The organism is Paenibacillus sp. J22P90, from assembly GCF_059692195.1.
This window is the reverse complement of the sequence record NZ_JCAUAY010000003.1, coordinates 461,372-519,042: the sequence shown is the minus strand read 5'-3', so window position 1 is coordinate 519,042 and position 57,671 is coordinate 461,372. Positions and strand designations below refer to the sequence as shown.

Here is a 57,671-nt window from a genome sequence, read left to right as displayed (position 1 = left end):
ATATCGGTGTCATCGAGATCGAAATGGACATTGAAAAAGCCATAAGGCACAGTGCCCTTATTCTCCGAGCGGTGCCGAATGCCTGACTTGATCAGCAGCCAGTCGCCTGCCTGCATCATAATCGCGTCGCGATGTATCTCTTGCAGCACTTCACCCTCGGAGCAATAGAGCAGCTCGAACAGATGATGATGATGCCGAGGGAAGTCCCAGCCGGGCGCCTCCAAGCCAAAATGGCAGCCGGTCACCTGCAAGGTATGAATGAAGTTAGGGAAACGAAACACGTCGACCATGTGGAGGATCACGCTCCTTTTTTATATAATAGCACATTTGGTATAGAATATGCCCCATTTGGAGATTGAGCTCGGACGCCGAAATCAGCGATGATGGAGGAAGATCAGGAAACGTATTCACATCCGATGGAGGGATATTTGTGGCTATTTTAACAGCTGAACATAAGCAATTTCGATTAGACGGCGAGCCAATTCAATTGTTGTCGGGGGCGATTCATTATTTCCGTGTGGTGCCTGCGTATTGGGAGGATCGGTTGCTGAAGCTGAAAGCGTGCGGCTTTAACACCGTGGAGACGTATGTGCCTTGGAATTTGCACGAGCCGAAGGAAAACGAGTTTAATTTCGACGGCCTTGCCGATATCGAGTCGTTCGTTCAACTGGCAGGCGGTCTGGGGCTGCATGTCATCGTGCGTCCAAGTCCCTACATTTGCGCAGAGTGGGAATTTGGCGGGCTGCCAGCATGGCTGCTGCAGTATCCTTCCATGAAATTACGCTGCATGGACGAGCTTTATCTGCAAAAAGTAGACCGCTACTACGATGAGCTGATCCCTCGGTTAACGCCGCTGCTCAGCACGAATGGCGGGCCAATTCTGGCCATGCAAATCGAGAACGAGTACGGCAGCTACGGGAACGATAAAGCCTATCTCACTTATTTGCGAGACGGCTTGATCAAGCGCGGTGTGGATGTGCTGCTATTTACGTCCGATGGCCCTGAGGATGGCATGCTGCAAGGCGGCACGCTCCGAGGGACGCTGGCTACTGTCAATTTCGGCTCTCAGCCGGAAACGGCTTTCGATAAATTCCGGGAATATTACGGGGAAGAGCCCCTCTTTTGCATGGAGTACTGGAACGGTTGGTTCGACCATTGGTTGAAGCCGCACCATACGCGTGAAGCTGGCGATGCAGCGGATGTTTTCGATCGGATGCTGCGCCAAGGTGCATCGGTGAACTTCTATATGTTCCACGGCGGAACGAACTTCGGATTCTTTAATGGGGCTAACTATCAAGAGAAGTATGAAGCGACGATCACCAGCTATGACTATGACTCACCTTTATCCGAGTGCGGAGATGTGACGGAGAAGTACCGTGCGGTCAGAAGTGTTGTGGCGAACTATTTAGGCAAAACGGAAGATGAGCTTCCTGCACTGCCTGAGCCCATTGCGAAGAAAGCTTACGGACCGATCAAGCTGACGCAAAAAGCAGATCTGTTGAACAACCTGTCTCACCTCGCTGAGCCCGTTCAGCGCACATTCCCTGTACCTATGGAACAACTGGGGCAAAATTATGGCTACATCGTCTACTCAACAACGATTTCCGGACCGCGTACCGGTGAACGCCTGCACATTCAAGAAGTGCACGATCGTGCGCAGGTTTTCTTGGACGGCGTGTATCAAGGTGTCGTAGAGCGCTGGGATGCGCGTCCACTCCAGCTGGACATACCGGCTGGCGGTGCGAAGCTCGATATCGTGGTAGAGAACATGGGCCGCGTGAATTACGGGCCTAAGCTTCGTGATCACAAAGGCATCACCGAGGGTGTGCGGATGAATAATCAGTTCCTTTTCGATTGGACGATTCATCCACTCCCATTAGATAATCTGGCGGCAGTCCCTTTTGAGCATATCGAGGAAGTTAATGACGTTAAGAACCGTCCGGCCTTCTATCGAGGGGAATTCACGGTTGATGGGGCAGCCGATACATTTGTGAAGCTGGCGGGTTGGACGAAGGGTGTTGTCTGGATCAATGGCTTCAACCTAGGACGATACTGGGAGCAAGGGCCGCAGGTTACGCTATATGTGCCAGGTCCGCTGCTGCGTGAAGGGCGTAATGAGATTGTTATTCTGGAGCTACATCAGGCGGAGAAGCTTGTAGTGGAGCTGGTGGATACGCCAGATTTGGGATAGATGGTTGGCAGAGGACGGTTTGGGGAGACCTGGGCTGTCCATTTTTTATTATTTAAGGCTCAGTGAGTGTCCTCATGGCAAAAATGCAAAAGAGCATCCTTTACAGGAGAATTTACTTTAACGATTATTAATAAATGCAAAAAGGCATCTTTTTGGGGCGAAAAGGTCTAAAAAGAGATGAAAACACAAAAATGCTTGCCTTTTCGCAACAATTTTAGCTGAAATCGTATATTTGATGAGGAAAAGTTGCCTTTGTGCATTTCTCAACAGATGGAGACTAGGTCTACTCTTCCCTAGCCCCCTATGCACCTATTTTTCCAATGGTTAATTGTTGCTTGTCAGGGCGCATCGTGCGAGAATAGGTGTTGGCATAATTACACTTATTTACGTACAAGGGAGTCTAGCATCGTGATACATATTAGTTGGGAAATGATGATGTTCGTAATCATCGGCGGTTTTTTGGCTGCATTTGTTGATTCTGTTGTCGGCGGCGGCGGGTTGATTTCTGTTCCAGTTCTGTTGGCAACGGGCATGCCTCCAGCGGTAGCGCTGGGGACGAATAAGCTGGCGAGCTCTATGGGATCGCTGACGAGTACGATTTCTTTTATGCGATCAGGGAATATCGATCTGAAGGCTGTGCGCGGTTTATTCCTTTTATCCTTGTTTGGCGCGGTATGCGGCACATTGGTGTTGAGGCAGATTCCATCGGACTTTTTACGTCCGCTTGTCGTAGTGATGCTCATTCTGATCACGATCTACACCATTTTTCGTAAAAATTGGGGCTCCAGCAATACCTTCACGCAATTCACGCCGAAGACGGCTGCGATCATGGGATTGGTGGCATTCGTTTTAGGATTTTATGACGGATTTTTCGGTCCGGGGACCGGTTCGTTCTTGATTTTCGCCTTTTTGATGGTTGGATTTGATTTCGTCAAAGCAGCCGGCAATGCCAAAATGCTGAATTTTGGTAGTAATATCGCTAGCTTAGCTACCTTCATCACAGTCGGTTCTGTGCATTACAAAGTCGGGATTCCGATGGGACTCGCCATGGCTTGCGGATCCTTCTTCGGATCACGGATGGCCATTCGCAAGGGCTCAACGTATGTGCGGCCACTTTTTATCACAGTGTGTGTGCTGCTGGTCGGTAAGCAGATTTGGGGATTAATCTAGGCGCCGGTGTCCATTGCGAATTGACCGACGGTTATGGTACTATTTTAGCAGAGTGTAATTTGAAGGAGGTGAAGGTAGGATGAATCGAGAGTTCGTAAACAACCGTGTGAGCCAGTTACCCATCGCGATGGCTGGCATTGTTCATGCAAAAGTCAAAGACGCGAGAGGTCTGTCCACTTATGCGCATACGGTTTACCAACTCACGAAAAGACGCCTACCTTAACCCTCTACGGAAAATATCCGAAAAGGTCGTGGGAATTTTTTCCTGCGGCCTTTTTGTGTTAGCTGCGTTCAGGTCAGGGTCGTCTTCACAACCAAGGAGGATCCTTCATTATGTTAATTGTTAACGGTCAAAATATAAAAAAATACCACGGTGCCCAGCTGGTGCTCGAGGATGTTACGTTTGAAATTCATCAAGGGGAACGTGTCGGACTTGTCGGTCGCAATGGAAGCGGGAAATCCACGCTGCTGCGCCTGATTGCTAAGATGGAGAAGCCCGATGAAGGGCAATTGACGGTGCGCAAGGATACCGGAATCGGTTACTTAGCCCAAATCCCAAGCGCTTGGGAAAGCTTCACGGTGTATGATGTGCTGGCTGCGAGCTTTGGGGAGCTGCTTGCTTGTCGTGCAACGATGCGCGAGCTCGAAGCGCAAATGTCGAGTCCAGCGGTGATGAATGACGAGAAGCAGCTCGATCAGTTGTTGAAACGGTACGCGCAGCTGCAAGAACGCTTCGAGCGCGAAGGCGGCTATGAGTTGGATGCGCGCATCGATCAGGTAGCGAATGGGCTTCGGATCGCGAAGGGATTTTATGAGCGAAGTTTTGCCTCTTTGTCTGGGGGAGAAAAGACGAAGATTACGTTAGCTTCGCAGTTAATCGGCAAGCCAGACTTGCTGCTGCTGGATGAGCCGACAAATCATCTGGATTTGTCCGGCGTGGAGTGGCTGGAGGAGTACCTCAAGCATTATGACGGCGCTTGTATTATCGTCTCCCATGATCGTTATTTCCTCGATCTGGTCGTCACCAAAATCGTGGAGCTGGAAGACGGAGAGTCCACGACCTATCACGCCACTTATTCGGGCTATGTGAAGGAGAAGGAAGTGCGTCTGCTTCAGCAGTTTGCGGAGTACCAAGAGCAGCAGAAGGTGATCCGGAAGATGAAAGAGACGATCAAGCAGCTGATCGAGTGGGGGCGTATTGGCGGGAATGAGAAGTTTTTCCGCCGGGCGTTCTCCATGCAGAAGGCGCTGGATCGGATGGAAAAGCTTAAGCGTCCCGTGCTGGATCCGAAGGCGGCTGATTTTGATTTGAAGCCGGAGGATCGATCCGGACGGAGGGTACTGCGCTTCGAGAATGTCACGAAGCGTTACGGTGAGAAGACGCTGCTGGGGCAGGCGAGGGGCTCGCTCGAATACGGCGAGAAGGTCATGCTCGTCGGGCATAACGGCTCGGGCAAAACCACCCTGCTGAAGCTGTTGCTCGGTGAAGTGCAGCCTGATGGCGGCGAACTCGAGCTGGGGGCTCGCGTCGACATCGGCTATTTGGCCCAGCAAGCGTATCCTGCGGATAATAAGCAATCTGTGCTCGCTTATTTCTGCGAGGAAGCGAAGCTGGAAGAAGGGGAGGCGCGAGGTCGGCTCGCGGCCTACTTATTTTACGGTGCGGACGTGTTCAAGTCCGTAAGTTCTTTGTCCGGCGGCGAGTGGACGCGGTTGCGGTTAGCGCTGCTTGTGCTGCGCAAGCCGAACCTGCTCATCCTGGATGAGCCGACGAATCACATGGACATCGCTTCGCGCGAAGCGCTGGAGGATGCGCTCGAGGAATTCCCCGGCACGGTGCTTGCGGTGACGCATGATCGGTATTTTATGAACCGGCTCGCGCGTAAAATATGGGAGTTGGACAAAGGGAAGATCACCGTGTTTTTAGGTGATTTTGATGCTTATAAAGAAAAAAGCGGTGAGATTCGTGCGCGGGAGGAATTGTTGGTTGAGGAGCGGCGAGGTGCTGACAAAGCGAAAGTGAAAGTGATCGTGAAGCAGCAGCCCGAGGCTTCCGGGGCTATGCGAGGGAAGGCGGCGGCGTCTGGGAAAGCAGCTTTGGAGAAAGGCATCGCGAGCGCAGAAGCGGAGTTGGCGGTTTTGGATCTTCAGTTACAGCAGGAAGGCGAGACGATGTCGGCTGCGGCACTTGCCGAGCTTTGGCAGAAGCGGGAAGTCGTGCAGGGGCAGCTGGATGCGCTGTATGAGCAGTGGATGGGGCTGGAGGAGTAGATGTGGTGGGGGCTCGCGCGGTGTCGGTTAACTCGCCATCGTTCTGCCACCGTTCCGCCATCGTTTCGGCATGGAGTCCGTACGCCCAGTATGATAAGCTAGAGGTACTTATAGAAGGAGGCGATTGCTGTGATACAAGTTTTCCCGGCCCACACGCGTAATTCAACCGATTTGGGGTGGCTCAAGAGCCACAAAAGCTTCTCATTCGGCGATTATTTTGATGAAGATAATGTTAGCTTCGGTGTTATGCGTGTCTGTAATGACGATGATATCGCAGCAGGACGGGGCTTTGGCCCGCATCCCCATAGCGATATGGAGATTGTCAGTATCGTGCTCAGCGGAGCGATTAAGCATGAAGACAGCCTGGGCCATGTAGCCATCACGGCATCCAATGGTGTACAGCGGATGTCCGCAGGGAGCGGCGTCATTCATGCCGAGTACAATGCATCGGAAACGGAGCCGATGAGTCTTTTTCAACTATGGTTTATGCCAGCGAAACGAGGAATGGAGCCCTCTTTTGAAAATGTGACGTATGAGCCGGAAAAGATGGTGAACCACCTCTTGCCAGTCGTAACACCCGAGGGCGGTCCTCACATCGCCAAAATTTATCAAGACATGAGCATTTACCTGAGCAAGCTGGATGCGGGTAAGGAACTGCAGTTCGAGCAAGGCGAGAATCGCCGTATTTTTCTCATGCTGGTGAGCGGGAAATGCTCGGCGAATGATGCAATCCTCGAAGCGAAGGATAGTGCGCGTATGCAAGGGGAGCGGGCGTTGACGATCCGTGCGTTAGAAGATACACATTTTATGCTAATTGATCTGCCTTAGGAAAATAACGGAGACATAGAGGAGGTTGCAGCGATGAAGGAAACTTTTCTAGTGAAGCATGCGGTAGGCGGACGTGCATTTATTGATACGGGTAAGCACCCCGTGCCTTATACATGGGAGCAGCAAGGCGAACAGTGGTTGTTTCGTGTGCAGATCGATCAGCCTGAGCGAATTGCGGAGCTTTTGAAATGGAAAAATGAGTTGAACGTATTTGTTTTCCAAGAGTTTGAGAATGAGCCTACACGGAAATTATGGTTCTATGTCGGTGATGATGCCGTTCAATTTGCCGAAGATAAGGGCGAGTTAACGATTGTCGCAACCTCCCACATCAGTTATATTCCCGACCAGTTTAGTGTGAAATGATTGGAGCTGCACCGATGAAAGTTCAGGATCAGCAACTAGAGAAAGCCATACCTTTTATACAAGAATGCTACACCGAGCTAGGTAAAAGTCAGGCTCAAATCGATAAGCGAATCGCAGAGATCACTCAGTCCATTCAGCATTCAGGTGCGTACGAGCACACGATTGAAGAGCTGACCCATGGTGCTAAAATGGCTTGGCGCAACAGCAACCGCTGCATCGGCCGCTTGTTCTGGGAGTCGCTTCGTATACACGATGCTCGTCATGTCGAGACCGAAGAAGCGGCGGCTGGGGCGCTGTTCGAGCATATCGAGGTCGCGACGAATGGCGGTAAAATCCGCCCCGTCATCACGGTTTTCCCAGCTTCGCGAGAAGGGAAACCTGTCGTGCAGATCCTAAACGAGCAGCTCATCCGCTACGCGGGCTATGAGACTGAACAGGGCATCGTGGGCGATCCTGTTTCACTAGCCTTCACGAAAGAGTGCCAGGCACTTGGCTGGCAGGGGGCAGGCACACATTTTGATGTGCTGCCGCTCATGCTCCAAGTGGGGGAACGAGCGCCGCGGCTGTTCGACATTCCGAAGGCGTTGATTCTGGAGGTTGCCATCAAGCATCCGGAGCTGCCAACCTTCGAAGAGCTGAATCTGCAATGGTATGCGGTGCCGATGGTGTCGAACATGTACCTCGAAATTGGCGGCTTGACGTATCCTGCGGCGCCTTTTAACGGGTGGTACATGGGAACGGAAATCGGCGCACGGAACTTTGCCGATGAGGCCCGGTACAACATGCTGCCGCGGGTAGCATCGATCATGGGGCTCGATACGCAGCGCGAGTCATCCTTATGGAGGGACAAAGCGCTGGTGGAGCTGAATGTTGCTGTTTTGCATTCGTTTCAACAGCAGGGTGTCACGATTGTTGATCACCACACGGCAGCGAAGCAGTTCAAGCGCTTCGAGGACAAAGAAAAGAAGAGCGGACGCGACGTCACCGGCGATTGGACGTGGCTGATACCGCCGCTGTCTCCGGCGACGACGCATATTTTTCACCAGCATTACACGAATGAAGTGAAGCTGCCTAATTTCTTTTACCGCATTAAAAAGCGTTAATTTCTGTTAGCTGTAGCCACTAGGCAAGTTATAAAAGTCTATTCAAGTCCCCATACTTTGTGTGAGGGCGAGGGTGGGCTTTTTTTGTTGTTTGGGATAAAAATCTTCGATAGTTTAATAGCCAAACTAACTCGTATGTAGTATGATTTGGCATGATAATGCACTTGAACTTTAATCACTTGTATCACGCACTATATACGAAAAGGGGAATTCCGCGTGTGGCAGAAGGTAGCTAATTGGAATACATTGCGCAATCAGATGCTAGCGGGATTCATTGCGGTGATGATCATCGTTCTGGTCTGCGCAGGCGCGATTACGTTCAACTCGGTGTCGACCCTTTTGAATACGAAGGCGGAGACGCAAATGAAGCAAATCGCCAGTCAAGCCAACGGCAGGCTGGAGGCGCTCATTACACAAATCGATACGCTGACGCTGCAGGCTGTAAATGATGTGTCACTGCAGCAATTATTTTTATCAGCTGTACAGGGTAAAACGGTAAGCTTCAGTGAACGGCAGTCGCTTCTGAAAATCGCTAATCACATTCAAGCCTACAGCGGCGTGAGCAATGTTGAGCTGTATACGACGGACTTTGCGCGCATGTTTCCGCTGGATGAGCAGAAACTAACGGATCGCGTTGATCCGAATTGGATCGAACAAGCGGATCGAGAGAAGGGCAGACTAGTGTGGATTGGGAACGACCCGAAGAATCCAGAGTCGGTTCTAGCCATTCGTAGGATCAATTTAGTGGATCGCTGGTTTTCGAATGGCGGTTATTTAATGGTGCGAATCAATCGCAGCTATTTCGATTTCCAAAGCCAGCTGCCGAATACAGGGCACCGCGAGTTGATGCTGCTAGCCGATAGCTCGGCTAGGCCTATTGTGACAGAAGACGAGGCGCTTTCGAGCATTAGCAAACTCTTACACACCGACGCACAGCAGGTCACGCTGGAGCAGAAGCGTTATATTCTGGTGAAGCAGCTATCGGACCAGACGGGCTGGACGTTGATGATTTTATATCCGGTGAGTGATATCACCGATGGGATTTCCGTACTGCGCTGGGCGATTATTGTGTCTGGGGCGATCGGATTGGTTTTGTTTATTATTCTTTCATTCCTGCTTTCCTCCATGATTACGAGGCCGATTCTCAGGCTGATGCGAGCTATGAGAAATACAAGGCAAGGGGTGCTGACGCCGAATCTGACGCAGTCGTACACCACCGAGTTGAATGATTTGAACATGACCTACAATCAAATGGTTGATAATATGAATCGGCTCATTAAATTGGTGTACGAAAAAGAAATGATCCAAAGCCGAACTGAGCTGCAGGCGCTGCAGGCACAGATCGATCCCCATTTTTTATATAACACATTGGAAGCCTTGTACTGGTCCCTGCAGGAGAAAGATGAAGAAGAACTCGCTGATCTCGTTGTAGCCATGTCTGAATTGTTCCGCTATGTGATCGGTAATCCGAACAAGGATGTGTGGGTTGCGCTATCGGACGAATTAGAGCACATTAAGCGATATTTAAGCATCATGAGTGTGAGATTCGGTTCACGTCTCGTTTGGGAAATTGACAGTGAAGAAGACTACAATCACGTGCATATCCCCAAGCTGCTAATTCAGCCGTTGGTAGAGAATGCGATTTTGCATGGATTGGAGGGTAAAATTGGCGTTGGGCTAATCACGATTCGCGTGGAGCCTTCGCCTTTAGAAACGACGGAGCTGCGCATTACGGTAAGCGATGACGGTCCGGGAATGAATGAACAGACACTTCAAGCTGTGCAGGAGTCGATGGAACGCGGCAGCGCAGCAACGAGATCAGACGCATCTTCAGGTGCCGGTCCTAACCCTGGCGCGAGCTCTGTTCCAGACACGCATGCCCCATCCCCAAAAGGAAAAGGCATGGCCATCTCCAATGTACAGCGGCGACTCCAGCTCTACTACCCGTCACTGCCGGATAAGTATCGTGGTCTCACGATTACTAGCAGCCCTGGGCAAGGGACAAGCGTGAGCTTCGACATTCCGATTTATAAGGAGGAAGAACACGATGATACAATCGGGGAAAACGATCCTCATCGTCGATGATGAGCCATTAACAAGAGAAGGCATACGCAAAACATTAGAAGCCTGGTCGATCGGGCGTTATTCCATACTTAGCTGCAGCAATGGGACGGAGGCACTCGAACTGCTCAACACACGTCCCGTTCATCTGCTGATTACAGACATCCGTATGCCCGAAATCAACGGTCTGCAAGTCGTGGAAGGTTCCCGAGGGTTCGTCCACAAGCCAGTAGCCATCATTATCTCAGGACATCCTGATTTTCAATACGCCCAAACAGCCATTGAGTTAGGTGTCGTGAACTATTTGCTCAAGCCGATTCAGAAGAGCAAGCTGATCGATGCCGTTGAGCAGGCGCTGCGCATTGAGGAAGAACGCGGTCGCGTGGAGACGATGGAGAAAATGGTGGACACGCGCCTGATGCAGGCGAAGACCGTCGACAAAAATTATAGTGCCCCCGTGCAGCAGGCTGTCCAACATGTCAAAGAGCATCTACAAGAGCCTCTCGGTATGAGTGAGGTGGCGAGTCAGATTCATCTGAATCCGAGCTATTTTAGTGCGCTTTTTAAAGAGCAGACGGGAATCACCTTCAGTGAATATGTCACAAGAAGCCGAATCCAGAAGGCGAAGGAATTGCTGCTGCAAACGAGGCTGACGATCGCTGATATTTCGGAGCAGGTTGGCTACCAGACGTCGAAATATTTTATCAAGCTGTTCAAAGAGTACGAAGGGACAAGTCCAAATCAGTATCGGAAACAGATTATGGATGCCGATGATCGGATAGATACCTCGAAATAGTGGAATATTACCCGATAGCTGTTACTCCCTGCGGCCGCTATGAAAGCGCTACAATAAAACACGTAGCACACACAAATGATTTGAGGGGGAAACAAAAATGGTAAGAAAAACGCTTACATGGTCACTCACAACGATGCTTGGTTTATCCATGGTACTGACGGGCTGCGGTAGCTCCACAGATAATGCAAGTCAAACGACAGCACCGAAAGAATCAGCGAAAGCAACAGAAGCAGCAAGTGCTCAACCGGCTAAAAAAGTGACGATTAAAATGATGCACCTCTGGCCGACTGGAAACTCGGCAACTCAAAATAAAATTGTAAACGATATCATCAAAGAGTACCAAGCGGCGAATCCGAATGTCACGATTGAACAAGAAGTGCTCGAGAATGAACAATATAAGAATAAAATGAAAGTACTTTCTACTTCCAACGCGCTTCCAGACGTAGGCTTTACATGGGCAGCAGGTTATATGGATCCTTATGTAAAAGGCGACATGTTTGCTCCGCTGGATGACTTGCTGCAAGGCGATTTGAAAGACAAGTTCGTTAAGGGCACCACAGATGCTTACGCATTCGGCGGCAAAACGTACGGACTTCCAGTTGAATTGAACATCGTACCGGTGTACTACAATAAAGCTATTTTCGCTAAGCATAACCTAACACCGCCTAAGACGTATGATGAGTTCAAAAACATCGTCAAAACACTTAGCTCAAACGGTGTAGCTCCGATCGCACTTGGTAACAAAGACCGTTGGACGGGTTCCCTCTGGTACATGTACCTAGCTGACCGTATCGGCGGACCAGAAACATTGAAAAAAGCGATTGACCGCTCAGGCTCCTTCAACGATCCTGGCTTGGTTCGCGCAGCTTCAGAAATTTCCCAGCTTGTGGACATGAACGCGTTCAACAAAGGCTTTAACGGACTTGGCAACGACGAAGGTAAAGCAGAGTTCATGAACAGCAAAGCAGCGATGTACATGATGGGAACATGGGAATTACCGAACTACACAACGAACAAAGATGTTCCACAAGCGTTCAAAGATCAAATCGGCTTCTTTAAATTCCCAACCGTTGATGGCGGGAAAGGCAACATGGACAGCTGGGTTGGCGGACCAGGCGTAGGCTTGTTCGTAGCTAACAACTCTAAAGTAAAAGAAGAGTCCAAGAAATTCGTTAGCTTCTTCGTATCCAAGTGGGGCGAGCACGCGATTTCTGAAGCAGGCGTAATTCCAGCTACGAAAGTAGACACATCCAAAGTGAAGCTGCCGCAAATGTACATCGACCTATTGAATGAACTGAATAAAGCGAGCAACATTACACTGTTCGCAGATGTTCAAATGAAGCCTGCATCCGCAGAAGTTCACTTGAATATGATTCAAGCTTTGTTTGGTAAGGCTGTGACACCGGAAGCTTTTGCGAAAAATCATGAGGATGCTTTGGCGAAGGAAGCCAAGTAACCTAACGAATACGAACGATACGGGAAAGGACATATCCCTGCAAAGCGGTATGTCCTTTGCTTTACCGGTTTCAGAAAGGGAGTGCCTACTTATGGATAAAGTCATGTCTAACAAAACCATGATTGCAATCTACGTGATTCCCTCGTTATTTCTGCTGTTAGCACTGATCTACATGCCAATCGTGATGACAGGCTATTACGGATTAATGAAATGGGATGGCGTAGGCAAAATGAGTTTCATCGGTTTGCATAATTACGCAGAACTGCTTAAGGATAAATTATTCTGGGGAAGCGCGAAGCACTCGTTTTTGCTGGCGATCTTCTCGACGATTTCCCTGCTCGGTTACTTACTAGTCGCATTAGTGCTATCCGCAAACATCCGCGGTGCTAATTTTTTTCGCAAAATCTACTTAATTCCTATGCTGCTTTCTTCTGTCGCTATTGCGCAACTATGGTTGAAAATATTCCACCCAACGAACGGGGTATTGAATTCTATCCTAACGTCGCTGGGGGTCACGCATACACCGGAATGGCTGTCCAATCCATCCATTGTTTTATACGCGATTTTTATGCCGATCTTATGGCAGTACGCCGGATTTTATATTTTAATTTATTATGCCGCTTTGAAAAATGTCCCGTCCTCACTCATTGAAGCTGCGCGTATCGATGGTGCAAGCCCATGGCGCATTGCCCTATCCATTCGCGTACCGTTAATTGCCGAAGTGATGAAGGTAACGGTCGTACTCGCAGTAGTAGGATCTCTGAAATATTTTGACCTCATCTATGTCATGACAGGCGGCGGACCTAACGGATCCAGTGAGGTTATGGCTTCCTACATGTACCGCAAAGCGTTCAAAGGCTACGATTTCGGCTATGCCAGCGCTATTGGCTTCTTCCTGCTCTTGATATGCCTCGTTGTTACGTGGTTAATCCGTAAAGCGACGGCTGCTAAAGATGATATCCAATACTCGTAATATTCGTTATGAAAGGAGACTCCAATTCTGATGCAAATAGAAACCACCCGTGGTCAGACACAAGGGCTAACACCGCGCAGCAAGCTGCTTGGACAAGTCGGATATGGCGTATTGTATGTCGTGTTATCGATAGTCGCTGTGATTCAGATTTTCCCTCTTTTGTGGCTGATGCTATTTTCTTTGAAAAATAATGAAGAGATTTTCAATCTTGCTCCAATGGCATTTCCCGAACGACTGCGTTGGGAGAATTACGAGAAAGTTTGGACGCAAGGCCATATTAACAGCTACTTTTTTAACAGCGTCTGGATGACGTTAGTGTCGGTTGGGGTGACAGTGCTGCTAGCTAGCTTGGTGACGTTTGCATTGACACGGATGAGATGGAAGCTGCAATCGTTCGTGCTGGGATTGTTTATGGTTGGGCTGATGATTCCTGTCCACTCCACGCTCATCCCGTTGTTTAGTCTCTTTACGAAAATGGAGCTAACGAACCATCCGCTGTCGATCATTTTGTCTTACATTGCGTTTAATCTCCCGATTACGATCATGATTATGCTCGGCTTCTATTACACGCTGCCGCGTGAAGTAGAGGAAGCAGCGGTGATGGACGGCTGCTCAGTGAACCGCATCTTCTTCAGCATCACGCTGCCGATGACGGCATCTGTGTTGTCTACTGCGGTTATCATCAACATGATTTATAACTGGAATGAGTTTATTTTCGTGAATACGTTCATCTCGTCTGAAAAGTATAAGACTTTGACCGTTGGCGTACAGAATTTCGTTGGCCAATACACAACCGACTGGGGAGCGATTGGTGCGACCCTGATGATTAGTATTTTGCCTATTATGATCGCGTTCATCTTGCTGAGCAACCGTATCGTAGAAGGCATTGCGGCAGGTTCTGTAAAAGGATAAGCTTTGTTCGAGTTCGAAAGGTCCCCTTTATAGGGGATTTTTTGCGTTCAGTGAGGTAAGACTGTAGGATAAACATTTTACAACTCTATGATAACTTTCTACAACAGAATTGCTATCATGGTACCGAGGTGTATGCTTATGGCGAAAATACTGATTGTAGATGATGAGAAGGCAATTAACGATTTGATTGCAGTAAATTTAAAAATGGTCGGGCATACGTATGTCCAATTGTATAGTGGGGATCAAGTTCTAAAAACATTAAATGAGACGCCAATCGATTTAGTCATCCTGGACGTGATGCTGCCTGGCAGAGACGGTTTTGAAATCGTACAGGATATAGTGAAACGCAACGTACCGGTTATCTTTTTAACGGCAAGAAATGCGGTTTCTGATAAAGTGTATGGCTTGGAGATCGGAGCGGAAGATTATATCGTCAAGCCTTTTGAAGCAGTGGAACTCATCGCTCGTATCCATGTCATTTTAAGAAGAAACCAAAAGACCTCAAACGAATTTAGGTTGGATGACACGATCGTAGATTTGGAAAAGCATATGGTGACTGTTCATGGACAAGAAGTCGAAATAACCAATAAAGAATATCAATTATTAGATCTTCTCGTCCAAAATAAAAATATCGCGCTATCCCGTGAGAAAATTATTGAGCAAACATGGGGTTTTGACTTTTATGGAGATACAAGAACCGTTGACGTGCATATTCAGAAGCTGAGAAAGAAACTAAATTGGGAGACCCGGATCAAAACGGTTTATAAATATGGTTACAGGCTAGAGGTGTAGAGGTGAAGTTCTGGCAGAAAACGTATCTGTGTGTGTTGATTGTATTTCTGATTGCCTTCGACCTTGGAGCGTATGGACTTTTGAAAAAGAGTTATCAATTAAACGAACAGGTGGATATCTCAAGAGGTGTGAGCGTATACGGGAGCATCGAAAAATCCTTAAGCTATATCCTCCGCGTATATACGGAACGTACTGGCAACACCAACTTTCAAACGGTCATTGCTAGTTTTGCAGCCAATTATTATAAAGAGGATATCCTGCTAGAGGTGTACCAAGCAGATCAATTGATCTTTTCCAATGCCTATCAGTTTATAGGAGATCGGCCAGAACTGCATGAGGATCCATACAAAACCGTATATAGGCAGATGAATGGTGAGTTATGGTTGTTTATCGGCGGAAAAATGGAATTCCAGGATTTAAGACTCGTTATCTCAAGAAATTCTGATTATTTACAGGAATATTATGCTACCTTGCGGCAGTATTTCGTTACATTGAGTGTCGTGATTTCTTTGATTTTATCGGCAGCGCTTATTTTTCTATTATTTCAATTAACGGCACCTATTCGCAGGTTAAACAAGGGTGTAAGGGCAATTGCTGCAGGAGCGTATGATCGAAGAGTGAAAGTAAGTGGGAACGACGAGTTTGGGGAATTAGCACAAGATTTTAACAAGATGGCTGATGCGGTTTCCAATCATATTAAAACGATCAAAAAGGCGAGTGAAGACAAAGAAGTATTCATCAATAACCTCACGCATGAACTTAAAACACCTATTACGGCTATTAAGGGATATAGCGAGTTTTTAAATCATGCCAATTATAATGAGGATGAAAAGAAAATGGCGGTCCGATACATTCAAGAGCATATTACGCGGCTGAACGTCCTCTCAGAAAAAATGATGCAATTATTATATTTAAAGAGTGAAGAGGTTGCCTTTGAGCCTGTTCATATTGAGAATCTGTTTTCATATGTGGTAAATATGGAGCGGCATCATCTTGAGGCGAAGCAAATGACGATAAGAATGGATTGCTCGGCCGACGAAGTTTATGGAGATCAAGAGCTATTACAATCCATGTTCATTAATCTAGTAGAAAACAGTATAAAAGCTTCCTCGTTCGGTGGAGAGATCCAATTGAGAAGCTACCATTCTGACGAAGGTGTTGTACTTGAAGTGTTGGATTATGGAAGAGGCATACCTGAGAAGGATATTGCGAAAATTACAGAAGCGTTTTATGTAGTGGACCGATCCCGTTCAAAAGAATTGGGTGGGATTGGGCTTGGCTTGTCCATCTGCAATCAGATTGCCCAGCTCCATCATGCAACCGTACAAATTGATTCAAAAGAAGATGAATATACAAGGGTCTCTGTTTATTTTACAACTCCATTACAACTTGAAAATTAGTTCATAACGCGCCCCCAGTATACTTGGTTTGTAGTTACGAAACATCAAAAATATTGGAGGTAATGAAAGATGAGAAGAAAGATTACTACAGCAGTAATGACTTTAGGAGTAGCAACCGCTTTGATTGCAGGAAACGGTGCTATGTCGGCTTATGCTTCTTCCACTACGGATGCTCAAAGTGTGAAGGTCATCGGCAAATATCAGCAACCCGCAATTGCGCAACTCGAAAATGCTACGGTGAGCTTAAAGGAAGCGGTTGTGACTGCGGAGAAGGCGATTCAAGAGAAATTTCAGGTGCCATTAAACGGATTTAAAATTTCCTATGATTTGGGTACTAGAGTAGATATGGAAGGCACGTTCTATTTTGTAACCTACTCAAATTCAGAAATGGATAACCTCTCCGACGAAGAAATCATCGAAGCGAAGCGGAAAGTAAAGGCAGGTCAAGATCACGGTTATAAGAGCGAAATTTACATCGCATTTATAAATGCCAACACCGGGGAAGTCGTTTCGGTTGAGAAAAATCCAACGGCACCAAAAGGAGCTAACTAAAAATATGGAACCTCGGGTCGTATACGTATACGACTCGAGGTTTTTTTATTTATAGACAGCAAAGATTGTCTGTCATAATTTAGAAGAAGAATGAACATAACTAAAGAATACTTTGGAGGTAGCGCTCGTTATGAAATATGCGATTTATATTATTGAAGATGATGTATCCATCAGTCGTCTGCTTAAAGAACATATTGAAAAATATGGACTTACAGCCACAGTTTCAGAAAATTTTGAAAGCATATTGGAAGAGTTTCATATTCTCAAACCTCATCTTGTGTTGCTTGATGTGAATTTACCTAGGTTTGACGGGTTTTATTGGTGTAGGAAGATAAGAGAAACGTCTAAGGTTCCTATCCTATTTATTTCTGCAAGAGAGAGCGGGATCGATCAAGTGAGGGCTCTTGAGAACGGGGCAGATGATTATATTACAAAACCATTTTCCTATGAGGTCGTGATGGCTAAAATTAATAGTCATATCAGACGGGTATTCGGGGATTATGCCAATGCGATAGGCGAACGGGTGGTCGAATTAGATGGCTTAAAATTATACCCGGAACGATTAGATTTGGAGTTTCAGAGTAAGACGGCTATTTTGACTAAAAAAGAAGCCATTTTGCTCGAAAGTCTGATCCAGACTTATCCTAAGGTGGTTAACCGCAACTATCTCCTGGAACAAATGTGGGATCACTCTGATTTTGTTGAAGAAAACACGCTCAACGTAAATGTCACCAGGTTAAGAAAGAAGCTGCGAGACCTTGCTATCGAGGATGGCATCGAAACGATTAGAGGCATGGGCTACAAATTAAACAAGAGCTGGTAGGCGGTGATAGCAGATGAGTTTATTTTTAAAGGAACACAAGAGTTACATCGTTCTTTATTATTTTTCTGTGCTTTTAACGACTTTTTACTGTGTCCTTGCGAGTGATTTTCTATATTCAGATGTGTTATATGCGCTCTTATTCAATTCTTTTATTTTGCTAGTTTTTTTAGGATGGAAATACGTGAAGGCGAAGGATATCTATGTATTACTGAAAGGAAGCTTCAATGCCATCGAGGCAACCTCCTTGGATCAAGGCGATTCCTTCTGGGGTCGCCATATCTCTGCTCTATTAAAGCAGCAATACCGATTATACGAAAGAAACATGCAGCAAATTAACAACCGCCATCAAGAGCATTTAACCTTTATTAATCAATGGGTGCATCAAATGAAAACGCCGCTTTCGGTCATCCGGCTACAGCTTGAAGCCCACGCAGGCGAACCGTATGCACACGGTATGGGCGAAGAGGTTTTTAAAATGGAGAAAGGCTTGAATATGGCCTTGTATTATGCGCGGATTGATGCTTTTGAAAGAGACTTTGTGATTGAAAGGACACACTTAAAGCCGTTAATTTTGGACAGCATCAGCCAAGAGAAAAAATTGTTTATTAAAAATAAGATGCTGCCTAAAGCAGACGTGGACGACTCGATTGAGGTTTACACTGATGTAAAATGGCTTAAATTTGTCATCGAGCAATTGATCACAAACGGGATCAAATATTCCAAAGGAAAAGGCAAATATGTAACGATCTCCGCCTATAGAACAGAAGAGCATGCAGTGCTAGAAGTCGTTGATGAGGGCATTGGCATTCATCCTAAAGATATTAGAAGAGTCTTTCAACCTTTCTTTACGGGTGAAAACGGAAGGATTTTAGGAGAATCTACGGGGATGGGTCTGTATCTCGCGAAAAAGATATGCGACAACTTGCATCATCAGATTGATATTCAATCGGAAGTGAACCGGGGTACAACAGTCCGCATTCTGTTTGACCTTACATCAATGTAAGATTCGAGTAAGAAAGATGAATCGCTCAAAGGGAGGTGAGCAAGTAATATGATTGATGTAAACCAAACAAAAAGGAGTCGTTGAATAGCCATGTTAACGATCAATCATATGAGTAAAACCTATGGTAAAGAAGTGATGTATCATGCTTTAAAGCAAATAAGCTTTTCTGTTGAACCCGGCGAATTTGTTGGCGTAATGGGACCCTCGGGCAGCGGCAAGACAACGTTGTTAAATATGATCTCAACAGTCGATCAACCTACAACAGGTGATATTCTGATTAATGGGCTCAACCCGTTACAGTTGGCGGGAGATCAACTAGCCCTCTTTAGACGAAGGGAGCTTGGTTTTGTCTTTCAAGACTTTAATTTGCTCGATACGTTAACGATTAGCGAAAATGTCGTGCTGCCCCTTACTTTGGATGGGGTCTCGGTGACAGAGCAGGACCGAAGACTACACAGTATCGCTACAACGTTGCGCATAGAGCATCTGCTGGACAAAAGAACTTACGAAATTTCTGGTGGCGAAGCTCAAAGAACCGCTATTGCCAGAGCTATCATTCATAATCCCTTACTGCTTTTGGCAGATGAACCAACCGGAAATTTGGACTCCAAAGCTGCAAGAACCGTCATGGAACTATTTGACAAGATCAATAAAGAGCATAAGCTGACCACTATGATGGTGACACATGATCCTGTGGCAGCCAGTTACTGCAACCGCATCTTATTTATTAAAGACGGAGCCATCTATAATGAAATCCATAACGGGGGCAGCAGGCAGCAATTCTATCAACAAATCGTCGATGTACTTTCGCTTTTAGGAGGTGCGGATTATGGAATTTAAGCAGTTTGCATTTAGAAATGTATGGCGCAACGCCAAGGCCTATTTTGCCTACTTCCTAAGTACATTTATATCCGTTACCTTATTTTTCTCTCTGACGATGTTTATTCTTCACCCGGATAAAGGAACATTCAAGTCCTATATTAAGGTTTCCCTTTTGGGCGCTGAAATAATTGCTTATTTATTTTTGTTTTTCTTTGTGTTTTACTCCATTAGCGTCTTATTAAAAAAGAGGTATAAGGAATTCGGCATCTTATACATGCTCGGCATATCAAGGAAACAGCTTCTCAGAATGATCACCATTGAAAATATGGTCATTAGTGTCGCGGCAACCATCGGAGGCATCGTTACGGGCCTAGTGTTCTCTAAACTATTTTTGATTATGATCGAGAAGTTGCTGAGGCTTTCTTCATTGCCATTCTATTTCCCTACAAAAGCGATACTGATTACACTTGTATCCTTCTTGCTGCTTGGGTTGTTCGTCTCTTTATTCACTTCATGGATCGTAAAGGGAAAAGAAATCTTACGTTTGCTGAAAGCAACGAAGGCTCCTAAGCGCGCGCCTAAATTTTCGCCATTTATTGCGGTCGGTGGCTTCCTTCTATTAACTGCCGCATATGTTTTATCATTTGTTACAATAAAAGGGAATCTAGTGATCTATATTTTAATCATTATAGGCATGGTCGTTATTGCCACTTATTTGTTATTTTCGCAGTTGAGCGTTTTTGCGATCGCATTGTTAAAGAAGAACAGGTTCTATTATTTAAAAAATACCAATCTGATCTGGGTATCCAATATGTTCTATCGAATACGAGACAATGCCAGCATGTTTTTCATCATTACCATCACATCAACAGCTGCTGTCATATTAAGTGGTTCCTCCTATGCCTTTTGGACGAATACCTTAAACAATATAGAAGAGCGATATCCGCTGGCTTTTACTTATCAAACTTTCGGTGTAAATCCTTCTGCTGCTGAGGAGATCCGGTTTATTGAAGATAAGTTAAAGAAACATCAATTTCCATATGAAAAAATAGTTATCGACATTAAATATCTGATCCAAGAGGATGAGTCTGCTGTACCTGTCATAAAAGCAAGTGTTTATAATCAATTCGCTAAACAATTAAACTTGAAAAACGTGTCTATTCTTGATCGAGAAGCGATACAAATCGTACCCCCAGAGGAACACGACGTCACAAATCGTCTAACGATTGAAGGGAATAGCATCGAAATAAAAGAAGAAATACGCGCGAAGTTATTACAGGATCAATTTAATACTATATTTGTTGTTCCGGATCAGCTATTTGATCGCATTAAAGTCACAGAGGAGACCCAGCCTCAGTATGCATTCCAAGTCAAGGATTGGGCGGGCACGCATGTCGTCTATGACGAATATGAGAAGATATATGGAGAAAATTTGACTTCACTACTTTTGTCCAAATCACATATTTATGAAACTGAAAAAAGAGCATATGGCACAATTATGTTCTTATCGATATTCTTGGGCATCATCTTCTTCGTTGCTTCTGGAAGCTTCATTTACAACAAATTTTATATGGATCAGGAATCCGATAAACAAAAATATAAACAATTGCACAAAATCGGTGTAACGTTTAAAGAAATGAAAAAGGTTGTCTCGATCGAAATTGGGGTATTGTTCTTATTACCGTACATCGTGGCCACCGTTCATTCAGCTGTTGCATTCGCAGCGTTGCAAAGGTTATTTCAACTAGAAGTCGGTATTGCGGCGGTTACCATCATAGGCATCTTCTTGCTTCTTCAGTTTATTTATTTTTTGTGGATTCGAAGGAACTATTTGAATGTGATTAAAAAGTATTTGAGTTTTAACTAAGCAGCCGAGAGTAGCTTCCTAGCGCACAAGAATTGTGCGCAAGGGACTACATTGCTAGCCCATTGTTCACAGACGCTGCGCCAAGCCTATGCTACAATGAAACAATGTTATTAACCAACGGACAAAATTTTATGGTTCATAGAATTGTGTTACTTGTATGTGAAATGAGGTTTTTGCGATGAAAAAAGGGCTTGGTTATGCCATTATTGCGTATATTGCTTGGGGCTTGCTGCCTGTGTATTGGAAGCTTTTCGGCTCGTTGATGGCGGGGGAAATCTTATCGCACCGCGTGATCTGGTCATTCGTCTTTATGCTAATTCTGATATTCCTGGGAAAAGGGCAAGCCAAAACGCTCTGGAGCATGCTCACCAATCCGAGAACGATGCTCGTTGTAGGTGCAAGTTCTGTGCTGATTAGCGCGAACTGGCTAATCTTTATGTCGGTGTCTTAATCGCCACCATCGATTACGGCCGAGTCCCATGGGTTTCACTTTCCCTGGCAGCGACATTCGGCTTGTACAGCCTCGTGAAGAAGAGAGCCTCCTACGACGCGTCCATCGGACTCGCTGGAGAAACAGCGGTCGTCTTCCCGCTGGCGATCGGGTACATTGTCTACCTCTACGCGTCGCATCAGTCCACGGTGGATACACTGTCGACACTGCACTTCGTGCTGCTGCTGCTTTCGGGTGCTGCGACTGCGATGCCCCTGATCTGGTTCGCCAAAGCTGCCTCCCGACTGCCGCTGTCAACGCTGGGCTTCATCCAGTACATCGGACCTTCGATTCAGCTGCTGCTGAGCATCTTTGTCTTTAAAGAGGCGTTCTCGCCTGTGCTGTTCATCAGCTTCGCGTTCATCTGGAGCGCGCTAGTGGTCTATGCGCTGGCATCGATTAAAGTGGCGCGACTGGCCAAACAGGATGTATCGCTTACGTAAATATATGCTAATAAAACTGCCCCCCGACCTCCAAAGTTGGGGGTTTCTTGTTGACCACGTATAGTTCCCGTATTTATTGGAAATAAATTTCACTATACGCTGTAGTTTTCGAAATAAAATTTCTTTGAACCGACATAATTTCACAATTCTTTTGCACGCATGTCTTGTTTTTTCGCCCAATAATACGTATGATGATAGTGATTTCACACAGATAATCTATGGTGAGTAGGGAACCTATATGGCAATAAATGATAATATTTTAATCAAAATCCGCGATATGAAAGACAGCCTCACGCCAGTAGAGAAGCTAGTGGCTGAGTATATTTTAGACAATGTAGACGAGATTCCACATCTATCTATTAAAAGTCTTGCCGGGCTAACCAAGACGAGTGATGCATCCGTACTTCGTTTTTGCAAAACGATGGGGTATAAGGGCTATCGCAACTTTATCGTGAGCATTTCCGCCTCGCTGGGGTCAATGGATGAGGAGCAGAAAGATCAATATACCGATATTCAACCTGGTGATGATCTCAACACGATTATTTCCAACATCTCACATAATAACAGCAAATCCATAGAAGACACGCTTAGTGTCATTGATCGAAATGAAGTTGCCCGCGCGGTGAAAGTGTTAGTCGAATGCAATCGGATCGTATTCTTCGGGATCGGTGCTTCCGGCTTGGTGGGCATGGACGCAGAACAGAAATTCTCACGCATCAACAAGATGTGTCACACATATACAGACGGGCATAGCCAAATGACAGCAGCCACGCTGCTAGGCAAAGGCGATGTGGCTATTTTCATTTCGAATTCCGGAAGCACCATTGAAATTATCGATACGATGGAAATTGCCAAGAAGAATGGCGCGACAATTGTTGCGATTACCAAGTATAATAAAAGCGTCTTAGCCGATAATGCACATATCGTACTCAGCATTTCGACACCAGAGGTGACGATTCGCAGCGGAGCTATGGGCTCGCGGATCGCGATGTTGACGGTGATAGATATGCTATTTGCCGGGGTAGCAAGCAGTGAATATAAGCATGTGAAGAAGTATTTGGCCAAAACACATGATATTATTGCCAGCAGCAAGCATAGAAAATAAGCATAAAGAACACACTAAACGATGTCACTTCAGACATCGTTTTTTTTTGTCGAAATTTAAGAAATAAAAAATCAGTATTTTATTTTACCATAAAATAAAATTTCAAAAACTATTGACCAAGGTGAAATTTTTCGTTAGTATTAGACCAGTAAAGAGTTTGTAAAGAGTAAAGCAGGCAGGAGGACGGCTATGGATGAGTATCTATCGGGTTTAACTACGGAAGAGATTAACGAGAAGACACAGACAATTGATGAATGTTCAACAGAACAAATGCTGCGCATGATGAACGAACAGGATGCCTTGGTTCCTGCAGCAGTCGGAGCCGAAATACCGCAGATTATGAAAGCGGTTGATATATTGCATCAGGTTCTTAAAAATGGTGGCAGAATGTTCTACGTAGGAGCCGGTTCTTCTGGCAGACTTGGTGTGCTTGATGCCTCCGAATGTCCTCCAACCTTTGGCATTGATCCAATGATCGTGCAAGGGCATATCGCCGGTGGCGATATCGCACTACGAACAGCAGTTGAAGGTTTTGAAGACAGCGCTGAGGAGGGGGTCGCTCTCATTGAACGATGCGGTGTGACAGATAAGGATGCAGTCATTGGAATTACAGCTAGTGGAAGTGCGCAATTCGTAATAGCTTGCTTGAAGAAAGCTAAAGAAATTGGCGCTGCGACGATTGGTGTTGTGAATAACAAAAATTCCAAACTAGATCCTGTCTGTGATGTATGTATCGCGCCAGTGGTTGGGCCGGAAGTAATTATGGGATCTACTCGCCTGAAGGCGGGGACAGCACAGAAGCTGGTTCTTAACATGCTGACTACCGGAACAATGGTGAAGCTTGGTAAGACGTATAACAATCTCATGGTTGACTTAAAGGCAAGTAATATCAAATTGTACGATCGCTCTGTTCGCATCATTCGGGTAGCGACTGGGGTGGATGAAGCCACAGCTACTGCCCATTTGGAAAAGGCATCTATGAACTGTAAGCTTGCCATTATGATGATTAAGACTGGTATGGAAGTAAAAGAAGCAGAAGAAGCATTGGAACAATGTGAAGGCAGTTTGAAAAGAGCAATACGTACCTTTGTAAAAGTTGTGTAATCATTAGTTAATAAATGAGGAGAGACTTGATCGATCATCAAGGATCCCTACACTAGGAGGTTTGTTTTTCATGAAAAGAAAAATGCCAATTTTAGCTTCCGTCTTCGCTTTAACAATGGCTCTAACCGCTTGTGGTGGTAACTCTGGTACGAAAGAAACAACTACACCAGCAGGCACTACAGCTCCAGCAGCTACTGCTAGCACTGCAAAAGACACCATCACTGCATTGCTTCCACCGGTTTCACCAAACTATCAAAAAACATTTGAACAATTGTCGAAAGACTTTACTGCTTTGTATCCAAACCTTACGTTGAAAATCGAACCAGCTAGCTGGGAAGATATGAAACAGAAGCTTGATACGCAAGTGAACGCAGGAAGCCCTCCAGATATCGCTTTCGGTGGATCCGGCACGATTCCTAAATATATTGAACAAGGCTTGGCGATGGACATTTCGGATGTAGCTACAGCTGAGATGACAGGCGATTACGATAAAACGGCATTGGATTACATGAAGAGCGGTAAAGGTCTATACGGCTTCCCGGCTTACATGGAAGTTCATGCACTAGGCGGTAACAAAGAGTTCTTAGAGAAAGCAGGCATCGATTGGAAAAAAGTACAGACAAGTGGCTGGACTTACGATCAATTCCGTGAAGCGATCAAAAAAGGCGTAGTTACTGAAAACGGTAAAACGCGTTACGGCTTTACTTTCGCAGTAAAAGGCGTTGCAGCGGTTGACTACTTGGGTATTATGGCTAAAAACGCTGGTATGCCTTACGCATTCACATCAGACATGAAATATGCGTACACAAGCAAAAACTACCTTGGTTTGCTGAAAGATCTTCGTCAACTGATCGATGACGGTTCCATGCCGAAAGAGCTTAGCTCCGTAGACGCAGGTAAACGTTGGAGCATGTTCTTGACGGGTCAAACGATGATCACAGGTAAAGGTCTTGCTGTATTTGAAAACTCCGCTAAGGCTAACAATGCTAAGCTTAAAGCGAATGACGCAAGTGCTGTAAAAGACAGTATTCCTGTTGACTACATCGTATTGCCTGCTCCAACGTTCCAAGGTGCGAAAGCTTCCGCGAACACGGTTGTTGATGGTTACATGACGTTCCGCGGCAAAAAAGAGCCGACTGCTGAGCATAAAGCAAACATTGTAAAAGCAGCTTACTTCTTGGCTAGCGGTAACGTTGCAGCTGCGACGAATAACGATTTGTTCGCTGCGCATATTACGAAAAGCGCTAAAAAAGCTGCTGAGAGCATGAAGATTGACAGAAATCCTGACAACATTGCAGCTGTAGATAACATGCTTAAAAATGCAACGCCAAACCGTACGGATATCCCGACAGATTTGGCTGCAAAAGCAATTAAATTAGAAACAGAAGTTATCGTTCCTAAATTCCAAGGTCTACTTGCAGGTGAAATTACACCTCAAGCTATGTACGATGCTGTGAAAGCGGCAGCAATCAAGGAGTTTGGCGAGAACGGAATTGCAAAAGACTAATATCATATCGTTATCTTCGGATAGGCGTGCAGCAGATTGCTGCGCGGCTATCCGAACTATTTTAAAGCGGAAGTTTCTGAAAGGGGGGTGACCCGTATGAATGATATTGCAAAACCGATAAAAAGAAAGAAGTTTCAAGGTGGAGATGCAATGTGGGGTTATGCATTCGTTGCCGTCTCATTAATCGTGTTTGCGTTGTTTCATGCATACCCGGTCGTTAGTGCTTTCATCATTAGTATGCAAAAATATAAGCCGCTCGGCTCAACTTACGTTGGCTTCGACAATTACGTAAATTCGTTGACGGATCCATTGTTTTGGAAAGCGATGCGCAATACAGTTGTGTATACCCTGTTAACGGTTCCTGTTAACTTGTTTCTTTCTTTCGTGCTTGCTATTTTGATTTTGCCGCTGAAGAAGAAAACGCAGTCTTTCTTTAAGGGTATTTATTACTTGCCGATGGTAGCTTCAGGTGTCGCCTTGGCGGTCGTATGGCTTTGGATTTTCGATCCGATGGATGGCGGAATTATGAACCAACTCATCGCACTCCTTGGTTTCGAGAATCAGAACTGGCTTGGCCAAAGTGCAACTGCTATGTTCTCCTTGGTTCTTATGTCTTGGCTATCCAGCCACGGCACAAGCATTATTATTTACTTAGCTGGTCTGCTAGGTATTGACGAAACGTATTACGAAGCAGCAGAACTTGATGGAGCAGGTTTCTTCTTGAAGCTGTGGCACATCGTTGTTCCTTGTCTTCGTCCAGCAACACTGTTCCTATTGGTGACAGGCGTCATCGGTTCATTCCAAGTATTCCAGAATGCATTCTTGATGACAGGCGGAGGACCGAATCATGCAACGACGATGGTTGGTTTGCTCATTTTTGATAATGCGTTCACGATATTCGATTTCGGTAAAGCAGCAGCACAATCTCTGCTACTGGCTGTCGTGATTGGCGTCATTGCATTTATTCAGTTTAAATACGCTGGTAAAGACGTCGAGTATTAGGAGAGGGAGGATAATAAATGGCATTGTATAGCACTCACGCAGGCAAGCCCAAAGTGAAAAAGATTCGAAATGCGATCATTTTTATCGCCCTTCTTCTATTTGCTGCGGCGACGGTATTTCCGATTTACTTTATGTTCATTTCATCGCTTAGTGATCCAGTTGCGGTCGGAGAGATCGAGTATTCGATCATTCCTAAAAAGTTTACGCTTGAGTCCTACAAATACTTTTTTGACTTTAACGAGAATTCCGTTCGTTGGCTGCTGAACTCACTTATTGTTGCAGTCACGGTAATGATTTCGAACGTTCTTTTTGCGAGTATGGCGGGCTACGCTTTCTCCAAAATTCAATTTAAAGGCAGAGGCTTCCTATTTGCTTTGCTGCTTGGTTCCATGATGATTCCAACTCAAGTGACGCTTGTGCCGCTATACATTTTGATGGTCAACGTGTTTGAATTGCAAAATACGTACAGCGCCTTAATTTTGCCGAGTTTAGTTACTGTGTTTAATATTTTCCTTGCTAAACAATTTATGGGCAGCATCCCGAACGAAATTTTGGAGTGCGCGAAAATTGAAGGCTGCAATCAGTTCCAGATTTATGGGAAAATCATTCTGCCTTTGTCCAAAACCGTTATGGCTGTTATGGCGATTCTGACGTTTATGGAGAGCTGGAATACGTTCTTCTGGCCGTTGCTTGTGACGAACTCCATGGAAATGCAAACGATCCAAGTCGGTCTCAAGAGCTTCCGATTTGCAAATACAACCATGATCGCGCCAATGATGGCAGGAGCTACAATCTCCGCATTGCCAATGTTTGTACTATTCTTTAGCCTACAAAGATACTTCTTGGAAGGCGTAACTGTAGGTGCGGTGAAGGGCTAAGCTTAGGCTTTGGTCAAAAGGAGGCTGCTTACGCCATGCTGATAACTTGGGACGATTCGTATCGACAGTCCGTCATCGCTTTATGGAATGAAGCCGCGGTGGCGGATGGTTATAAAGAACTTACGGAACAGAGCTTTGATCAAATCTTTGCGGGGAACCGTTACTGGGATCGGGAAAATACATTCCTTCTATTGTCAGAGGATAAGGTCATCGGTTTTGCCTGTGGATGTACAGGAGATGATCTGCCCCTTGGTGACGTGGCTGGCTATATCACATGCATCGTGTTAGCGAGCGGTTTTGAAACCGATGCTAATTATTTCATGCTATTAACTGCTTTGGAAAACCGTTTTAAACAGCTGGGGAAAAAGCAGGCAGACGTTCTCTTTTTCAACCCGATGCTGCTGCCATGGTACATTCCGAATACCGCGAAGCACGAGCATAACAATGCGCCAGGTGTGCCAGTGGATAGCAAGCTGTATGCGTTTTTGCTGAGGAATGGCTATGTGGAACGTGCGAAGCAATGTGCGATGTATCTTCATCTGTCAGGGTTTGCGATTCCGGATGAAATCCGAGCCAAAGAAGCGAAAGCTGCCGCCATTGGGTATACGGTCGAAATGTTCGACCCGAGTAAGAACGATGGTGTGGAAGACATGCTCAAGGGCTTCGGCAATCCGTTATGGCAAAAGGAAATCGGAGCAGCTGCAGCGAGTGGTGTACCTGTTGTTGTCGCTGCCTACCAAGGCAAGCCGATTGGTTTCGCAGGCCCGGTCATTCGGCAAGCGAATGGACGCGGCTATTTTGCCGGTATCGGTGTGCTTCCTGACCATGAGGGCCATGGATTGGGGAGCCTTCTTTTCTTCAAGCTATGTGAGGCTTTTCAAGCAATAGGGACCGAGTATATGTCACTCTATACGGGCATTTCGAATCCGGCGCTTCGGATTTATGAGCGTGCTGGCTTTCAAACCGTAAGACAATTTGCTGTCATGAGAAGGGAGTTTGCGTTATGAGCGAATCGAAAATGACCATTCTAGCTATCGGAGGTCACGTAGGAGATGCGGAATTAACGGCGGGCGGCGTTCTTGCTCACCATTCTCTGAAAGGTGATCGCATTGTTACTTTGGCGTTGACTGCGGGAGAGCGCGGCGTTCCTGCAGGACAAGACATGAAGGAATACCGTGTGCAAAAGGTGAATGAGGCAAGAACCTTCGCCGAAATGCTAGGCGGGGAATCTATCGTCTTTGACATTCCGGATGGTGAATTGCAGGATAACGAAGAAATGCGTTTTCGAGTTTGCGATGTTATTCGCGACGTGAAGCCGAACGTGATCATTACACATTTTAAGAACAGCATGCATAAAGATCATATGACGACCCACCGTATCGTGAACGATGCGCGCTTCTTCGCAGGCTTATCCTCGTTTGAGAGGGAGAAGCCAGCTCACTTTGCTGCGAAATTGTATTATGCCGAAAACTGGGAAGATGCTGTTGATTATCGCCCTTATGTCTATGTTGATTTCCCTAAAGAAGCGTTTGATTTATGGGTGAAGGCTGTCTCGACCCACTGGTTCGTGACTGGCAGCAAGTCTTTTCAATACTTGGAATATTACAAGCATCTGATGCGTGTTCGCGGCCTTGAAGCGAGAAAAGAATATGCGCAGACGTTCATGGTTCCAGAAGAAACGATGCGAATTCGCCAATCGGAATTATAATATTTTAAAGAATACCCCAATGACTGTAACGAGACATGAGCTTGTTGCAGTCATTTTAAAATCAAGGGGAGTTTCAGGAGGCAGCGATGATCTTAAATGGTATCGATTGTATAGATAAGTATGAGCACTTATTCGCAGGCAAACGGGTAGGGCTGATTACAGCACCTACAGGTTTAAATAAGGATTTTGTTTCGACGATTCAAATTCTTCATGAGAAGTTCAACCTAGTGGCGTTGTTCTCGCCAGAGCATGGTGTTCGCGGGGATCTCGCAGCAGGTGCGCTGGTCGACACCTATATGGATCCGATAACGGGTGTACCTGTCTATAGCTTGTATCGCAAAGATTCCAAACGTTTGACACAGGAAATGCTGGATGAGGTCGACATCATCGTCTACGATATCCAGGATGTAGGTGTGCGTTATTATACTTTCATTTATACGATGCTTTATGCTTTGGAAGATTGTGCGAAAGCGGGCAAAGAATTTGTTGTGCTGGACCGCATTAACCCACTCGATGGTGTAACGGTAGAAGGCAATGTGCTGAAAAGCGGGTTTGAATCCTTTGTCGGCAACTATTCACTTAGTGTCCGCTACGGATTGACGCCTGGAGAGGTCGCTATGATGGCGAACGATGAGAAACAATTGAACTGCAAGCTGCATGTTGTACGCTGTGAAGGTTGGGAACGAAACATGCTGTTCTCGGATACTGGACGTCCATGGATTATGCCTTCCATCGGCATTCCTCGATTTGAGACCGTGGTGCTGTATCCCGGCACATGTATCATTGAAGGGACGAACTTATCGGAAGGCAGAGGAACGACCGCTCCGTTTGAGATCGTCGGTGCTCCGTTCATCGATGCGCAGAAATTAGCGGATGAAATGAATGCGAAAAAGCTGCCTGGCGTCGTGTTCCGTCCTGTTTATTTTAAACCATCGTTCTCGAAATTTCAGGGAGAGCAATGCGCAGGGGTGCAAATTCATGTGCTCGATAATCGGGCGGTTCGACCGATCGATATTGGTGTTACATTGATGTATACGATTCAACAGAGATACGAACAGTTCTCCTTTTTACCACCGTTTAAAGAGGGCTCAAGACCGTTCATTGATTTGCTTGGCGGCGGCAGCCATTACCGTGAGACTCAGGTTGATATTCCGGCTATGTTGGAACAATTCCGTGAAGAGAGCCGTAAATTTGCTCGGAGAAAGCAGCCATATCATCTGTATTAGAGGCATTTGGAGGTGACGTTTTGACAATGAAAAAATATGCAGTGGGACTTGATGGCGGAGGAACCAAAACCGCAGTAACCATCGTAGATGAGAGCGGTCACGTTGTTCACACGTTTACATCAGGGGCCATTAACTATAATGGACAGGACGAGGCGAGTGTAGGGGCTAGCCTAGAGGAAATTTTTCGCACAATAGCAAGCGTATGCGGTGGCCTAATGTATTGCGCACAGGTGTGCATCGGTGCGGCTGGGGTTAGCAATCCAACGGTGAAGACCCGTTTGGAAGCGAGTGTTCGAGCAAGCGGGTATGAGGGCGCTTTGCTCATTACCGGCGATCAGGATACTGCGTTGTGCGGCGCGCATAACAAGGAGCTTGGCATCATTTTGATTGCAGGAACAGGCTCGATTTGTTATGGCAAAAATGAAGCTGGAGACATTTCGCGCGCTGGCGGTTACGGCTACCTGATCGACGATGAAGGCAGCGGCTACAGTATCGGCAGAGATCTGCTGTCCGCAGTCGTACGCGCTCATGATGGACGGATGCCGGAGACGGTCATTACGCAAATGGTGTTCGAGCAGCTAGGCATGACTTCGATTCCACAAATTATTGGGTTTGTCTATGATAAAACGACGAATAAAAAGGATATTGCCGCACTCGCTCCTATTTTAACCAAAGCTTGCGAGCTTGGTGATGAAGCGGCACTGGCCATTGTCGAGAAGAGTGCCCGTTCGTTGGTTGAGCTAGTTGTACCGGTAGCGGAACGATTGTCTATGCAGGAAGGAAGCCTGGCGATGACGGGAAGCGTGCTGTTAAAAAACAGTTTTGTGCAGTCAGCTTTTATCGATCTGTTGAAAGAACGTTATCCAGCGATGGACTGTATAACACCGAAGAGAGATGCTGCAAGCGGGGCCGCTCAAATGGCGCTTAATCGGATGCAGTGATTTTGTAATGAGGGAAGGTATATAGAATATGAAACAAATTCATGAAATGACGCAGCAGGAGAAAATCGGGCAGATGATCCTCTGCGGATTTGAAGGTATGGTGCCGTCTGAATCGCTGGAAGCACTCATAGCGGAGCAGCGCATTGGCGGTGTTATTTATTTTGCACGGAATGTCGAGAATACCAAGCAGGTTGCTGAGTTATCCGGCAGTCTACAAGCCATCGCGGAGCGTAACGGTACGTTGCCGCTTTGGATTTCCATTGACCAAGAAGGCGGTATGGTGGCCCGTATTACCGAAGGGGTTGCTCTCATGCCAGGGTCCATGGCGCTGGCTGCAGGAGATGCAGGTCCAGAAGGCGTGTACGAAGCGTCCCTGATTTCGGGGAAAGAGCTGCGCACGCTCGGTATTAATTTGAACTTTGCACCGGATCTGGATGTGAACAACAACCCAGATAATCCGGTTATTGGTGTGCGCTCATTTGGCGAATCGCCAGAGCTCGTCGCTCAATATGGGCGTGAGGCTGTAAGAGGTTTTCAAGATGCGAACGTTGTGGCAACGGCGAAGCATTTTCCTGGTCATGGGGACACAAATGTGGACTCCCATTTGGATTTGCCGACGATTACGCACGATGAAGAGCGGATTCGCACTGTGGAGTTGGTGCCATTTGTTGAGGCGATAAAAAATGGAGTCGATGCCATTATGTCGTCGCATATTTATTTCCCAGCTTTAGAATCGAGCAAGCTGCCGGTGACGTTGTCGAAGACTGTTTTGACGGGTCTTCTTAGAGAAGAACTTGGCTATGACGGCGTTATCATGACCGATTGCATGGAGATGCACGCGATCTCCGTGCACTACGGCACGGTTGCAGCGGCAGTCATGGCGGTCGAAGCAGGGGCTGATCTTGTGCTGATCAGCCATCGTCACGACCTTCAGGTCGGTGCTCTTGCAGCCATTGAGCAAGCTGTGCTCGAAGGGCGTATTACCGAAGCGCAAATCGATGCTTCGGTGGGACGATTGCTCGGTCTGAAAGCACGCCGCGGGGTAATTGCGGAGCGGCCGAGCGCGGGAGCTGCGGCTGAGGTTGGGACCGCGGCAAATTGCGCGGTAGCTCAACGCCTCAGCGAAGCGAGCATCACGCTCGTCAAGGACGAGCAGCAGCTGCTTCCGCTTCCGCGCGTGCGGACGCTGGCGGTCACCGTGGCCGCGGCGGTTTCGTCGGGCGTCGACGAAGCCTACGCTGGCGTCGCGAGTTTGGGGGCTGCGCTGGCCGAGCACGGCTTGGACGTGATCGATCGCGTGCTCCCGCTGGCGGAGGTGAGCCAGCGCCGCGAAGCTGTGCTTGCGGCTGCGCGCGACGCGGAGCAGATCGTCATCGGGACGTATAACGCCCGATTCCAACCTGCGCAGGTCGAGCTAGTGCGCGAGCTGCAAGCGCTCGGGAAGCCGCTGGTTGTCGTCGCGCTGCGCGTGCCGTATGACCTGCTGGAGTTCCCGGACGTAGCGACGTTCGTCGCGGCTTATGAAAGCCGACCGCTGGCGCTGAAGAGTGCAGCGCGTTGCCTTCTCGGCATGTTGACGCCGCAAGGTCGTCTGCCTGTGGCGCTAGGCGCGGACTATCCAGCGGGCTGGAGATGGGAGAGCGGGCAGTAAAGAAACTGTAAGTCGATTATTTCGAGTTACGTGAGCGCGACAAGGGTTTTTGGAGTGTGTAAGTCGATTATTTCGAGTTACGCGAGCGCGACAAGGGTTTTTGGAGTGTGTAAGTCGATTATTTCGAGTTACGTGAGCGTGACAGGGGTTCTTGGAGTGTGTAAGTCGATTATTTCGAGTTACGCGAGCGCGACATGGGTTCTTGGAATGAGTAAGTCGTTTTTTTAATGACTTTCTCGACGAACTCCTCGTTCTGTGCAGCTTTGACTATCTCACTTGCGGTTTCAAGGCAAGAAAGTGGAGGGAGCTCAGTATGTCCAATATGGATATTGCTAAAATAAGCAACTTCATCGAACAACAAATTGCGGAAGGACATCTGCCTGGTGCGGTCCTTTCTATCACTCATAGAGGCAATGAAGTTTTAAATCAAGCTTATGGGAGTCGAGTTGTTTATCCTGAAGCTGCTTCGATGAGAACGGATACCGTATTTGATTTGGCTTCACTGACCAAAGTTGTTGCCACGCTGCCGGTGGTGCTTCAATTATTGGATCAAGGTAAACTCTCTTTGGCTGATCCAATAAGTATCTTTTTGCCACAGTTTCGCACCCTTCAGGATGAGCCTATTCGGATCGTACATTTGCTTACACATTCCTCAGGGCTTAGGGCGGATATCCGGGGTATTCGAAAGATGATGCATCTATCCCGGGATGAGGTGGTGGACCTTATCTTGCAAGAACGGCCGATTCATCCCCCGGGAACGAAGGTTGTATATAGTGATATTGGCCTGATATTGCTCTACCTCATAATTGAATCTGTGACGGGGGAAGCGTTCGACGCTTATCTCAAAAAGGAAATATATGAACCGCTCGAGATGTGGGAAACAGGTTTTTGTCCGACCTTTGATCCATCGCGCTACGCGGCTACTGAGTTTTCTGAACAGCATCAAACCTACAAGTCAGGCAAGGTTCATGATGAAAAAGCGGAGCTCATGCGTGGCGTAAGCGGTCATGCGGGGTTATTTTCAACGGCGCACGACTTGGCAAATTATGCGGAAATGATCCGGCAGAAAGGTGTCTTTAAGGGGCGGCGAATCCTTTCAAGGGCAGCGGTTGAGCTGTCATTGCGTAATTTTACCCCTTTTGATCAAGAGTTTCGAGGGCTGGGCTGGTCGCTGAAAAATCCGCAAAGCTTCTGGTTCGGCGGCGACTATGTATCCGAGCAAGCATTTGGGCATACGGGGTTTACCGGTACTAGCCTTATGTTCGATCCGGTGCAAGATATGACTATCATATTGCTCACCAATCGGGTTCATTTTGGTCGAACGGAACATATTCTTCAGATGCGGCCAAGGCTGCACAATCTTATTCTCGCTCAATCCTATTAGTTTCGGAGGTTATCGAATGAACTTTGTACCTTTATCGGAGGATCGGTTGACCGAATTAAGTACGCTGTGGAATCGAGAGATTGGCGAACAGTTTCCCATGCAAGAACAACTGCTTCAACAAAACAGCTTCCTCGATGTCAACGTATTAAAAACGGGTTCTTGGATGGCTGTTGAAGAGGAAACCGGCAAAGTCGTTGGTTTTATCGTTGCCAAGCTTTGGCAGGAGCAGAGGGAGTTCGTGCTGGGAGCTGGTGCAGGCTGGATTCAGGTCCTGTTGGTTGACCGAGATTATCGCAGACGTGGTATTGGAAGCGAGCTACTGCAACGGACGGAATCGGCTCTACTGGAGCATGGCGTTAAAAGAATATTGCTCGGTCGTGATCCATGGCACTACTTTCCGGGAATTCCTATAGAGTATCCTGAAGTGCGCACTTGGTTCGATGCTAAGGGCTATAAAGACGATAATCGTGTGGAAAATGATCTACTAGCAACGTATGACACTTCCTCTGCGAACGCATTGCCTGCGCAGGAGGGTGTTACGTATCGGTTGTTGGAGAGTCATGAGAAGGACGATCTGCTCGCCTTTTTCCACCGCTGTTTTCCAGGACGTTGGGAATACGAAGCTATACGCTATTTTGAACTCGGGGGGACGGGACGCGAATTTGTTGTGATTGAAACCGATGGTCATATTGTTGGGTTCTGCCGCATCAACGACAGCGCATCACCTATCATCGCTCAAAACGTGTACTGGTCGCCTTTATTTGAAGACGAGCTAGGAGGGATTGGGCCTCTAGGTGTCGATTCCGCGTATCAAGGAAGAGGGTTTGGACTCGCGGTTGTTCAAGCAGGTGTTCATTTCCTTCGGGAACGTCAGGTTGGACGGATCGTTATCGATTGGACAACTCTCGTTGCTTTTTACGAAAAACTGAATTACCGCGTGTGGAAATCTTATGATTCTTATTCAAAGGTAGTAGGAACATCATAGCTAATAATCCCATTACCAAGGAGATGAGTTCTCTTGTTGCGTACACTTCTAAATAAATCTTCACTAACGATAGCTGGGCTTATGTCTGGCACATCCCTGGATGGCATCGATGTAGCCATCGTTCGCATTGAGGGCAGCGGCACAGATGTGAAAATCGAGCAGCTGCACTTTGAGAGCTTCCCTTACGACGATGAAACGCGCGAAAGGTTAAAGCTACTGTGCACGATCGAGCATTCCGATGTCGCACAAGTGTGCGGTATGAACTTTGCCATTGCCGAGCGCTTCGCTGATGCCGTGATACACACAGCGAAAGCAGCGAACATCAGCATGGAAGAGATCGATCTAATCAGCTCCCATGGTCAGACGGTTTGGCACATCCCAACAGCGGATGATACAAATCCTTATCTTCCCAAATCAACCCTGCAGATCGGGGATTTGTCTGTCATTGCCAAACGCACAGGCAAGCCTGTCGTAGGCGATTTCCGCACAGCCGATATGGCTGTCGGCGGACAAGGCGCACCGCTTGTGCCTTATGGCGACTATTTGCTGTTCAAGGACGCGAACAAAGGGCGCATCCTTCAAAATATAGGCGGCATCGGAAATTGCACAGCGATTCCTGCTAATGCCAGCGGAATCAGTGCTTTTGACACGGGCCCGGGGAACATGATCATGGATCAGGTCGTCTATGAGCTATCCGGGGGGCGCATTTCGTACGACGCGAATGGCGATTGGGCAGCTAAAGGGAAGGTACATCAAGAGCTGCTTGAGGGCATGCTCGCTCATCCGTATTTCCAAGAACCAGCTCCCAAATCGACGGGACGAGAAATTTTCGGAAAAGCCTATACTGCAGTATGGCTGGCATCCGCTTTGGAACGAGGTCTTCCACACGAGGATATCGTGGCTACGGCGACAGCTTTTACAGCGCACAGCATCGCTCGCGGCTATCAGGATTTTATTTTTCCACAGAGTGATATTGCGGAAGTCATTGTGAGTGGCGGCGGGGCCCATAACCAAACGCTGCTGCGGATGCTTGGTGAACTGCTGCCAGAGCAGACTATTCTTACATCCGACGAGGTCGGCATATCGGCTGATGCGAAGGAAGCAATACTGTTTGCCTTGCTAGGCAATGCCTTCATCCAAGGAGAGCCAAACAATGTGCCTGCGGCGACGGGGGCGGAAAGACAGACGATCATGGGGAAATTAGCTTTACCGTAAAGCTATGAGAAGGACAGCATTTTTTGCTACAATGATACTAGTCTAATAGCGTGTACAAAGGAGATTAGTAGCTATGCCGCCGATTGTGAAAAGTTTGCTTAAGCTTATCGTTGTGATTGTCTTAATTGTTATTGGTTTTCAGGTTAACTGGCTACTTGGGGTAGCAGCGATCTTGGTGATTCTAGGTTATTTTACTTATGTGAATCGTTCTGGCTTTTATGCTCAGAGGGGCAATCTGGCCTATATGAAGGGTGATCGTGAGCAAGCGCTGATGTGGATGGAAAAAGCGTATGTCTCGAAAGCTTTTCTGCCGAAACATCAGATTGGCTATGGCTATTTGTTAATGAAGACGGGGAATCTTACTAAGGCTGAGCAAATGTTCGAAGAGGTTCTGCAATCAACCCAATCTGCGGAAACCCGTAGTCAAGCCAAGCTCAATGTGGCAACGGTGTACTGGCTGCAGAATAAAAGGGACGAGGCTTTGGCAATCCTGCAGGAACAAGCAAGCGAGGTCAAGAACACGCTGGTTTATGGGAATTATGGTTATTTCCAAATCCTGCATGGAGACTTAGAGGCAGCGCTTGCCTATAATCTCGAGGCGTACGATTATAATGACAGTGATCTAACCATTATGGATAATTTAGCGCAAAACTATTATTTGCTCGGTCGTCTGGATGAAGCGGCTGAGATGTATGCCAAGGTGATTGCGAAAACACCTAAGCACGCGGAGTCTTATTATTTCTACGCACAAACGCTCCATAAACTTGGTCGGACAGAGGAAGCCCGTGAGCAGCTGGCGACTGCACAGGAGAAGGAACTTGCGCTCGTGACTCCTTTGACTAAGGAGGATATTGCGGTATTTGTAAGTCAATTGGGTAAAGATGAGGTTGTTCAATAAAAAAATCAAACACTTATAAACAAGAAGCCGAAGAGCGAACTCTTCGGTTTTTTTGTATTTTTCTTGAAAAATGACACCTTGACACTAATTTCAGATTGACATATCATCGATTTAAACATATATGAGCAAAAAATTAATACAAATGAACAATTGCGAACGTGCCGAATTAGGAGTGAGGAGGTGAAGATTTGGTAGATCAAATTTGGTATATTTCGCATTTTGATCTCACATTGCGTTTGGTATTATCTCTGATCTTAGGCGGTTGCATCGGGTTAGAGCGAGAATGGAGCAACCATGCAGCAGGGCTTCGCACGCATATTTTGGTTTGTCTTGGCTCTACGACGATCATGCTGCTGTCCATGTACGGATTTAGTGAGTTTTTTATCAATGAACCTGCACTGCGCGGTGATCCGGCAAGACTGGCTGCGCAAGTCATCAGCGGAATTGGTTTCCTTGGTGCAGGTGCCATTATGCGGACGGGCTCGAAGGTTTCGGGGTTAACTACTGCGGCGTCGATCTGGGTTGTTGCTGCGATTGGGTTAGCTGTAGGCGCTGGTTTTTATTATGTATCCCTTGTAACGGTCATTCTTGTTTTATTTTGTTTATTTGTGCTCAATTACTGGGAGAAGTATCTCAATCGCAAAAGGAAGCAAGAAGAATTGACGGTAAGGGTACTGGATAATCCCGGATGTCTAAGCGAAGTCATCACTCGATTGGTCGAATTGAACATTCCCATACGGCAAATTCAAATGGGGAAAGGTTCTACTGAAGATGGTGAATCCCCGGGACTGATTTCAATTGTTATTTCGCTGTCGTCCCAGAAGGATGACCAGCAGATAAGCAGCTTGCTAAACATGATTTGTGGGATTCCGCATGTGCAAGCGATTGAACCGCATGGCTACCAAATTCACAAAAAAAGAAACGAAAATGAAAGTCGAATAGCCTCTGTTTTTTCTCGTTGAAGGCCTTTGGAAGTCTGGGAATTTATAATATCAAGTTAATTAGATGTGACAGGAGAGGAATCCACTATGAATGAAGCCAAGCAAGCTGTGAAAAGTAATGTTGTATCACGTGCCTATCGACTTATTAAGCCTCGAGATGTGCAAGATATCGTCTTAGAGCACGAAGTACATGACTGGGAGGTTGTTGTCGAGCCAACAATTGGGAGCGTGTGCCACGCGGATTTGCGTTATTTTACAGGTCAACGACGTGCCGAGGCGCTAGCGCGTAAGCTGCCTATGGCCCTGATTCATGAAGGTATTGGAACCATCATTCAGAGCAAGTCTCCTATTTTACAGCAAGGTCAGCGTGTGGTTATTGTTCCGAATCTTCAAGGGTACTTGATGAAAGGGTTGAATCAGGATCAATGCTGCGAAACCTGCAGAGGCAATAAAGGAAACAATTACTGTACCCATGGTCGATTTCTGGGAAGCGGCATGGATGGCATCGCGCAAAGCAGGCTAGTCGTACCGGCGGCCAGTGCCATACCAATTCCGGCAGAAGTTCCGGATGAGATCGCGGTGTTGACAGAGCTGTGCTCGGTATCTTATCAAGCGCTCAACCATGTGGCTGATCAGTTGGCAAACGCTAATATTGTTATTTTTGGAGATGGCCCAGTTGGCTATTTGGCAGCGGCGATGCTGCATCATGTGTACAAGGTAGATTTAGATCGCCTGACGGTGTTTGGGGCAGTTCCCGAAAAGCTGGATAAATTCGAATGTCCGAACCGGAAGCTCGTGCAGGATTATGACTTTTCATCGGGAACTTCCTATGATATTGCGTTAGAATGCACAGGAGGTAAATTCTCTGAGAGTGCGATTAATCAAGCGATTGATGTATTAAATCCTGGAGGACATCTCATTTTAATGGGGGTTACAGAGGATCGTGTGCCTATTAATACGAGGGATGTTTTAGAAAAAGGGATCACAATGAAGGGGAGTTCGCGAAGCTCCATTGAGGATTTTATACCTGTTCTTCATGCGATGAAAGATCCGAGATGTCAGGCGACCTTGAGAAAGCTTTTGCCAAGTACCAATATAGAGATCAATTCGAATGAGGATTTTGCAGATGCAATGGCATTTGCAGAGGAGCATCGCAGTTGGACGAAAGTATTGCTGGATTTCCGATGGGCGCAATCTTGTTAGACTTGGAGGCGTAGAGAAATGGTATTGCGTGAAAAAACAGGATGGAAAAGCGTGAAGTGGCAGGCTCATCAAAATTCAAATTCTGAAATGCCCGAGAATACGATGGCCGCTGTAAACTACGCCTGGGAACTAGGCGGCATACCGGAGCTGGACATTCGCCAAACGGTGGACGGAATTATTATAGGTCTTCATGATGCTACGCCAGAAAGAACGACAAATGCCCCAGTTGCCGATAAAGATAAACTCATTGCAACGCTGACCTATGAAGAGCTGCTTGCGTGGGATGCAGGTATTAAATTCGGTGAGCAATTTCAGGGAGAGCGTATTCCCAGTTTGGAACACATTTTAAGGGTTTTAGCTGAAGATTCGGAGCGAGAGCTTTATCTGGACTACAAAAACGTTGATGTAGAGAGTCTCTCTAGACTGATCAGTAAATATGGTGTAGCGCGACAAATTATTTTTGCTCATAATGACTATGGGAATTGTTATGAAATGAAGAGGCTGCTTCCAGAAATACGAACGATGCTGTGGGTATCCGGTCGCGTACCTGAAACGACGATGCGCACATATAACGAAGTGTTTGAGGCGGATTTTGCTTCGCTAGATATTATACAACTTCATTTAGTTGATGCAGAGCCAGCAGGTGACGGAAACTGGAGATATCGCATACCACAGCCATTTCTCGCTGTCGCCTTGCAGCAGTTAGATGAACGTGGGCTGGAATTGGAGGTATTGCCATTCCATTTTGATGACCGTGATTTATTTGAGTTGTTGGATATGGGCATTCGAAGGTATGCCGTAGATGAGCCTAAAAGATTTGTTGAAGTGTTGCAGCGCTATTTTTAAATTGAAAAGAATGTTACGCAGACAAGGACCGCTCTAAGAGCAGGGGCCTTGTTTGTGTTAGTCGAGTTTATCTTGACAGAGAAATTATTCATCGTTAATCTAAATGAAACAATTATGAGCATAAAATACGACTAAATGAGCAAATCATACATGAATTTGTGAGGAAGGGGCAATCCGTTGTTAGCCGCAGAACGAAAATTTCGCATCGTAGATTACGTAAAACAACATCGTGTCGCTACAATTGCTGAATTGGCACTAGAATTCGATGTTCATGAAGCTACCATTCGACGAGATCTAGAGGAAATTGAACAGAAGGGGCTGCTCAAGCGAACGCATGGCGGTGTTACATTTGACCAGTGGACGCAAGATGAACCTTCTTTTAATGAGAGAGCTGTACAACAATTAGATCAAAAGATGCGAATCGGGAAGATGGCGGCAAGCCTAATCCAAGATGGGGAGCACGTCATTATTGACTCCGGTACGACGACACTTCATATTGCGAAGCATCTCGTCCATCGCTCTAATATTACCGTCGTGACCAACGATATGAATATTGCCATGGAGCTGCGTGAAGCGTCGGGGATCAAGGTCATTATGACTGGGGGCGAACTCTATCCGTCCAGTTATATGTTTAATGGGATGTTTACCGATCATGTGCTGAAGTCGCTTCATGTGCAGAAAGCATTTCTCGGCACGCCGGTCATTCATCCGAAGTATGGACTGATGCATCCGGATGCACAGTTAGTGCCAACCAAGCAAGGCATGATTGAAGCGGCTGAGCGAATTATCGTTGTTGCAGACGATAGTAAGATCGGCAATCTGTCACTCCATACCGTTGCTCCCGTAAGTGCGGTGCATACGCTGATCACCTCGGAAGGTGCTCCGGAAAAAGCCATTAACCAGTTTCGCGATAGCGGCGTCGAAGTCATGTTGGCTTGAGACGGCGTAGAACATATATGAGATAGGGCACCTTCGCGGGTGCTTTTTTTTATGTTGTACAGCTAAAGGTTATCTGCTACAATCCAAATAAGCAAATGTATTATTTTTGAGCAAATGTCCAAACGTTCAAATATCCTAAGGGTAAGAAAGGATGATTGCAGATGAACATTCTTGTAACAGCTCCTTATACGGAGGAAGAGTTAAAGGTTGTTGAACGATTTGGGAAGGTACATTTTAGACCTTGGAAATTGAACGGCAGAGGATTCCATGCGGATGAGCTAATTCAATTACTGCAGGAAACGAATGCGGATGCGCTCATTACGGAACATGATCACGTTGAAACTTCGGTCATCGAAGCTGTTGATTTGAAATTTATCGGAGTTTGCAGAGGGACGCCATCGAATGTGGATGTTGCAAGCGCAACACGCAAGGGGATCCCTGTGTTTAATACGCCAGCTCGCAACGCGCAAGCAGTAGCTGAGCTAGTGGCGGGTTCGTTGATCGTATTTTTGCGGAAGTTACGTGAAGCAGAGTACTGGCTAAAATCGAAAACGTGGAAAACGGATGCGCATGAATCCTATCTCCATTTTCGAGGTCATGAGCTGCGCGGAAAAACCGTTGGGATGGTAGGCTTCGGAGGTGTTGGGCAGCGAGTTGCCGAAGTATTGAGAGGGTTTACTTGTGAGATTCAATATTATGATCCCTATTTGCAGCAATCGCCGAATCCAGCATATACCGCCTGTTCGCTCGAGGACGTATTCGCGACTAGCGACATCGTTTCAATCCATCTGCCGGTTACGGCTGACACGATCGGGATGATAGATGAACGGCTGCTTAGCCTCATGAAGCCGGATGCCATCTTGGTAAACAGCGCTCGCGCTGCTGTCGTTAACCGAGACGCTTTATTTGCGGCTTTGCAAGAAAAGCGTATTGGAGGCGCTGTGCTGGACGTGTTCTATCACGAGCCCCCAGATGAATCGGATTATGCGTTGATTGAACTGCCCAATGTGTATGCGACACCGCATATTGCTGGTGCCTCGTATCAAGTGGACGGCTACAGCATCGTCATGATGAATGAAGCGCTGGAAGCATGGTTCGGGCAGCATAATCGGCAAATTCGCCAGTTGTTTAATAAATCGGTTCTCCTTGAACCGATCGCGGAAGAACATGGAGCCAAAGCAGTTGGCGGCTAATGTGCTTTTGGGGAGTATAGAGGAGGAAAAAATGTGAACAGCGGCAAACTCGTTTTTATCGGAGCTGATATCGGTTCGCAAGGTGTGCGCGTCATGGCACTAGATGACCAAGGAGAGCTTCTCGTCTCAGACGCGGTGACATTCGAGCTTTTTAACACGCGGGAGGAGCAATCTCCAGCTCTATGGTGGGAGGCTTTGACCGGATGTCTGAACCGTATCGTCCACGATTTGAAAACGTTACATGCAGGCATTTCAATTGAAGCCTTATCGGTCACATCGACCTCGGGAACGATGATTCCTCTCGATGAGCGGAACGAGCCGCTAGGCCCAGCGCTGATGTACAGCGATCCTCGATCGAAGCTGGAAGCGGAGGCTTGTACGCTTGCTGCGCAAGGTGATCCATGTGCCTATACAATCTTCCAAGCATCTTCAGGATTACCGAAAATCATCTGGTTCGGCAACCAGTATCCGCACCTAATCGAACGGACGAAACGGTGGGTACATGCAGCCGATTATCTAATTGGCAAGTTGAGCGGTGTATGGGGAGTTACCGATTATACCAATTGTTTAAAAACGGGCTATGACTTAATTCGCGACCGCTGGCCGTCGTATATCAGTGAGAAATTGGGGATTCCAGCCGAATGGCTGCCTACTGTTGTGGCTCCGGGCACTGTGCTTGGCACGATTTGCCCGGAAGCGTCTCAATTAACAGGCTTGCCCGCTCAGGTCCGCATTGTAGCTGGCATGACGGATGGCTGTGCCTCTCAGATCGCCTCGGGCGCTATTCGACCTGGCGAATGGAATACAACGATCGGAACCACGATGGTCGTAAAAGGAGTAACGCAGCAGCCCATCATAGATCCGCTTGGCCGATTGTATAATCATAAACATCCGCAGGGTTTTTGGATGCCTGGCGGTGCAAGTAATACAGGGGCCGACTGGGTATCGCGCGATTATAAAGGAGCAGATCTTGCAGCCTTGGATCAATCGGCAGGCGAGATCACACCGACACCCTGGGTGGCCTATCCACTTCACCAGAAGGGGGAGCGCTTCCCATTTATTTCAGCGAATGCGGCTGGTTTTGAGCCACAGGGGCTTACGCCAGAGCAGCTTTTTACAGCTCGGATGGAAGGTGTCGCCTATTTGGAACGGCTTTCTTATGACATTATCGAAGGCTTGTCGGGTGAACGCGTGTCTGCGATTTATACAGCTGGCGGCGCGAGCAATAGTCTCGTTTGGTTACAAATTAGAAGCAGTGTGAGCGGCAGGCCGATTCGGAAAATGAAACATACCGAAGGTGCGGCAGGCGCCGCTGTTCTGGCTGCATCCCAAACGCGGTTTTCCAGCTTGGAAGAAGCGGGGAGCGCGATGATTCGACCAGAACTGACCGTGGAACCGGCTGAAGCTTCGATTTGTGAGCAATATGAGTTGAGGTATAAGCAGTTTATACAGCTATTGCAGGAAAAAGGGTATTACAATGAAGGAAAGGCTCAGGTGGAGTAAAATGACTCGTTTTTATGTGATGCGTCATGGAGAAACCGATTGGAATCGCGATCGCAACCGGTATTGCGGCATTTCGGATATTCCTTTGTCAGCGGAAGGGCAGAAGCAGGCAGAGCAGGCCGGCGATTTTCTTCGAGCCGTGAGGATCGATCAGGTGTACGCATCCCATCTACAGCGTGCAGCCCAAACCGCTCAGCCTGCAGCAGGGCATAGGGAACTTCCCATCCATCAAGATAAGCGGCTGTCGGAAATTGATTTTGGCTTATGGGAAGGACTTCGCATAGATGATATTACTTCCCGTTATCCGCAGGAATGGCAAAGTTGGCTGGATGATCCGGCAAAGGGCTTGGCAGGCGGAACGGGAGAGTCTGGCCAAGACGTTTTTGATCGGATGCATCATTTCTTTGCGGAGAAAGCAGAAGAGCACGCAGGTGAGCATATTCTTGTTACCAGCCACAGCACGGCTATCCGTATTTTCATTGCTGGCTTGTTGTCCATGCCGCTGAAAGCGTATAGGAAGCTGCCAGCAGACAATGCGGGTGTTGCGGTGCTGGACGTGAAAGGTGACGATTTTCGATTGATCAGGTTGAACTGCCGTTTTGATGCATTTTAATTACCTACATTGGGAAGGAATGACTGAGAATGACGATTAAAGGAATTGCACACCGTGGATACCCTGTAAAATATTATGAAAATACGCTGCCATCTTTTCAAGCGGCTTGTGATTTAGGATTTTCACAGCTAGAGCTGGATGTTCATTTAAGCAAGGACGGTGTGCCGATTGTAATGCATGATAAAACACTGGACAGGCTGACCGATGGGAAGGGCTATATTAAGGATTATACAGCGGAAGAGCTGCGCCGCTTTCGGATCGGCGGTACGGAAGTTATTCCAACCTTGGAGGAAGCACTGCTTTTAGTCAAGGATCGCTTGGTCGTCAGCATTGAATTGAAACAGGAAGGCGAGTTTTACGATGGGCTGGAAGAGGCGGTACTGGAAGTTGTTCGTCGCACAGAGATGATGGAGCAGGTCTATGTGATTTCTTTCGACCATTTTTCTGTCGCACGGATGAGAGAGCTGGATGCAGATATCCCTCTAGGCCTCGTGTTCCATGGCAGCATGCCGTATGTGTTCCCTTTTATGAAAGAGATCAAAGGTCAGTATTTGGCGGTTAAGCTGTCCTTTCTCACTGAAAAGTATGCTCGTATGATCGAAGAAGCGGGAATTCAGCTGGTTGTATGGCCGGTCGACCGTCTGGAAGAGATGGAGCTGGTTTCGAAAAAATATCCTTCGGCCATTATTTGTACGAATGAATTAGAGCGGTGGAAGTCGTTTATAGAGGGTCGTTAATAGGCAAAATGGACAAAGGCGGTCAGCTTTATGACCGCCTTTAAAATTTGTGTTGGTCTCTTGCCTCGGCTGTTTTATAAATATAATTGCGAAAACCAATAGCCAGTACATGAACCTCATCATTTATATATTTAAAAATAATTCGCATATCAGGTGAAGTATCAATACCAACATGAAAACGGCTTTTGCGCCAACCGAGCAGAGGGGGATACTCACAAGGTATACTGTGCTGTAAATTTTCTTGATCTGCCACTATTAACCTGAGCTACTTTAAAACGCTTAATAGTACCGAATCAAATTGATCCTGAGCCTTTATAGAAATGAGCTTAAAATCTACCATACGGACTTGTTTATGTTCAATGATTTTTTCCATCTCTTTAATTAGTCCAATCCGGCACTTTTCCTTGCCATCTTAATAAATTCCTCTTCATTCTCAATAGAAATTGTTTCCCAAGCATCGGATTTATCAACTTCTGCAAGCCGTTGGCGATAAAGCTTATAGATCTCCATATCCTCTTTTGGCACGCTCACAACAGGTGTACCAATTAACACACCATCGACCACCTTAAAATCTATTTCATCACCAATATCAGCATAAATTGCATCAAGTATTTCTTTTTTTATAGTAATCTGTCCCTTTTTACGTATTGTAACCTTAGATCTTACCTCGTCAGCCATAATAGCAGTCCTCCTCAAATCGGATTCTATTATTGACATTATATCCACTCCCCTTCGGTTTGATTCTACTATTCTTACTTTCCTACTTTCCTACTTTTTTACTATACATCAATTAACTATACACTTCATTACTTTGTTACTTTATCAGGAAGATGAACGATAATCTCATTGAAAAATGACACGGAAACTAGGGAATTTCCACTATGGAGGGTCGTGCGGTTTCGATAGACTTAAGAGGAGAGGACGGAGGAAACGTGCTCATCTAATGTTTAGATATACTTGAGATTTCTACATAAAAGGAGAGAAACTAGCATGACGTTACCCGATTTGAACCAGTTTGCAGATCCGCCTGCACTGTACAGAAGTGCACCATTATGGGTGTGGAACGATGAAATGACGGAGACCGTTATTCGCACGCAGTTGCTTGAATTAAAAGAACACGGCTTTGGCGGTGCTTTCGTCCATCCTCGTCCTGGGCTCATTACGCCATACTTATCGGAGGAATGGTTTGAGCTGTGGTCTGTTGCGTTGGAAGAAGCGGAAAAGCTAGGATTGAAGCTGTATATTTACGATGAAAATTCATATCCGTCAGGCTTTGCTGGCGGTCATGTGCCGTCTGAGCTTCCAGATTGCTTGGCTAATTCGGTAAACATGCGAGAGCTCGACCTAACGGACAGCAAGTCAGCGCTTCCTGTACTCTCCGGTATGCTGAATCGCCCAGGACATCCAATTCGAGCGTTCGCGATGAAGGAAAGCGCTGAGGGGAACGGAACGTTAGAAATTGCCCATGATGTCACAAGTATCCCTTCCTCTGAGTGGGGACAGTATGGCGAGAAATTTCTGTGGTTTGAGATCGGTAAGCCAGAGACGAATTCATGGCTAGGCGGTTTTGCTTATACAGATTTAATGCGTCCCGAAGTGGCGCAGGTATTCCTTAATAGCACGTATGAAGCATATCGTAGTCGATATGGCGACAAGTTTGGCGGCAGCATTCCAGCGATCTTCACGGATGAACCAGAAATATCGCCAGGTAATCTGTTTCAAGCTGGCAACAACTTCTTGCCATTCAGCTACTGGTTCGCAGGGCGCTTTGAAGAACGCAACGGGTATGATTTAAAGGACCATTTACCGTGCCTGTTCAAAGATGTAACCGGCCCTTCGCTTCGCCGAGACGCCCAAAAGGTTCGTTACGACTATTACGACACCATTCGTGAATTGTGGGTGGAAAACTTCCTTCAGCCTATTTATGAATGGTGTGCGAAGCACGGTATTGCTTGGACAGGGCATTATTTGGAGCATAATTGGCCTTACCCTTGGGGAAGAACCTCGCCTGCGGTGATGTCGCTTTATGAATACATGCAGTGGCCTGGCATCGATATGCTGAAATCCAATTTGCTGCGGCAGAAGGATCAAGAAGGCATGGAACCCCTCATGCTAACCATCCGAGAGGCCCATAGTGTTGCCAATCAGCTAGACCGTGAGCGTGTTCTTTGTGAAGCTTATGGCGCTGGCGGGTGGGATTCTGATTTTCGAGATTACAAACGGATAGGTGACTGGCTAGTTGTTCACGGCATTAACTTTATTAATCAACATCTCACGTTCGTTACGTTGTCTGGCGCACGCAAACGCGATCATCCACAATCCTTCGATTGGCGTCAGCCATGGTGGGAAGAGTATGGAAAGATGAATGAGTATTTCGGACGTCTAACCTACATGCTCTCGCAAGGAAAGACCAACAATCGAATTCTGTTCTTAAATCCTGTGACGAGCGTCTTCATGGAATCGCCTGAATCCCAGAAGGGAGGCCTTCGCCTGAAGGAAGCGCCGCCTCAGAACCCTGACATGTCTCTGCATCTGAAGGTAGTGCAAGGTTTGTGCGATCGGCAGTGGAATTATGATTTTGGCGATGAGTTCATCATGGAGCGGCACGGCCATGCGGCCGAGGGCAAGCTTCAAGTTGGCGGTCGCCGATATGACGTCGTTGTGTTTCCGAATAGCATGCGAAATATGAGAGCATCAACTGTGAAGCTGCTTGAAGCCTATTTGCAGTCGGGCGGACGTGTGATTGCCATGGCAGAGCCGTCAAGCTTCATTAATGGAGAGGCTTCCGAAGAGGCCAGCAAGCTGGCATCCTACCCGGGTTGGCTGACAGCGTCAACGTTGGATGAAATAGATAGTTTACTACATGAATTATTGCCGATTGACTTCGAATGGGTTAGCGAGACTCCGCTTCCTGTCGGCGTTCATCATCTGCGTCGTGACTATGATGATGGAAGCTCCGCTTACTTTATCGTCAACAGCAGTACTCAGTCCCTTGTTGCGGATTTAAAGCTGCGCGGTAAAGAAGTGGAAATTCGTGATTCCTGGAGCGGGAACGCGGTGATGCCTGCTTACGAGCAAGAAGGTGAGTACGTGCGGCTAGCGGTTGAGCTGCCAGAGGAGGGATCTCTTCTGCTAGTTGTCAGGGAAGAAGCAAGTTCGGATTCCGACCTGATAACGTCTCAAACGGGTGGTCCTAACACTTCCGATTGGTGTGGAGATTATACACCGCATAACGATGTACAAACCTTGTCCGCACAGACGTCTGTCCAAATGGAAACAGACAATGTGCTTGTGCTGGACTATTGTGATATTCAAGTGGGAAGCAAATCGTACGAAGGCATCAACACCGTTCATGGCCAGCGTCTAATCTATGAGCATCATGGCTTCGAGACCAACCCTTGGGATAATGGAGTACAGTTTAAGCGCAGGCTGCTCGACCGCAATACCTTTGCAGCAGGCACCGGCTTTACGGCAACGTATCGCTTCCAAGCGGATACGGCTGGTTTGGTTGGTCCGATCCAGTTAATGGTGGAGCGCGGGCGTTCTTATGAGTTGTCGGTAAACGGCTCTCCGATCACATGGAGTGAGGCGAGCTGGTCGTTAGATCACCATTTTAACGCTGCAGAAATTTCAGGTGCCATTGTCAACGGGGAAAATACGATTACCCTGCAAGTAACTCCATTCGATATTCGCTTAGAACTAGAAGCCGTTTACTTGTTAGGCTCATTCTCGGTTATCAGTATGCAAGGCAAATGGACGATTGCCGAGCCAAAGCCGCTTAGTTTAGGGGCATGGAAGGATCAGGGCTACCCATTCTACAGCAGCAGCGTTGTGTATGAAAAGCAAATCCACATGCCAGCGTCAGCGCATGCCTGTCGAGTTCGTCTACCTGAGTGGGGAGGAGCAGTGGCATCGCTGCACGTGAATGGACAATACGCAGGCTTATTTGGTGCCGGACAAGGGGATTCTCATGAGGTCAGTCACCTCCTCCGTGATGGAGACAATAGCATTGCGATTCGCGTTTCAGGCAACCTCAAGAATATGCTCGGTCCGCATCATGAGCCAGATGGTGTGCGAAAAAGCGCATGGCCACGCAACTTTAAGAAGGCGCCGCTCTATGGTCCGCCGTCTGCCGAAAGCTATGATACACTTGCCTTCGGTTTGTTAGCCGATTTTGTTGTCGAAATAAGCTAATTCTTATCAAATAGCAGATTTCCGTATTAGGAAGAACCGTGTAGTCAGGCTACGCGGTTCTTCTCATTTGAGCAAATGCTCATAATTAAACAAATGATTGAAAAATCCAATGAAATCCAATACAATGAAAGCGTAATCATTCTAAGGTCCGCAGTCGGAGCCGCAGTTGCTATTTTGAAACCGAAAGGGGTGGCTTAGCAAGCAATTATGTTGATTGGAAGCAAGAGATAGGATCGATCGTCCATGCAAACAAACTTAAGGAGGAATAAAAATTGAAAAAGAAATATGTGTCCTTAAAGCTTTCCATGGGTATGCTTGCACTGATGGTAATGTCCGCACCACAAAGTGCCTTTGCCTGGGGGGGCGTAACCACAGCTGGCGCTTCTTTAACGAGCAGCAATAGCTCGGGTCACGGGAAGTTAGCGACAGATGCTTTTAATGATACGCGTGCTGCTGCATTTAAGAGCTATATGACCTCCATTCCAGATACAGGCTACGGGTTGATGCAAGCAAGATTGTTAAAATATATGGCTGAAGGCGATGTGGCAGCGGAAAAGGCATGGGTTGCTCAATTGGATGATGGAAATAATTCAGATGTGCCGATTGCGCTGGATATTTATGAAAAAGATACAAATGACGGTGTCATCCACGTGGCTGCACATGCGGTGACGAACTTGAAATACGATGCACGCCTGCGCAACGCACTTGAGATGTTGAAGCTTGCTGTGTACTGGAAAAATCAGAATCAAAAGCCAGAGCTTCAGTTTAGATTGCTGGGGAATGGGGCACATTTGTTACAGGATTATTTTGCCCATTTGAATGCCGGCAGGGATGCGGGCAATCCGCATAATATTGACGCTAATTTGAAGGTAGATGACAATGGGGATGGTGTGGCTGAAACGTCAGTAGGGGCTGACACAGTCATGGATAGTCTGAATTGGGATAATCATTCTGATCACAATAGCGGGCTTCCCTACGATTTGCGTATCCAAGACGCGTTTGAAGTTGATTATTGGCACAAAGATACAAACTGGGCCAATAACTATCGGTATAAGCAATCTGTGGAGCTGACAATTAATTATTTCAATGCTTTTATGGCAGGCACAGAGGCTGATTTTGAGAAAACACTGGATCAAGGATATGTGGTCAACGGCACCACGACAACGTTCATTGACTACATAAGCAAAGTGGTTATAGATAATTCCAATACGTATGCCACATATGACTCACTATGGACGGCCTCCACAAGCACAGCGGGTTATTGGGAAAATGATTATGCAACGGACGGTACGAGCGGAGCAGATGCATCCACGAGATGGGCGAAATTCTCTACACCAGATGTCAATTCCTGGTACACCTTCAAACCAGGCAAGTATAAAATCTACATGAGATGGACGGCAGGTGCGAATCGACCTGATGCTGCGCCATTGGAGATCGCTTATAACGGTGGCGTAGACACGTCCAAAACGGTAAATCAACAGATTAATGGAAGTCAGTGGAATTATATTGGTACGTATGATTTGGCGGAAACAGGCAGCTATGTGAAGCTATTGGCTACAGATGCGGGGAATACGATAGCCGACGCTGTTATGTATGTCAAAACGTTGGAAAGCGACCCAATTGCTAGTGTCACTGCTTCCAGTTCGCACGAGGGCAATGGTTGGACAGTCAACAATGCCAAGGATGGCTTCCGTTCCTCGTTATCAGGAATACTTGGCTGGAGCAGCCAGAATAGCACGTCGACGAACCATACCGAATGGATTACTGCGGATTTGGGCAGCAGTCAATCCATTCGCCGAGTCGATTTGTATCCGAGAAACGATGGCAGTAATCTGGGCAATTGCTTCCCAATTGATTTTACCATTCAAGTATCCTCGGATAATGTCAACTGGACGATAGTGACGACCAAGACCAATTATGCCAAACCGAGTAATAAGGTGCAGAGCTTCACATTCACTTCCCAGTCAGCAAGGTTTGTAAAAATAACAGGAACGAATTTAAGAACGGATCCGACTGGTGCGTATAGAATGCAATTTGCGGAAGTAGAAGTGTACTAAACTTAAGAAGCAGCCTGTAAAACATGTCTTGGCATGTGAAGGGCTGCTCTTTTTTATAAACAGAAGAATCATTTCGGTTGTATACTCAAGAAAGCAAAATAGAACAACTTGAAATATGACAATGAAACTAGGGAGTTTCCCCTATGGAGCCGAAGTGGCTTTTGCTAGACTAAAGGTAACAGAAGTCGTGGGCATGGCTACCGTGTACGGCGCCGTAAGCACGCAGGCGGTCCAGCTCTGGATTGATTTTAATACATGGAGGGGTCAAATTTGAAAAGCTTAATTAGCAAAAAAAGCACGTTGTCGTTACTCGTAACAACACTTACTTTAGCTTCTACGCTCTCCGCTTGTTCAACAACAACAGACACTACTACCGATAAACCGGCTTCCTCAGCAGCGCCGGCAGCAACCAAGCCAGTAGGCAACGCAGCTGAACAAAGCCCAGATGCCAAATACGATCCGCCAGTTACCGTATCCATGGTGCGCGACATGCCGGGAAGTCTCACATTCCCGCAAGGGGATTCACTAGACAGTAACGTTATGACTAAGCTGTTGGAGCAAACATACGGCATTAAGATTGAGAATAAATGGGTGACAGATGGTGTGACCTATAATGATAAGCTGAACGTGGCCATTGCTTCCGGCGATTTGCCGGATATTTTCCGAGTGCAGCCCATCCAGCTTAAGCAGCTTGCAGATGCTGGTATTATTGCCGATTTAACCGATGTGTATAAGAAAAACATTACCCCGCTCGCGGATGAGAAACTTCGGACGGATAAAGGTGTAGGTCTTGCCTCAGCCACGTTAGACGGCAAATTGATGGGTATTCCTTATGTCAATGCAGCCATTGAGGGTGCGCAGATGCTGTGGGTTCGTAAAGATTGGCTAGACAATCTTGGTCTTACAGAGCCGAAAACGATGGACGATGTATACAAGATCTCAAAAGCTTTCAAAAATAACGATCCTGATAAAAACGGTAAAAGCGATACGTTTGGCCTCGGCTTTTACTCCAATATTTTCGCTGGATTCGGCGGAATGACCGGCTTCTTTAACGGTTTCCATGCCTACAAAAACATGTGGGTCAAAGATCCAAAAGGCGGCAATGAACTCGTTCAAGGTAATTTACAACCGGAAATGAAGCAAGCGCTCACAAAATTGCAGGAGTTGTATAAATCTGGCGAAATCGATAAAGAGTTCTCCGTGAAGACGGCGGATCAATTATTACAGGATATCGTTGCCGGAAAGATCGGGATGTTTTACGGAGCGTTCTCTGAGCCGCTGAATAAACTCAACAAGGCCGTGACGGCTGATGCGAAGCAAGTATGGGAAATGTACCCGCTGCCATCCGTTGACGCTAAACCTGCGCTAGCCCAAGTGACGGCGATGCCAACGTACTACTGGGTTGTGAATAAGAAAAGCAAGAATCCAGCTGCAGCGATTAAAATGATGAATTTGTACGTTGAGAAAATTTTTGGGAAAACGGCTGACTTCAAGTTCATGTATGACGGAAACTTCGCCGTCTATCAGTATCAGGATGTGAAAACGTTCGGTGCCACGAAGAACCTTGATCATTATTTGGCCATTAAGGCAGGCTTAGCAGGCGACATGAGTAAGCTGAATCCAGAAGGTAAGGGTTATTTCGATCAGGTGAAGCAGTATCAAAGCGGTGACAAGACGATGTGGCGTTATGCCAAAATTTTCGGGCCTGATGGTTCAGAGAAGGTCATCAACAAGTATGTAACGGAAAATCAATTGTACTATGATCAATTTACCGGTATCCCATCGGAGTTAATGGTTGAAAAAACCGCTACACTTAACGATGTGACGAACGAAACGTTTATGAAGATTTTGCTCGGGGAATCACCGGATTTGTTTGATAAATTCGTAGCGAATTACAATAAGCTCGGCGGTACGGATATTACGAAGCAAGTTAATGACTGGTTTGGTAAGCAAAAGAAATAAATTAAACTTTTGGAGTGATAGCAATGTGGAGTACACGAAAGTCGATTTATTCACGCTGGCCTCTACATCTCATGCTGCTGCCCGGATTGGCACTGTTGTTCGTGTATCATTACATTCCGATGCTAGGCGTATCGTTAGCCTTTCAAAATTTTAAGCCAACGCTAGGATTGTTTGGTTCCAAGTGGGTGGGATGGGATAACTTCACTTATATGATGGCATTGCCCAATATTTATCGGGTCATTTGGAATACGCTATACATTTCCGTGCTCAAAGTGATTGCAGGTCTGGCATTTCCAATTATTATCGCTTTGTTGCTGAATGAAATTCGCGTCGTATTCGTGAAGCGCAGCATTCAGACACTGATTTATTTACCGCATTTTTTGTCTTGGATTATTCTAGGAGGCATTCTGATTGATGTGCTATCTCCGTCAACTGGTATTGTGAACGGCGTGTTGAAAGGGCTCGGTTTCGAGCCCGTTTTCTTCCTAGGGGAACCGAAGGCATTTCCTTATGTACTCGTTACAACGGATGTATGGAAAGAATTTGGCTTTAACACCATCGTCTACTTGGCGGCGATTACGAGTATTAATCCGAATTTGTATGAAGCAGCTGTTGTTGATGGAGCGAACCGTTGGCGGCAAATTCGCCACATTACGATACCAGGCATGCTGCCGGTTATCGTCTTACTGGCAACATTGAGCCTTGGGCATATTCTGAATGCCGGGTTCGATCAAGTATTTAACTTATACAATAAGGCTGTCTACGAAACCGGGGATATTATCGATACGCTAGTGTATCGAATGGGGATTCAGCAGGCTAAATATTCACTTGCAACGGCAGTTGGGTTATTTAAGTCAGTCGTGTCATTCATTCTAATCTCCGTATCGTATCTATTAGCCTACCGATTTGCTAATTACCGCATATTCTAAAATGACAAGCTGACGAAGCAAGCTTTCCCTTCGGAAAGCTCCGAGAGGAGGCGACGAACGATTGATTCAGGATACGTCCCTATCATCTAGATTATTTACAATTTGGAACTATGTGTTTCTAATTGGACTTTCGTTAGTTTGTATATTTCCAATTGTACACATATTTTCCATTTCCTTGAGTTCAGATATCGCTGTAGCGGCGGGGCATGTGAAGCTGTGGCCTGTGGATTTTACGACGAACGCCTATCGCATCGTACTTGGAAAAGTTGAGTTTCTTCGCTCAATTGGTATTACGCTGCAGCGAGTTCTGTTCGGTGTAACGCTTAATATGCTCATGGCCATTCTTATGGCCTATCCACTCTCGAAGGAAAGCAAAGTATTTCCTATGCGAACGTTGTATGCCTGGATCGTCGTATTCACGATGCTTTTCCATGGCGGGCTTATTCCGACCTTCATGACAGTGAGAGCAACCGGCATTTTAGATACCATTTGGGCGCTTGTCCTGCCTAATGCAGTTCCCGTCTTCAACGTTCTGCTGTTGCTCAACTTTTTCCGAGGTCTGCCGAGAGAGCTGGAGGAGGCTTCGATGATGGATGGAGCGGGGCACATGGTTACCCTGCTTCGCGTCTACCTGCCGCTATCACTTCCAGCTCTCGCGACCATTGGCTTATTTAGTACTGTCGGACACTGGAACGCTTGGTTTGACGCAATGATTTATATGAATACACCGTCTCACTATCCGTTGCAGACCTACCTTAGGACCATCGTCATCGACCTTGATTTGACCTCGCTAACCGGGACGGGGGATGCGCTTAAGGAATATGACAAAATCTCGGCAAGAACGGTGCGGGCCGCCCAAATCTTCTTGGGTGCATTGCCGATCTTGATGATTTACCCGTTCCTGCAGCGTTACTTCACGAAGGGCATTGTCATGGGAAGCGTTAAGGAATAAATCTCGTTATGAGCAGGGAGATGTCTTCGATCTTCGAGCAGGAGCTTCCTTCATGTGTGTGGAAACCATAAAAAGCAATTTTTTTTGTGGAAAAATTTGAAGGGAGTTATGACTTTGCGACACTTGCAAAAGCTGTTCAAACTGTATCCGAAGCTGATTCTGTCCTTTCTCATAGTTCTGACGCCTGTTTATGCCATTAGTCTCATGATGAATAATTACGCTGAGCGCAATGTGCAGGATAAAATAGAAGAGTCTATGAAATCCAGTGTTAATTTTTATATTCGCCAGCTAGAAAGCGATTTCAACCGCATCATTCGTATGCAGGAGGAATTTGTTAATGATCGAGACGTTGGTTTGTTAAGCGGTGCAGGGGAAATATTTAACGACTTTGACTGGCGCAATGCTGTGATTAATACGAGGAGTCGTTTAACCAGCTTGCGCAATTTGAATAGCTACGTACGAGAATCAAGCATTTACTTGCCTAGCGAAAAAAGGTTGATTTCTTCCGCAGCCTCCTATGCCCAATTGACTGATGCAGAGTACGAATTGTTAAAAAGCGCGAGCCGACAGGTCGGAAACCCGTTCGTATACGGTGGAGGTCGCTTATTTGTCAGCTTTCCTTTTTCCAATTTGGCCTTAATTAACGGTCGAGAGCCTCGCTTTCTTGTCAGCGCTGAGATCGACGGCGCTGCCGTTGGCGATGTTTTGGATACGATGAAGATCGACGGTAGTGGCGGTGCGTTCGTTGTTGGCCGTGATGCAAACTGGCTGCTCCACGGCAAAACCAGCAATACGGCTTTTATGCACGCCATTATGGACGGTCTTAAGTTAAACCAAGCTGAAGGTCATGCAGCAGACAGTGGAAGTAGAAAAGTGCTGCGAATTGATGGTCAGACCTATTGGGTTAATGTTGAAAAATCACAGAAACTAGGCTTTTCGCTGATCATGTATATGCCTGAAACACAAATGCTGGGAGCTTTAAAGCAATTTCGTGTCTGGTTCTGGGTGTTATCTGTCATCTCGATACTGATTGTGATTGTGTTCTCCTATTCGATCTTCTTGCAAATACATCAGCCCTTACGTCGTTTAATTCAAGCTTTTAGGGGCTTGGAGAATGGCACGGTGGATAAAGAGCTTGTTTACAAGCGATCGGATGAGTTCGGTTACCTGTATCAGCAGTATAACCATTCGGCCAAACGAATTAAGGATTTAATTCATGAAGTGTATGAGCAGCAATACCGGGCAAATCTGTCCGAGCTGCGTCAGCTGCAGTCTCAGATCAATCCGCATTTTTTATACAATAACTTTTTTATTTTATACCGCATGGCCAAAAATGAAGAAAACGATAATATTGCTCGCTTTACTTCGTACTTGGGTAAATATTTTCAATTTATTACCAGAACACAGAAGGGGCAGATTAGTCTGGCGGAAGAAACGGCTTTTTCACAAACCTATGTGGATATTCAGTCGTTCCGTTTTGAGGATCGCATCGTAGCTCGCTTTGCTGGGCTGCCTACGCGTTATGCAGGTGTGGAAGTGCCGAAGCTGATTTTGCAGCCGATCATTGAGAATGTATACCACCACGGTTTAAGCAATACGCTGGAAGGCGGTATGTTGGAGGTACGCTTTGAGCAAGAAGGCGATAAGCTGCTCATCATTGTGGAGGATAATGGGGAAGAAAT

General features: G+C 46.6%; 52 protein-coding genes (2 of these 52 running past the window's edge). 49 read left to right on the top strand and 3 right to left on the bottom strand.

The window, feature by feature from the left end:
• On the bottom strand, positions 1-290 hold the beginning of the coding sequence (locus tag AC58UX_RS12605; protein ID WP_497253026.1) for a helix-turn-helix transcriptional regulator. It extends 577 nt beyond the left edge of the window; 290 of the gene's 867 nt are visible here — the first part of the coding sequence; it begins with the start codon at positions 288-290; the stop codon falls past the left edge of the window.
• Between the two features lie 140 nt (positions 291-430).
• On the opposite strand from AC58UX_RS12605, the gene AC58UX_RS12600 reads away from it, so the two are divergent.
• From AC58UX_RS12600 to AC58UX_RS12390, 43 genes are all read left to right on the top strand, one after another.
• Positions 431-2,191: a glycoside hydrolase family 35 protein gene (locus AC58UX_RS12600; RefSeq protein ID WP_497253024.1), complete on the top strand. Its 1,761-nt coding sequence runs from the start codon at positions 431-433 to the stop codon at positions 2,189-2,191.
• Between the two features lie 408 nt (positions 2,192-2,599).
• Complete coding sequence (locus AC58UX_RS12595; protein ID WP_497253022.1) at positions 2,600-3,361, top strand: TSUP family transporter; 762 nt, start codon at positions 2,600-2,602, stop codon at positions 3,359-3,361.
• A gap of 79 nt (positions 3,362-3,440) precedes the next feature.
• On the top strand, positions 3,441-3,584 hold the full coding sequence (locus AC58UX_RS12590; protein WP_497253020.1) for an RAxF-45 family protein: 144 nt from the start codon (positions 3,441-3,443) through the stop codon (positions 3,582-3,584).
• A gap of 110 nt (positions 3,585-3,694) precedes the next feature.
• Positions 3,695-5,632, top strand: a complete 1,938-nt coding sequence (gene abc-f / locus AC58UX_RS12585) for a ribosomal protection-like ABC-F family protein (protein WP_497253018.1) — start codon at positions 3,695-3,697, stop codon at positions 5,630-5,632.
• Positions 5,633-5,761: 129 nt separating this feature from the next.
• Entirely contained in the window at positions 5,762-6,460 is a 699-nt protein-coding gene (locus tag AC58UX_RS12580; RefSeq protein ID WP_497253016.1) for a pirin family protein, read from the top strand.
• 33 nt (positions 6,461-6,493) lie between these two features.
• On the top strand, positions 6,494-6,823 hold the full coding sequence (locus AC58UX_RS12575) for a hypothetical protein (protein WP_497253014.1): 330 nt from the start codon (positions 6,494-6,496) through the stop codon (positions 6,821-6,823).
• A 14-nt stretch (positions 6,824-6,837) separates the two neighbouring features.
• Entirely contained in the window at positions 6,838-7,926 is a 1,089-nt protein-coding gene (locus tag AC58UX_RS12570) for a nitric oxide synthase oxygenase (protein WP_497253012.1), read from the top strand.
• A 216-nt stretch (positions 7,927-8,142) separates the two neighbouring features.
• Positions 8,143-10,011: a sensor histidine kinase gene (locus tag AC58UX_RS12565; protein WP_497253010.1), complete on the top strand. Its 1,869-nt coding sequence runs from the start codon at positions 8,143-8,145 to the stop codon at positions 10,009-10,011.
• Positions 9,974-10,783 (top strand): response regulator transcription factor, encoded by an 810-nt coding sequence (locus AC58UX_RS12560; protein ID WP_497253008.1) that lies wholly within the window; start codon positions 9,974-9,976, stop codon positions 10,781-10,783. The genes AC58UX_RS12565 and AC58UX_RS12560 overlap by 38 nt, the downstream gene beginning before the upstream one ends.
• A 97-nt stretch (positions 10,784-10,880) precedes the next feature.
• Positions 10,881-12,239, top strand: coding sequence for an extracellular solute-binding protein (locus tag AC58UX_RS12555; RefSeq protein ID WP_497253006.1), 1,359 nt, complete (start codon positions 10,881-10,883; stop codon positions 12,237-12,239).
• Between the two features lie 91 nt (positions 12,240-12,330).
• Positions 12,331-13,212, top strand: a complete 882-nt coding sequence (locus tag AC58UX_RS12550; RefSeq protein ID WP_497253004.1) for a carbohydrate ABC transporter permease — start codon at positions 12,331-12,333, stop codon at positions 13,210-13,212.
• Between the two features lie 30 nt (positions 13,213-13,242).
• On the top strand, positions 13,243-14,124 hold the full coding sequence (locus AC58UX_RS12545; RefSeq protein ID WP_497253002.1) for a carbohydrate ABC transporter permease: 882 nt from the start codon (positions 13,243-13,245) through the stop codon (positions 14,122-14,124).
• A 138-nt stretch (positions 14,125-14,262) separates the two neighbouring features.
• Positions 14,263-14,916 carry a response regulator transcription factor gene (locus tag AC58UX_RS12540; protein WP_497253000.1) on the top strand — a complete coding sequence of 218 codons (654 nt, stop codon included), beginning with the start codon at positions 14,263-14,265 and terminating at the stop codon, positions 14,914-14,916.
• Between the two features lie 2 nt (positions 14,917-14,918).
• The gene (locus AC58UX_RS12535; RefSeq protein ID WP_497252998.1) at positions 14,919-16,316 is read left to right on the top strand and encodes a sensor histidine kinase; all 1,398 of its coding nucleotides are present in this window, start codon (positions 14,919-14,921) and stop codon (positions 16,314-16,316) included.
• Between the two features lie 69 nt (positions 16,317-16,385).
• The gene (locus AC58UX_RS12530) at positions 16,386-16,868 is read left to right on the top strand and encodes a hypothetical protein (RefSeq protein ID WP_497252995.1); all 483 of its coding nucleotides are present in this window, start codon (positions 16,386-16,388) and stop codon (positions 16,866-16,868) included.
• 130 nt (positions 16,869-16,998) lie between these two features.
• Entirely contained in the window at positions 16,999-17,691 is a 693-nt protein-coding gene (locus AC58UX_RS12525) for a response regulator (protein WP_497252993.1), read from the top strand.
• A gap of 181 nt (positions 17,692-17,872) precedes the next feature.
• On the top strand, positions 17,873-18,694 hold the full coding sequence (locus tag AC58UX_RS12520; protein WP_497252991.1) for a sensor histidine kinase: 822 nt from the start codon (positions 17,873-17,875) through the stop codon (positions 18,692-18,694).
• Between the two features lie 84 nt (positions 18,695-18,778).
• On the top strand, positions 18,779-19,534 hold the full coding sequence (locus AC58UX_RS12515; protein WP_497253652.1) for an ABC transporter ATP-binding protein: 756 nt from the start codon (positions 18,779-18,781) through the stop codon (positions 19,532-19,534).
• The gene (locus AC58UX_RS12510) at positions 19,524-21,383 is read left to right on the top strand and encodes an FtsX-like permease family protein (RefSeq protein ID WP_497252989.1); all 1,860 of its coding nucleotides are present in this window, start codon (positions 19,524-19,526) and stop codon (positions 21,381-21,383) included. Before AC58UX_RS12515 ends, AC58UX_RS12510 begins: the two co-directional genes overlap by 11 nt.
• Before the next feature lie 178 nt (positions 21,384-21,561).
• Positions 21,562-21,834 carry a hypothetical protein gene (locus AC58UX_RS12505; RefSeq protein ID WP_497252987.1) on the top strand — a complete coding sequence of 91 codons (273 nt, stop codon included), beginning with the start codon at positions 21,562-21,564 and terminating at the stop codon, positions 21,832-21,834.
• 74 nt (positions 21,835-21,908) lie between these two features.
• Positions 21,909-22,316 (top strand): EamA family transporter, encoded by a 408-nt coding sequence (locus AC58UX_RS12500; RefSeq protein WP_497252985.1) that lies wholly within the window; start codon positions 21,909-21,911, stop codon positions 22,314-22,316.
• 238 nt (positions 22,317-22,554) lie between these two features.
• Complete coding sequence (locus AC58UX_RS12495; RefSeq protein ID WP_497252983.1) at positions 22,555-23,421, top strand: MurR/RpiR family transcriptional regulator; 867 nt, start codon at positions 22,555-22,557, stop codon at positions 23,419-23,421.
• Positions 23,422-23,610: 189 nt separating this feature from the next.
• Positions 23,611-24,525, top strand: coding sequence for an N-acetylmuramic acid 6-phosphate etherase (gene murQ / locus AC58UX_RS12490; protein ID WP_497252981.1), 915 nt, complete (start codon positions 23,611-23,613; stop codon positions 24,523-24,525).
• A 70-nt stretch (positions 24,526-24,595) separates the two neighbouring features.
• Complete coding sequence (locus AC58UX_RS12485) at positions 24,596-26,032, top strand: ABC transporter substrate-binding protein (protein ID WP_497252979.1); 1,437 nt, start codon at positions 24,596-24,598, stop codon at positions 26,030-26,032.
• A 96-nt stretch (positions 26,033-26,128) separates the two neighbouring features.
• A complete protein-coding gene (locus AC58UX_RS12480; RefSeq protein ID WP_497252976.1) occupies positions 26,129-27,034 on the top strand; it encodes a carbohydrate ABC transporter permease in 906 nt (301 codons plus the stop codon).
• Positions 27,035-27,051: 17 nt separating this feature from the next.
• Positions 27,052-27,912: a carbohydrate ABC transporter permease gene (locus tag AC58UX_RS12475; RefSeq protein WP_497252974.1), complete on the top strand. Its 861-nt coding sequence runs from the start codon at positions 27,052-27,054 to the stop codon at positions 27,910-27,912.
• 35 nt (positions 27,913-27,947) lie between these two features.
• Entirely contained in the window at positions 27,948-28,919 is a 972-nt protein-coding gene (locus AC58UX_RS12470; RefSeq protein ID WP_497252972.1) for a GNAT family N-acetyltransferase, read from the top strand.
• Positions 28,916-29,620, top strand: coding sequence for a PIG-L deacetylase family protein (locus AC58UX_RS12465; RefSeq protein WP_497252970.1), 705 nt, complete (start codon positions 28,916-28,918; stop codon positions 29,618-29,620). The genes AC58UX_RS12470 and AC58UX_RS12465 overlap by 4 nt, the downstream gene beginning before the upstream one ends.
• Before the next feature lie 86 nt (positions 29,621-29,706).
• Positions 29,707-30,846, top strand: a complete 1,140-nt coding sequence (locus AC58UX_RS12460) for an exo-beta-N-acetylmuramidase NamZ family protein (protein WP_497252968.1) — start codon at positions 29,707-29,709, stop codon at positions 30,844-30,846.
• A gap of 26 nt (positions 30,847-30,872) precedes the next feature.
• Positions 30,873-31,787 (top strand): N-acetylglucosamine kinase, encoded by a 915-nt coding sequence (locus tag AC58UX_RS12455; RefSeq protein ID WP_497253650.1) that lies wholly within the window; start codon positions 30,873-30,875, stop codon positions 31,785-31,787.
• Between the two features lie 28 nt (positions 31,788-31,815).
• Complete coding sequence (locus AC58UX_RS12450; protein WP_497252966.1) at positions 31,816-33,438, top strand: glycoside hydrolase family 3 protein; 1,623 nt, start codon at positions 31,816-31,818, stop codon at positions 33,436-33,438.
• A 313-nt stretch (positions 33,439-33,751) separates the two neighbouring features.
• Positions 33,752-34,822 (top strand): serine hydrolase domain-containing protein, encoded by a 1,071-nt coding sequence (locus tag AC58UX_RS12445; RefSeq protein ID WP_497252964.1) that lies wholly within the window; start codon positions 33,752-33,754, stop codon positions 34,820-34,822.
• A gap of 16 nt (positions 34,823-34,838) precedes the next feature.
• Entirely contained in the window at positions 34,839-35,807 is a 969-nt protein-coding gene (locus AC58UX_RS12440) for a GNAT family N-acetyltransferase (RefSeq protein WP_497252962.1), read from the top strand.
• A 33-nt stretch (positions 35,808-35,840) separates the two neighbouring features.
• Complete coding sequence (locus AC58UX_RS12435; protein ID WP_497252960.1) at positions 35,841-37,022, top strand: anhydro-N-acetylmuramic acid kinase; 1,182 nt, start codon at positions 35,841-35,843, stop codon at positions 37,020-37,022.
• Positions 37,023-37,095: 73 nt separating this feature from the next.
• On the top strand, positions 37,096-37,920 hold the full coding sequence (locus AC58UX_RS12430; RefSeq protein ID WP_497252958.1) for a tetratricopeptide repeat protein: 825 nt from the start codon (positions 37,096-37,098) through the stop codon (positions 37,918-37,920).
• Between the two features lie 188 nt (positions 37,921-38,108).
• Complete coding sequence (locus AC58UX_RS12425; protein WP_497252956.1) at positions 38,109-38,882, top strand: MgtC/SapB family protein; 774 nt, start codon at positions 38,109-38,111, stop codon at positions 38,880-38,882.
• Positions 38,883-38,948: 66 nt separating this feature from the next.
• Positions 38,949-40,064, top strand: a complete 1,116-nt coding sequence (locus tag AC58UX_RS12420; RefSeq protein WP_497252954.1) for an alcohol dehydrogenase catalytic domain-containing protein — start codon at positions 38,949-38,951, stop codon at positions 40,062-40,064.
• 18 nt (positions 40,065-40,082) lie between these two features.
• The gene (locus tag AC58UX_RS12415; protein ID WP_497252952.1) at positions 40,083-40,910 is read left to right on the top strand and encodes a glycerophosphodiester phosphodiesterase; all 828 of its coding nucleotides are present in this window, start codon (positions 40,083-40,085) and stop codon (positions 40,908-40,910) included.
• A 177-nt stretch (positions 40,911-41,087) separates the two neighbouring features.
• The gene (locus AC58UX_RS12410) at positions 41,088-41,849 is read left to right on the top strand and encodes a DeoR/GlpR family DNA-binding transcription regulator (RefSeq protein WP_497252950.1); all 762 of its coding nucleotides are present in this window, start codon (positions 41,088-41,090) and stop codon (positions 41,847-41,849) included.
• Between the two features lie 161 nt (positions 41,850-42,010).
• A complete protein-coding gene (locus AC58UX_RS12405; RefSeq protein WP_497252948.1) occupies positions 42,011-43,042 on the top strand; it encodes an NAD(P)-dependent oxidoreductase in 1,032 nt (343 codons plus the stop codon).
• A gap of 33 nt (positions 43,043-43,075) precedes the next feature.
• Positions 43,076-44,545 carry an FGGY-family carbohydrate kinase gene (locus tag AC58UX_RS12400; RefSeq protein ID WP_497252946.1) on the top strand — a complete coding sequence of 490 codons (1,470 nt, stop codon included), beginning with the start codon at positions 43,076-43,078 and terminating at the stop codon, positions 44,543-44,545.
• 1 nt (position 44,546) lies between these two features.
• A complete protein-coding gene (locus AC58UX_RS12395; RefSeq protein ID WP_497252944.1) occupies positions 44,547-45,158 on the top strand; it encodes a histidine phosphatase family protein in 612 nt (203 codons plus the stop codon).
• Positions 45,159-45,187: 29 nt separating this feature from the next.
• Entirely contained in the window at positions 45,188-45,895 is a 708-nt protein-coding gene (locus AC58UX_RS12390) for a glycerophosphodiester phosphodiesterase (RefSeq protein ID WP_497252942.1), read from the top strand.
• Positions 45,896-45,935: 40 nt separating this feature from the next.
• Here AC58UX_RS12390 and AC58UX_RS12385 read toward each other — a convergent pair whose 3' ends face one another.
• Positions 45,936-46,148: a hypothetical protein gene (locus tag AC58UX_RS12385; protein WP_497252940.1), complete on the bottom strand. Its 213-nt coding sequence runs from the start codon at positions 46,146-46,148 to the stop codon at positions 45,936-45,938.
• A gap of 128 nt (positions 46,149-46,276) precedes the next feature.
• Positions 46,277-46,573 carry an AbrB/MazE/SpoVT family DNA-binding domain-containing protein gene (locus tag AC58UX_RS12380; protein WP_497252938.1) on the bottom strand — a complete coding sequence of 99 codons (297 nt, stop codon included), beginning with the start codon at positions 46,571-46,573 and terminating at the stop codon, positions 46,277-46,279.
• Between the two features lie 312 nt (positions 46,574-46,885).
• Between AC58UX_RS12380 and AC58UX_RS12375 the strand changes: the two genes are divergently transcribed.
• The 6 genes from AC58UX_RS12375 to AC58UX_RS12350 form a co-directional block, all read left to right on the top strand.
• Positions 46,886-50,089: a glycosyl hydrolase gene (locus AC58UX_RS12375; RefSeq protein ID WP_497252936.1), complete on the top strand. Its 3,204-nt coding sequence runs from the start codon at positions 46,886-46,888 to the stop codon at positions 50,087-50,089.
• Between the two features lie 272 nt (positions 50,090-50,361).
• A complete protein-coding gene (locus tag AC58UX_RS12370; RefSeq protein ID WP_497252934.1) occupies positions 50,362-52,146 on the top strand; it encodes a discoidin domain-containing protein in 1,785 nt (594 codons plus the stop codon).
• A 270-nt stretch (positions 52,147-52,416) separates the two neighbouring features.
• The gene (locus tag AC58UX_RS12365) at positions 52,417-54,108 is read left to right on the top strand and encodes an extracellular solute-binding protein (protein WP_497252932.1); all 1,692 of its coding nucleotides are present in this window, start codon (positions 52,417-52,419) and stop codon (positions 54,106-54,108) included.
• Positions 54,109-54,131: 23 nt separating this feature from the next.
• Complete coding sequence (locus tag AC58UX_RS12360) at positions 54,132-55,037, top strand: ABC transporter permease (RefSeq protein WP_497252930.1); 906 nt, start codon at positions 54,132-54,134, stop codon at positions 55,035-55,037.
• A 61-nt stretch (positions 55,038-55,098) separates the two neighbouring features.
• Complete coding sequence (locus tag AC58UX_RS12355) at positions 55,099-55,989, top strand: carbohydrate ABC transporter permease (protein ID WP_497252928.1); 891 nt, start codon at positions 55,099-55,101, stop codon at positions 55,987-55,989.
• 108 nt (positions 55,990-56,097) lie between these two features.
• Positions 56,098-57,671: the 5' portion of a sensor histidine kinase gene (locus AC58UX_RS12350; protein ID WP_497252925.1), read on the top strand. The gene runs 235 nt beyond the window's last position; only the first 1,574 of its 1,809 coding nucleotides appear in the window; its start codon is at positions 56,098-56,100; its stop codon lies beyond the right edge, outside the window.

What these genes read in the sequence shown, in the direction of transcription:
- AC58UX_RS12590 (WP_497253020.1), top strand. Translation starts at nt 3,441, where the DNA reads ATGAATCGAGAGTTCGTAAACAACCGTGTGAGCCAGTTACCCATCGCG.
- abc-f (WP_497253018.1), top strand. Translation starts at nt 3,695, where the DNA reads ATGTTAATTGTTAACGGTCAAAATATAAAAAAATACCACGGTGCCCAG.
- AC58UX_RS12575 (WP_497253014.1), top strand. Translation starts at nt 6,494, where the DNA reads ATGAAGGAAACTTTTCTAGTGAAGCATGCGGTAGGCGGACGTGCATTT.
- AC58UX_RS12570 (WP_497253012.1), top strand. Translation starts at nt 6,838, where the DNA reads ATGAAAGTTCAGGATCAGCAACTAGAGAAAGCCATACCTTTTATACAA.
- AC58UX_RS12560 (WP_497253008.1), top strand. Translation starts at nt 9,974, where the DNA reads ATGATACAATCGGGGAAAACGATCCTCATCGTCGATGATGAGCCATTA.
- AC58UX_RS12555 (WP_497253006.1), top strand. Translation starts at nt 10,881, where the DNA reads ATGGTAAGAAAAACGCTTACATGGTCACTCACAACGATGCTTGGTTTA.
- AC58UX_RS12550 (WP_497253004.1), top strand. Translation starts at nt 12,331, where the DNA reads ATGGATAAAGTCATGTCTAACAAAACCATGATTGCAATCTACGTGATT.
- AC58UX_RS12545 (WP_497253002.1), top strand. Translation starts at nt 13,243, where the DNA reads ATGCAAATAGAAACCACCCGTGGTCAGACACAAGGGCTAACACCGCGC.
- AC58UX_RS12540 (WP_497253000.1), top strand. Translation starts at nt 14,263, where the DNA reads ATGGCGAAAATACTGATTGTAGATGATGAGAAGGCAATTAACGATTTG.
- AC58UX_RS12530 (WP_497252995.1), top strand. Translation starts at nt 16,386, where the DNA reads ATGAGAAGAAAGATTACTACAGCAGTAATGACTTTAGGAGTAGCAACC.
- AC58UX_RS12525 (WP_497252993.1), top strand. Translation starts at nt 16,999, where the DNA reads ATGAAATATGCGATTTATATTATTGAAGATGATGTATCCATCAGTCGT.
- AC58UX_RS12510 (WP_497252989.1), top strand. Translation starts at nt 19,524, where the DNA reads ATGGAATTTAAGCAGTTTGCATTTAGAAATGTATGGCGCAACGCCAAG.
- AC58UX_RS12505 (WP_497252987.1), top strand. Translation starts at nt 21,562, where the DNA reads ATGAAAAAAGGGCTTGGTTATGCCATTATTGCGTATATTGCTTGGGGC.
- AC58UX_RS12495 (WP_497252983.1), top strand. Translation starts at nt 22,555, where the DNA reads ATGGCAATAAATGATAATATTTTAATCAAAATCCGCGATATGAAAGAC.
- murQ (WP_497252981.1), top strand. Translation starts at nt 23,611, where the DNA reads ATGGATGAGTATCTATCGGGTTTAACTACGGAAGAGATTAACGAGAAG.
- AC58UX_RS12485 (WP_497252979.1), top strand. Translation starts at nt 24,596, where the DNA reads ATGAAAAGAAAAATGCCAATTTTAGCTTCCGTCTTCGCTTTAACAATG.
- AC58UX_RS12480 (WP_497252976.1), top strand. Translation starts at nt 26,129, where the DNA reads ATGAATGATATTGCAAAACCGATAAAAAGAAAGAAGTTTCAAGGTGGA.
- AC58UX_RS12475 (WP_497252974.1), top strand. Translation starts at nt 27,052, where the DNA reads ATGGCATTGTATAGCACTCACGCAGGCAAGCCCAAAGTGAAAAAGATT.
- AC58UX_RS12470 (WP_497252972.1), top strand. Translation starts at nt 27,948, where the DNA reads ATGCTGATAACTTGGGACGATTCGTATCGACAGTCCGTCATCGCTTTA.
- AC58UX_RS12465 (WP_497252970.1), top strand. Translation starts at nt 28,916, where the DNA reads ATGAGCGAATCGAAAATGACCATTCTAGCTATCGGAGGTCACGTAGGA.
- AC58UX_RS12460 (WP_497252968.1), top strand. Translation starts at nt 29,707, where the DNA reads ATGATCTTAAATGGTATCGATTGTATAGATAAGTATGAGCACTTATTC.
- AC58UX_RS12455 (WP_497253650.1), top strand. Translation starts at nt 30,873, where the DNA reads ATGAAAAAATATGCAGTGGGACTTGATGGCGGAGGAACCAAAACCGCA.
- AC58UX_RS12450 (WP_497252966.1), top strand. Translation starts at nt 31,816, where the DNA reads ATGAAACAAATTCATGAAATGACGCAGCAGGAGAAAATCGGGCAGATG.
- AC58UX_RS12445 (WP_497252964.1), top strand. Translation starts at nt 33,752, where the DNA reads ATGTCCAATATGGATATTGCTAAAATAAGCAACTTCATCGAACAACAA.
- AC58UX_RS12440 (WP_497252962.1), top strand. Translation starts at nt 34,839, where the DNA reads ATGAACTTTGTACCTTTATCGGAGGATCGGTTGACCGAATTAAGTACG.
- AC58UX_RS12430 (WP_497252958.1), top strand. Translation starts at nt 37,096, where the DNA reads ATGCCGCCGATTGTGAAAAGTTTGCTTAAGCTTATCGTTGTGATTGTC.
- AC58UX_RS12420 (WP_497252954.1), top strand. Translation starts at nt 38,949, where the DNA reads ATGAATGAAGCCAAGCAAGCTGTGAAAAGTAATGTTGTATCACGTGCC.
- AC58UX_RS12415 (WP_497252952.1), top strand. Translation starts at nt 40,083, where the DNA reads ATGGTATTGCGTGAAAAAACAGGATGGAAAAGCGTGAAGTGGCAGGCT.
- AC58UX_RS12405 (WP_497252948.1), top strand. Translation starts at nt 42,011, where the DNA reads ATGAACATTCTTGTAACAGCTCCTTATACGGAGGAAGAGTTAAAGGTT.
- AC58UX_RS12395 (WP_497252944.1), top strand. Translation starts at nt 44,547, where the DNA reads ATGACTCGTTTTTATGTGATGCGTCATGGAGAAACCGATTGGAATCGC.
- AC58UX_RS12390 (WP_497252942.1), top strand. Translation starts at nt 45,188, where the DNA reads ATGACGATTAAAGGAATTGCACACCGTGGATACCCTGTAAAATATTAT.
- AC58UX_RS12380 (WP_497252938.1), bottom strand. Translation starts at nt 46,573, where the DNA reads ATGGCTGACGAGGTAAGATCTAAGGTTACAATACGTAAAAAGGGACAG.
- AC58UX_RS12375 (WP_497252936.1), top strand. Translation starts at nt 46,886, where the DNA reads ATGACGTTACCCGATTTGAACCAGTTTGCAGATCCGCCTGCACTGTAC.
- AC58UX_RS12360 (WP_497252930.1), top strand. Translation starts at nt 54,132, where the DNA reads ATGTGGAGTACACGAAAGTCGATTTATTCACGCTGGCCTCTACATCTC.